This is a genomic window from Kineococcus lubricus, from assembly GCF_050871965.1.
In the GTDB taxonomy this organism is placed as follows: Bacteria; Actinomycetota; Actinomycetes; order Actinomycetales; family Kineococcaceae; genus Kineococcus.
The window spans coordinates 113,105-170,775 of sequence record NZ_JBJLSK010000006.1; the positions used below are offsets into that span (position 1 = coordinate 113,105).

The 57,671-nt window shown below is 74.6% G+C and carries 50 protein-coding genes and 1 tRNA gene (1 of these 51 cut by a window edge); 10 read left to right on the plus strand and 41 right to left on the minus strand.

From position 1 onward, the window contains the following. Positions 1–234: 234 nt before the first annotated feature. Positions 235–1,152 carry an alpha/beta hydrolase gene (locus tag ACRYRX_RS06305; protein ID WP_432510976.1) on the minus strand — a complete coding sequence of 306 codons (918 nt, stop codon included), beginning with the start codon at positions 1,150–1,152 and terminating at the stop codon, positions 235–237. A gap of 529 nt (positions 1,153–1,681) precedes the next feature. On the opposite strand from ACRYRX_RS06305, the gene ACRYRX_RS06310 reads away from it, so the two are divergent. Beyond that, positions 1,682–3,337: a cell wall-binding repeat-containing protein gene (locus ACRYRX_RS06310; protein ID WP_432510977.1), complete on the plus strand. Its 1,656-nt coding sequence runs from the start codon at positions 1,682–1,684 to the stop codon at positions 3,335–3,337. Positions 3,338–3,669: 332 nt separating this feature from the next. On the opposite strand, the gene ACRYRX_RS06315 is transcribed toward ACRYRX_RS06310, so the two are convergent. From ACRYRX_RS06315 to ACRYRX_RS06325, 3 genes are all read right to left on the minus strand, one after another. After that, positions 3,670–4,398 (minus strand): phosphocholine cytidylyltransferase family protein, encoded by a 729-nt coding sequence (locus tag ACRYRX_RS06315; protein ID WP_432511050.1) that lies wholly within the window; start codon positions 4,396–4,398, stop codon positions 3,670–3,672. Between the two features lie 59 nt (positions 4,399–4,457). Next, positions 4,458–5,609, minus strand: coding sequence for a CDP-glycerol glycerophosphotransferase family protein (locus tag ACRYRX_RS06320; protein ID WP_432510979.1), 1,152 nt, complete (start codon positions 5,607–5,609; stop codon positions 4,458–4,460). 952 nt (positions 5,610–6,561) lie between these two features. Continuing rightward, positions 6,562–6,646, minus strand: a tRNA-Leu gene (locus ACRYRX_RS06325). 147 nt (positions 6,647–6,793) lie between these two features. Between ACRYRX_RS06325 and ACRYRX_RS06330 the strand changes: the two genes are divergently transcribed. From ACRYRX_RS06330 to ACRYRX_RS06360, 7 genes are all read left to right on the plus strand, one after another. Next, positions 6,794–7,774, plus strand: coding sequence for an AAA family ATPase (locus ACRYRX_RS06330; protein ID WP_432510980.1), 981 nt, complete (start codon positions 6,794–6,796; stop codon positions 7,772–7,774). After that, positions 7,771–8,790, plus strand: coding sequence for a DUF58 domain-containing protein (locus tag ACRYRX_RS06335; protein WP_432510981.1), 1,020 nt, complete (start codon positions 7,771–7,773; stop codon positions 8,788–8,790). The genes ACRYRX_RS06330 and ACRYRX_RS06335 overlap by 4 nt, the downstream gene beginning before the upstream one ends. Beyond that, positions 8,787–10,943, plus strand: a complete 2,157-nt coding sequence (locus tag ACRYRX_RS06340) for a transglutaminase-like domain-containing protein (protein WP_432510982.1) — start codon at positions 8,787–8,789, stop codon at positions 10,941–10,943. Before ACRYRX_RS06335 ends, ACRYRX_RS06340 begins: the two co-directional genes overlap by 4 nt. A 135-nt stretch (positions 10,944–11,078) precedes the next feature. Beyond that, complete coding sequence (locus ACRYRX_RS06345) at positions 11,079–12,155, plus strand: 3-oxoacyl-ACP synthase III (protein ID WP_432510983.1); 1,077 nt, start codon at positions 11,079–11,081, stop codon at positions 12,153–12,155. Further along, positions 12,152–14,827, plus strand: coding sequence for an alpha/beta fold hydrolase (locus ACRYRX_RS06350; protein ID WP_432510984.1), 2,676 nt, complete (start codon positions 12,152–12,154; stop codon positions 14,825–14,827). Before ACRYRX_RS06345 ends, ACRYRX_RS06350 begins: the two co-directional genes overlap by 4 nt. After that, the gene (locus ACRYRX_RS06355) at positions 14,824–15,801 is read left to right on the plus strand and encodes an NAD-dependent epimerase/dehydratase family protein (protein WP_432510985.1); all 978 of its coding nucleotides are present in this window, start codon (positions 14,824–14,826) and stop codon (positions 15,799–15,801) included. The genes ACRYRX_RS06350 and ACRYRX_RS06355 overlap by 4 nt, the downstream gene beginning before the upstream one ends. Before the next feature lie 88 nt (positions 15,802–15,889). After that, entirely contained in the window at positions 15,890–17,038 is a 1,149-nt protein-coding gene (locus ACRYRX_RS06360) for an App1 family protein (RefSeq protein WP_432511051.1), read from the plus strand. A 356-nt stretch (positions 17,039–17,394) separates the two neighbouring features. Here ACRYRX_RS06360 and ACRYRX_RS06365 read toward each other — a convergent pair whose 3' ends face one another. The 20 genes from ACRYRX_RS06365 to ACRYRX_RS06460 form a co-directional block, all read right to left on the minus strand. Further along, complete coding sequence (locus ACRYRX_RS06365) at positions 17,395–19,050, minus strand: diguanylate cyclase domain-containing protein (RefSeq protein WP_432510986.1); 1,656 nt, start codon at positions 19,048–19,050, stop codon at positions 17,395–17,397. Between the two features lie 114 nt (positions 19,051–19,164). Beyond that, positions 19,165–19,404 carry a carbon storage regulator CsrA gene (csrA, locus tag ACRYRX_RS06370; RefSeq protein ID WP_432510987.1) on the minus strand — a complete coding sequence of 80 codons (240 nt, stop codon included), beginning with the start codon at positions 19,402–19,404 and terminating at the stop codon, positions 19,165–19,167. A 141-nt stretch (positions 19,405–19,545) separates the two neighbouring features. Beyond that, on the minus strand, positions 19,546–19,788 hold the full coding sequence (locus ACRYRX_RS06375; RefSeq protein ID WP_432510989.1) for a hypothetical protein: 243 nt from the start codon (positions 19,786–19,788) through the stop codon (positions 19,546–19,548). Further along, positions 19,785–20,516, minus strand: a complete 732-nt coding sequence (locus tag ACRYRX_RS06380; protein WP_432510990.1) for a PilZ domain-containing protein — start codon at positions 20,514–20,516, stop codon at positions 19,785–19,787. Before ACRYRX_RS06380 ends, ACRYRX_RS06375 begins: the two co-directional genes overlap by 4 nt. A gap of 62 nt (positions 20,517–20,578) precedes the next feature. Beyond that, positions 20,579–23,188: a hypothetical protein gene (locus ACRYRX_RS06385; RefSeq protein WP_432510992.1), complete on the minus strand. Its 2,610-nt coding sequence runs from the start codon at positions 23,186–23,188 to the stop codon at positions 20,579–20,581. Then, entirely contained in the window at positions 23,166–25,220 is a 2,055-nt protein-coding gene (gene flhA, locus ACRYRX_RS06390) for a flagellar biosynthesis protein FlhA (protein ID WP_432510993.1), read from the minus strand. The genes ACRYRX_RS06385 and flhA overlap by 23 nt, the downstream gene beginning before the upstream one ends. Positions 25,221–25,468: 248 nt before the next feature. Continuing rightward, positions 25,469–25,858 carry a response regulator gene (locus ACRYRX_RS06395; RefSeq protein ID WP_432510994.1) on the minus strand — a complete coding sequence of 130 codons (390 nt, stop codon included), beginning with the start codon at positions 25,856–25,858 and terminating at the stop codon, positions 25,469–25,471. Positions 25,859–25,926: 68 nt separating this feature from the next. Next, on the minus strand, positions 25,927–28,092 hold the full coding sequence (locus ACRYRX_RS06400) for an ATP-binding protein (RefSeq protein ID WP_432510996.1): 2,166 nt from the start codon (positions 28,090–28,092) through the stop codon (positions 25,927–25,929). A 103-nt stretch (positions 28,093–28,195) separates the two neighbouring features. Beyond that, the gene (locus ACRYRX_RS06405) at positions 28,196–29,278 is read right to left on the minus strand and encodes an EscU/YscU/HrcU family type III secretion system export apparatus switch protein (RefSeq protein WP_432510997.1); all 1,083 of its coding nucleotides are present in this window, start codon (positions 29,276–29,278) and stop codon (positions 28,196–28,198) included. Further along, the gene (locus ACRYRX_RS06410; protein ID WP_432510998.1) at positions 29,275–30,072 is read right to left on the minus strand and encodes a flagellar biosynthetic protein FliR; all 798 of its coding nucleotides are present in this window, start codon (positions 30,070–30,072) and stop codon (positions 29,275–29,277) included. Before ACRYRX_RS06410 ends, ACRYRX_RS06405 begins: the two co-directional genes overlap by 4 nt. Before the next feature lie 5 nt (positions 30,073–30,077). Beyond that, positions 30,078–30,356 (minus strand): flagellar biosynthetic protein FliQ, encoded by a 279-nt coding sequence (locus tag ACRYRX_RS06415; protein WP_432510999.1) that lies wholly within the window; start codon positions 30,354–30,356, stop codon positions 30,078–30,080. 175 nt (positions 30,357–30,531) lie between these two features. Continuing rightward, on the minus strand, positions 30,532–31,473 hold the full coding sequence (gene fliP, locus ACRYRX_RS06420; protein WP_432511052.1) for a flagellar type III secretion system pore protein FliP: 942 nt from the start codon (positions 31,471–31,473) through the stop codon (positions 30,532–30,534). Continuing rightward, positions 31,473–31,979 carry a FliO/MopB family protein gene (locus ACRYRX_RS06425; protein ID WP_432511001.1) on the minus strand — a complete coding sequence of 169 codons (507 nt, stop codon included), beginning with the start codon at positions 31,977–31,979 and terminating at the stop codon, positions 31,473–31,475. The genes fliP and ACRYRX_RS06425 overlap by 1 nt, the downstream gene beginning before the upstream one ends. Further along, on the minus strand, positions 31,979–32,722 hold the full coding sequence (fliN, locus tag ACRYRX_RS06430; protein WP_432511002.1) for a flagellar motor switch protein FliN: 744 nt from the start codon (positions 32,720–32,722) through the stop codon (positions 31,979–31,981). Before fliN ends, ACRYRX_RS06425 begins: the two co-directional genes overlap by 1 nt. Continuing rightward, the gene (locus ACRYRX_RS06435; RefSeq protein ID WP_432511003.1) at positions 32,719–33,660 is read right to left on the minus strand and encodes a flagellar motor switch protein FliM; all 942 of its coding nucleotides are present in this window, start codon (positions 33,658–33,660) and stop codon (positions 32,719–32,721) included. The genes fliN and ACRYRX_RS06435 overlap by 4 nt, the downstream gene beginning before the upstream one ends. Positions 33,661–33,770: 110 nt before the next feature. Next, entirely contained in the window at positions 33,771–34,526 is a 756-nt protein-coding gene (locus ACRYRX_RS06440) for an iron ABC transporter ATP-binding protein (protein ID WP_432511005.1), read from the minus strand. Further along, a complete protein-coding gene (locus ACRYRX_RS06445; RefSeq protein WP_432511007.1) occupies positions 34,523–35,566 on the minus strand; it encodes an iron chelate uptake ABC transporter family permease subunit in 1,044 nt (347 codons plus the stop codon). Before ACRYRX_RS06445 ends, ACRYRX_RS06440 begins: the two co-directional genes overlap by 4 nt. After that, positions 35,559–36,530, minus strand: coding sequence for an ABC transporter permease (locus tag ACRYRX_RS06450; RefSeq protein WP_432511008.1), 972 nt, complete (start codon positions 36,528–36,530; stop codon positions 35,559–35,561). The genes ACRYRX_RS06445 and ACRYRX_RS06450 overlap by 8 nt, the downstream gene beginning before the upstream one ends. 5 nt (positions 36,531–36,535) lie before the next feature. After that, positions 36,536–37,525, minus strand: a complete 990-nt coding sequence (locus ACRYRX_RS06455; RefSeq protein WP_432511009.1) for a siderophore ABC transporter substrate-binding protein — start codon at positions 37,523–37,525, stop codon at positions 36,536–36,538. Between the two features lie 180 nt (positions 37,526–37,705). After that, positions 37,706–38,218, minus strand: coding sequence for a GAF domain-containing protein (locus ACRYRX_RS06460; RefSeq protein WP_432511010.1), 513 nt, complete (start codon positions 38,216–38,218; stop codon positions 37,706–37,708). A gap of 251 nt (positions 38,219–38,469) precedes the next feature. Here ACRYRX_RS06460 and ACRYRX_RS06465 point away from each other — a divergent pair, with 251 nt between their 5' ends. Further along, entirely contained in the window at positions 38,470–38,781 is a 312-nt protein-coding gene (locus ACRYRX_RS06465) for a hypothetical protein (protein WP_432511011.1), read from the plus strand. A 97-nt stretch (positions 38,782–38,878) separates the two neighbouring features. On the opposite strand, the gene ACRYRX_RS06470 is transcribed toward ACRYRX_RS06465, so the two are convergent. The 17 genes from ACRYRX_RS06470 to flgB all read right to left on the minus strand — a co-directional run bounded on the left by ACRYRX_RS06470 (position 38,879) and on the right by flgB (position 56,312). Then, entirely contained in the window at positions 38,879–41,551 is a 2,673-nt protein-coding gene (locus ACRYRX_RS06470) for a sensor domain-containing protein (protein WP_432511012.1), read from the minus strand. A 189-nt stretch (positions 41,552–41,740) separates the two neighbouring features. Next, positions 41,741–42,247 (minus strand): flagellar basal body-associated FliL family protein, encoded by a 507-nt coding sequence (locus ACRYRX_RS06475; RefSeq protein ID WP_432511013.1) that lies wholly within the window; start codon positions 42,245–42,247, stop codon positions 41,741–41,743. A gap of 27 nt (positions 42,248–42,274) precedes the next feature. Continuing rightward, complete coding sequence (locus ACRYRX_RS06480; RefSeq protein WP_432511014.1) at positions 42,275–43,306, minus strand: OmpA/MotB family protein; 1,032 nt, start codon at positions 43,304–43,306, stop codon at positions 42,275–42,277. Continuing rightward, complete coding sequence (locus ACRYRX_RS06485; RefSeq protein ID WP_432511015.1) at positions 43,306–44,079, minus strand: motility protein A; 774 nt, start codon at positions 44,077–44,079, stop codon at positions 43,306–43,308. Before ACRYRX_RS06485 ends, ACRYRX_RS06480 begins: the two co-directional genes overlap by 1 nt. 3 nt (positions 44,080–44,082) lie before the next feature. Further along, positions 44,083–44,409, minus strand: a complete 327-nt coding sequence (locus ACRYRX_RS06490; RefSeq protein ID WP_432511016.1) for a flagellar FlbD family protein — start codon at positions 44,407–44,409, stop codon at positions 44,083–44,085. A gap of 254 nt (positions 44,410–44,663) precedes the next feature. After that, a complete protein-coding gene (locus ACRYRX_RS06495; protein WP_432511017.1) occupies positions 44,664–45,953 on the minus strand; it encodes a flagellar hook protein FlgE in 1,290 nt (429 codons plus the stop codon). 56 nt (positions 45,954–46,009) lie between these two features. Beyond that, positions 46,010–46,780 (minus strand): flagellar hook capping FlgD N-terminal domain-containing protein, encoded by a 771-nt coding sequence (locus tag ACRYRX_RS06500; RefSeq protein ID WP_432511018.1) that lies wholly within the window; start codon positions 46,778–46,780, stop codon positions 46,010–46,012. An 88-nt stretch (positions 46,781–46,868) separates the two neighbouring features. Further along, the gene (locus ACRYRX_RS06505) at positions 46,869–48,785 is read right to left on the minus strand and encodes a flagellar hook-length control protein FliK (RefSeq protein WP_432511019.1); all 1,917 of its coding nucleotides are present in this window, start codon (positions 48,783–48,785) and stop codon (positions 46,869–46,871) included. After that, positions 48,782–49,876: an NlpC/P60 family protein gene (locus tag ACRYRX_RS06510; RefSeq protein WP_432511020.1), complete on the minus strand. Its 1,095-nt coding sequence runs from the start codon at positions 49,874–49,876 to the stop codon at positions 48,782–48,784. Before ACRYRX_RS06510 ends, ACRYRX_RS06505 begins: the two co-directional genes overlap by 4 nt. After that, on the minus strand, positions 49,873–50,325 hold the full coding sequence (locus ACRYRX_RS06515; protein WP_432511021.1) for a hypothetical protein: 453 nt from the start codon (positions 50,323–50,325) through the stop codon (positions 49,873–49,875). Before ACRYRX_RS06515 ends, ACRYRX_RS06510 begins: the two co-directional genes overlap by 4 nt. Next, positions 50,322–51,644 (minus strand): FliI/YscN family ATPase, encoded by a 1,323-nt coding sequence (locus ACRYRX_RS06520; RefSeq protein ID WP_432511053.1) that lies wholly within the window; start codon positions 51,642–51,644, stop codon positions 50,322–50,324. Before ACRYRX_RS06520 ends, ACRYRX_RS06515 begins: the two co-directional genes overlap by 4 nt. A 41-nt stretch (positions 51,645–51,685) precedes the next feature. After that, on the minus strand, positions 51,686–52,435 hold the full coding sequence (locus ACRYRX_RS06525) for a FliH/SctL family protein (RefSeq protein WP_432511022.1): 750 nt from the start codon (positions 52,433–52,435) through the stop codon (positions 51,686–51,688). Beyond that, positions 52,419–53,444, minus strand: coding sequence for a flagellar motor switch protein FliG (gene fliG, locus ACRYRX_RS06530; RefSeq protein ID WP_432511023.1), 1,026 nt, complete (start codon positions 53,442–53,444; stop codon positions 52,419–52,421). The genes ACRYRX_RS06525 and fliG overlap by 17 nt, the downstream gene beginning before the upstream one ends. A gap of 3 nt (positions 53,445–53,447) precedes the next feature. Then, complete coding sequence (fliF, locus tag ACRYRX_RS06535; RefSeq protein WP_432511024.1) at positions 53,448–55,070, minus strand: flagellar basal-body MS-ring/collar protein FliF; 1,623 nt, start codon at positions 55,068–55,070, stop codon at positions 53,448–53,450. Then, entirely contained in the window at positions 55,070–55,507 is a 438-nt protein-coding gene (gene fliE / locus ACRYRX_RS06540) for a flagellar hook-basal body complex protein FliE (RefSeq protein ID WP_432511025.1), read from the minus strand. Before fliE ends, fliF begins: the two co-directional genes overlap by 1 nt. 5 nt (positions 55,508–55,512) lie before the next feature. Next, the gene (gene flgC, locus ACRYRX_RS06545) at positions 55,513–55,908 is read right to left on the minus strand and encodes a flagellar basal body rod protein FlgC (protein ID WP_432511026.1); all 396 of its coding nucleotides are present in this window, start codon (positions 55,906–55,908) and stop codon (positions 55,513–55,515) included. Between the two features lie 53 nt (positions 55,909–55,961). Next, positions 55,962–56,312 carry a flagellar basal body rod protein FlgB gene (flgB, locus tag ACRYRX_RS06550; protein WP_432511027.1) on the minus strand — a complete coding sequence of 117 codons (351 nt, stop codon included), beginning with the start codon at positions 56,310–56,312 and terminating at the stop codon, positions 55,962–55,964. A gap of 472 nt (positions 56,313–56,784) precedes the next feature. Between flgB and ACRYRX_RS06555 the strand changes: the two genes are divergently transcribed. Then, on the plus strand, positions 56,785–57,671 hold the start of the coding sequence (locus ACRYRX_RS06555) for a hypothetical protein (RefSeq protein ID WP_432511028.1). It continues 1,195 nt past the right edge of the window; only the first 887 of its 2,082 coding nucleotides appear in the window; the start codon lies at positions 56,785–56,787; its stop codon lies off the right edge, out of view.

The window sequence follows — 57,671 nt, forward strand, 5'->3', positions numbered from 1 at the left end:
GATGGCCAGGTCGAAGCCCCCCAGAGGCGAGACCAGCTGGCTGGGACACCAGCCCGTGAAACGCCCCGCTGACCGTGTTGTCCGCCGTAGCGCTGACTGCGCCGTCACCAGCGGAACCGGTGCGGGAGTGCGAGCGACTGCCGGTGCGCTGCAGCGGTGCCGCGGCGGCGCCCGGCTCCTGTCAGCCTCCCGTTCACCGACGCCTCGCGCCGTCGTAGCCGGTCGGGGTGCCTGTCAGCTGAACGCTGCCCGTAGCTGCTGCCCGATGAAGTCGCGCGCGGCGCGGGCATCGTCGATGACGCCTGCGAGGTACAGGAACGGGTGGACCTGCCCGTCGAACTGGCGGACGGTCACCTCGACGCCCGCGGCCTGCAGCGCCGCGGCGTAGGAGTGACCGTCGTCGCGCAGGGGGTCGCACTCGGCGATGACGAACGTGGCCGGCGCCAGCCCGGACAGGTCCGTGGCCGCCGAGGGCACCAGGCGGGGGTCGTCCAGCGCGCCCCCGGGCGCGTAGCTGTCCAGGAAGTACTGCATGTCCCGCGTGGTGAGGTAGTGGCCTTCGCCGTACCTGCGGTAGCTGTCCGTCCCGCCGGCCCGGCCGCGGGTCACCGGGTAGATCAGCACCTGGTGCCGCAGCCCGGCGTGACCACGCAGCGCCTGCGCCGTCGCGGCCGCCAGGTTGCCGCCGGCGCTGTCCCCGGCGACGGCCACGCGGTTCCGGTCGACCCCGTCGAGGGCTCCGTCCAGCAGCGCGCGGGTCGCGGTTACGGCGTCGTCGAACGCGGCGGGGAACGGGTGTTCCGGGGCGAGGCGGTAGTCGACGCTGACGACGACGGCGCCGCCGGCCACGGCGATGTCGCGTGTCGTCGTGTCGGCCAGGTCCGGGTTTCCCAGGACCCACCCGCCGCCGTGGAAGTAGGCGACGACGGGCAGGCCCTCCTCGTCGCTCGGGCGGTAGACGCGAGCGGGGACCGGCACCCGGCCCGCCCCGGTGAGCTGGACGTCCTCCACGGAGTGGACCGGTGTGGGCTCGCCGGTCAGGGCGATCGCGTCGGCGAGGTTCGCGCGGTTCACGGCGACCGGGAGGGAGTCCAGCGGCGGCGCACCCTCGACCATCGTCAGGAACGCTGCTGCTTGGGGGTGCAGTGCCACGGTGTCGACCATCCTCTTCATCGGGGAGCGTGGGGCGAACCTACCTACTGGGCGGCGGTGCGGCAGCGACCAGGTGGCCACCGGTGGCCCGGACGGTGCAGCCCGGTTGAGCGTCGAGAGGCGTACCGCGAACACGTCCACCCCCTGCCGGGCACGACGACCGCATGGGCCGGCGACCCGCAGTTCCGGGAACCCGTTCACGGGCACTGGTTCAGCGCAGCTCGTCGCCCACGAGTGACGTGCGGTGGTGTCGGCCCCGCGAGACCCAGCCGTCCCGACCCCGCGGTGGCCACGGGGCCGAGACGGGGACTGCTTCGCCACTTCGGCAGAGGTTCCAGCGTCGTCGGGCTGCGTGCTGTGTTCGCAGCATCGCCTCGCTGCCGGGCGAACGGCAGGGCGAACACAGGGCGAACGGCGGAACTCGGGTAGATGTCCAACCCCGTGAACACTCTCCGCGGTGAGTGACGACATGCAACACTCAGTGACGAAATGCCCGTGATCCGTTCGTACCGCAAGGGGAATCACCGCCATGAGCCTGCGCCGACCTCTCGCGCGACTGAGGACCCTGGGTCTGCTGGCCACCGCCGCCGCGCTGCCGTTGAGCGCCGCGACCGTAGTGGCCACCACGGCACCGGCCGCCGCCGCCGGCGTGGAGACCGTCGTCGGCGCCTGCCCGGCCGGCCTGCCCGTCACCAACGCCGCCTGCGGGAAGACGTACACCACGGCCGCGGCCTCGACCGGCCTGCAGGAGATCCGCGGCGAGGACCGCTACGCCACCGCTGTGGCCGCCGCCCGCACCGGGTTCCCCACCGCCGACGTCGTGGTCCTGGTCAGCGGGGAGGACGCCCACCTCGTCGACGCCCTGTCCGCCGCGCCGCTGGCCCGCCGGCTCGCCGCCCCGATCGTCCTGACCGCCCGCGGCGCCCTGCCGCAGGCCACCGCCGACTACCTCGCCCAGCGGCGCCCGGCGGCCGTGCTGGCCATCGGTGGTGAACCGTCCGTCTCCACCGCCGTCCTCGACCGGGTCCGCGCCCTCGGCGTCGCCAGCGTCGGGCGCATCGCCGGCGGCGACCGGTACTCCACCAGCGCCGCGGTCGCCGCGTTCGTGACGGGCGGGACCCACGCGTGGGTCGCCTCCGGCGACAGCGGCCACCTCGTCGACGCGCTCGCCGCCGCCGGGCCCGCCGCACGGCTGGGCGAACCCCTGGTCCTGGCCCCGGTCACCGGGACCGCGGACGCCGCCGCGCAGCTGCGGGCGGCCGGCACCACCTCGACCACCGTCGTGGGCGGTGAGAACGCGGTCGGCGACGCCGTCGCCGGCCAGTTCCCCACGGCCAGGCGCACCAGCGGTGCCGACCGGTTCGCCACGGCGAAGGCCGTCGCCGAGGAATCGGTCACCCGCGGCGTGGCGCGCGGCGACGTCCTGGTCTCCAACGGGGAGGACGACCACCTCGTCGACGCGCTCGCGGCCGCACCGCTGGGGCGGGTGACCTTGCTGACCGGCGACGCCGGAGCCGGGACGAGCACCGTCACCGCGTGGCTGGCCGGGGGGCAGGACCGCACCACCTTCGTGGGGGCCGCGGCCGACGACCTCGTCTGCTGGCAGGTGGCGGACTGCACGCGCGTGGCCTCCACCGACGTCGACGGGGACGGTGCCCGCGACGACGTCGCCCTCGCCGGCCGCGCCGGCGACGAGACCCAGCAGCTCCGCGTCCGGGCCGACGGGACCGTCCGGACCGTCACCGTCGACACGCTGGCCTCGGCCCACTCCAGCCCCTGGGTCGGGGCGGCGCCGCTGGACGACGTCGCCGGCGACGAACTGGTCGTCCTGTCCGAGGTCGGTGCCCACGCCGAACGCAACACCGTCCTCACGTGGCGGAACGACGCCCTGGTCGCCGAGGCCGCGCCGGACCCGCGGTGGGACCGCGGTTCGTGGTTCGTGGACGGATCGGCCAACCTGAACACCGGCATCACCTGGGTCTCCCCCGGGCACCTGATCGTCCGCGACACCGACGTCGACGACTCCGGTGCGCACCTGATCGGCACGACGCAGGCGTACCGGTCGCGCAACGGCGTCTGGGCCGCCGACGGTGCCGCCACCACGGTCGTCTTCGCCGCGGACGCGCAGATCCCCGACGAGTACTCCGGCTGGCACGTCCCGGGGTTGCCGACGTACGGGTCCTGAGCACGCGGAAGCCGCCGGTCCCCCGGCGCCGGCGCCGGCCAGTTCACCCCCCGTCCGGGGGCGGTGCTGGACCGCCGCGACGCCACGCTCCCGCCGATGAGCGGACTGCCGGGGGGAGCACGATGACCGGCTCCGGGTCCGGAGCCGGTCGTCGACAGCCGGCGGCAGACGATGCACCGGGGGTTCGCGTCGGACGTGGTGGGGGCGCCGGCGTGGACCACGGGGACCTCCCGGTGGAGGTCCCCGCGTTCGAGCCGACGCGGTCCGCTCCCGCTCAGCTCCGGCGGGTCGCAGCTGAGCGGTTCACCGCGACCCGGTCCGGTGCCCGCCGGTCAGTTGAGCTCCGCGGCAGCGGGTTTGAGCCAGAGGTTCACCTCGTCGATGCGGTCCGCGCGCTGCAGGTCGTCCTCGAAGTCGACCTCGACGACGTCGAACGTCGACACGTCGACCGGGGCGACGCGCAGGCCGCGGCGGGCGATGGCCGTCTCCAGGCCCCGCTCGAAGTAGTCGCCGTCCGCGCAGGCGCGCAGTTCCTCGATCAGCACCGCCTTGTCGGCGGCGCTGACGTAGTTGATGCCGACCGCCTCCCCCAGGCCACCGGAGACCGTCTTGGACAGTTCGTCGATGAAACCTTCGGCGTCGACGGTGTACTTGACCTCCTCCTCACCGACGGCGGCGGTGTTGACGCACACGAAGCTCTCGTCGCGCTCCAGCCACGGCTGCACCTGCTGCAGGATCCGGGGGTCGAAGACGACGTCGCCGTTCATCCACAGCACACCGCCGGGGTGGGAGGTCTCCAGCGCGCGCAGCAGGCTCTTGGAGGTGTTGGTGGAGTCGAAGAGCTCGTTGTAGACGAAACGCAGGTCCGGGTGGGCCTCCATGAGCACGTTGGCCTTGAAGCCGACGACGACGGCGATCCGCACCTGCTCACCCAGCGCCGAGCGCAGGTTGTCCAGCTGCTGGCGCATGATGGTGCGCCCGTCGCGCAGCACGGTCTGCGACTTCGGCAGCGGGCGTCCCAGCCGGGTGCCCAGGCCCGCGGCGAGGATGACGGCCTGCACGCCGTCGCCACGGGTGCCGGTGGCCGGGACGGTGTTGAAGTGGGTACCGCTGAAACCGTTCACGCCTTCACTCCTGCCGTGCTGTCGAGGGAACCGGTGTCGAAGCGAGGATCGGGGTCGACGCGGGACCGGAGGACGAGGTCGAGGACGCGATCGGCGGCGTGGCCGTCCTCGGCGTGGCAGAACCGGGCCGTGAACGCCTCGTACCGCTGCGCGAACCGCGCTCGGAGCGCCTCCACGTCGGCGAGGGCGTCCAGGACGTCCTCGGAAGTCCCCAGCACCGGTCCCGGGGCGATCTCGGGCAGGTCGAAGTAGAAGCCGCGCACCACGTCGCGGTAGTGCTCGAGGTCGTAGGTGAAGGAGACGATCGGCTTGCCGGTGAGGGCGAAGTCGAACATCGCCGAGGAGTAGTCGGTCACCAGCACGTCGGCGGCCAGGTACAGGTCGTTGATGTCGGGGTGCTCGGAGACGTCCACGACTCCGGGCACCTCCCGCCCGCGCATCGACTCGGGCACGAAATGGTGCAGGCGCAGCAGCAGCGCGTACCCCTGCCCCAGGCGCTCGGCGAAGCGGTCGGGGTCCAGGGGCAGGCGGGCGCCGGGGTCACCGCCGGTGTCGCGGTCGTCGTCGCGCCAGGTGGGCGCGTACAGGACGACGGTGCGCTCCGCGTCGATGCCCAGCTGCGCGCGCACCTGCTCGCGGCGCTGAGCGGCGTCGGGCGCCAGCAGGGCGTCGTTGCGGGGGTAGCCGGTGACCGGGACCGCGCCGGGGAAGCGGAAGGCGGCGCGCAGGGGGACCGCGCCGGCCTCGCTCGGCCCGAGCAGCACGTCCCAGCGGGTGACGTCGTCGTCGAGGCGGGACAGCACGTCCTCGTCGCCCGCGGCCTGGTTCAGCGCGTCGCGGTGGATGCGCTTGAGCGGGGTCCCGTGCCAGGTCTGGACGTAGGTCGTCCCCGGGCGCTTGGCGAAGGGCGGCAGGTGGTTGTCGGCGACGACGACGTCGGCGGACTCCAGCGCGGCCACGGCCTCATCGGTGCCCACGGGCACGGTGGCGGTGCCGGCGGGGAACGACGCGGCGTGGCGAGCGTGAGCCAGCCACACGTGCTCCACGCCCTCCGCACCCCCCAGGTCCGCGCGGTGCAGGGCCCGCTGGTGCAGGGCGCGGGGATTGTCGGAGTAACGGCCCCCGAAGCTGTAGTAGACGATCTTCACGTTCTTCTCTCGGTCGACGGTCCGGCCGGGTGCCCTGGTGGTGACCCCGCCGAGTGCAGTGTGCAGCGTCGGGGCCTCCTCCGACGACTTCCTCCACCACCCGGGGCATCGCGCCAGTGCCCGGCCGACCGGGCGGGACGCAGATGCGTGGCCCCGGAGCCTCGCAGGGAGCCGCCGCGGTGGGTGAGACCGTCGCGGCCGCACCCGGTGCTCCCACCCACCGCCGTGGCGGTCGCCACCCGCGCCGCCCCCACACCTCCGGGGTTGCTGTTGTCCTCGCGCGGATTCGCTGCTCGCGTCGAGTCGTTTATCCCGCTCGTTGACTCCGGTAACTGAACTTCCTCATTCAAGCTGGACATGGAGATCGAGGAGCCCGCCCGCGCGATCCGGCCCTCGCCGACGAGGACGTCGGCGTCCGTGCACGCCTGCAGCAGCGGCACGGTCGGGACGACCCCTCGCCGGCGCAGTCCGGGCGGCTGCGGGTGAGGACGTGCTGCGGCAGGACCGTCGCGGTGCTGGCCGGAACGGGCGCTCAGCTGCTCCGGCACGGGCCCCGGGTCGTCGGCCGGACCGGCACCGCGGATCAGGCACCCGCCGGGCGAGGTCCGGTCCGGTGCGGTGCGGGCCCGCCGTGGCTGCACCCGGCGCCGGGGGCTCAGGACGCCGCCACCGTCCGTCGCCGGCGTCGGGCTGCACGGCTCCCCCACCCCGCGCGTGCCGGGAGAGCTCGCCGGCGAGCACAGGTCCGTGGCGGACCGGCGAAACGGTCTCGCCCGTGGTCGTGGTGGTCCTCACCGGGGTCGTCGGGCTTTCCCGGGAACGACCGCGCCGGGTGGACGTCGTCCGCGTTCCCGTCGTCCCCCGCACGCTCGAAGGATCGGCGCCGGAAACGAAAAAGGCCCTGACCTGCACGGATGCTGGTCAGAGCCTGTCTCGTCGCTGTCTCAACGAGTGTCCGAGGGGGGACTTGAACCCCCACCCACTATACGTGGACTAGCACCTCAAGCTAGCGCGTCTGCCTATTCCGCCACCCGGACGAGTGGTGCCCGCCCGGGTGTTTTCTCCCGTGCGAACGAGGAAAACCCTAGCACGGCAGGCAGGTCGTCCACGCCACTGCTCCGCCCGGGGGACCGGCCGTCGGGTGGGCGGGAGCCGGTGCCGATGCCCACCGGGTGGACCACGCCGTGACCGACCCGCACCCCGCCGACCCCTGCGCCCGAGCACGGGCCCTGGTGGACGGGGTCGAACGGGTCGTGCGGGGCCGGCGAGCGGCGGTGGAGCTGCTCGTGGCCGCGGTGCTGGCGCGCGGGCACGTCCTGGTCGAGGACGTGCCCGGCAGCGGGAAGACGACGCTGGCGACGGCGTTCGCGGCGTCGCTGGGCGCGCGGTGCGGGCGGGTGCAGGCCACGGCCGACCTGCTGCCGGCGGACGTGACCGGTTCGGGCGTGTGGGACCCGGCCTCCGGCGGGTTCCGGTTCGTGCCGGGGCCGGTGTTCGCCCCGGTGGTCCTGGTCGACGAGCTGAACCGGACCTCCCCGCGCACGCAGTCGGCGTTCCTGGAGGCCATGGAGGAACGGGCCGTCACCGTCGACGGCGTGCGCCACCTCCTCCCGGACCCCTTCGTGCTCGTCGCCACCCAGAACCCCGTGGAGCAGCACGGCACGTACCCGCTGCCGGAGGGGCAGCTGGACCGGTTCGCGGTCCGCGTCGTGCTGGGGCCGCTGGACGAGCAGGTGGAGCGGCAGGTGGTGCGCGAGCAGCTCGCCGGGAACCGGCCCGAGCGCCTGTCCCCCGTCCTGTCCCTGGCCGGCCTGCTGGAGCTGCAGGAGGCCACGGCCGCGGTGCACGTGGCCGACGCCGTGGTGGACCTCGCCGTCCGGCTGTGCCGGGCCACCCGCACCGACCCGCGGGTCCTGCTGGGGGCGGGCACGCGGGCGGCGGTGACACTGGTCCGCTGCGCGCAGGGCCGCGCGCTGCTGGCCGGGCGCGACCACGTCGTGCCGGAGGACGTGCAGGCGCTGGTGGTGCCCGTGCTGGCGCACCGGCTCGTGCCCGGCGACGGGCACACCCTGGCCGGCGAGGACGGGACGGCCGCGCGCACGCTCACCCAGGAACGGCTGGCGGCCGGTCTGGTGGGTTCGGTCCCGGTGGACCTGCGGCGGTGAGCGCGGCCCCCGACACGGCCCGGGCCCCGGTGGCCGAGCACCTGCTGGACCGGCACCCCACCCGGCCGCGGGTGCGGGTGCGGCCCATCGCGCTGGCCACGTCCGGTCCGGCGCTGCTCGTGCTGTCCTTCGGCGTCGGCAACCGGTGGCTGGCGCTGGTGGCGTGCCTGCTGCTGGCGGTGACGGCGCTGGCCGTGCTGACCGCGCCGCCGGTGACGTCGCTGGCGGTGTCGGTGCGGGTCCCGGCGCGGGCGCGGGCCGGGCAGGTCGTCGAGCACGTCGTGCGGGTGCGCAACACGTCCTCCCGGCCCTGCCCGGCCGTCGTGCTGCACCTGGGCGGGGACGGTTTCGCGCCCTGCCACACGGGGTTGCCGGACCTGGCCGCCGGTCAGGTCGTGGAGCTGCGGCTGCCGCGGGCGGCGCGCTCGCGCGGGCTCAGCGCCGGGCCCGTCGTCCTCGTCGAGGCCGCCGACGTGCTCGGCGTGCACCTGCAGCGCCGGTGGGCGGCGGTCCCGGCCGCGGTGGCCGTGCACCCCGCGCCGTCTGCCGTGCCGCGGCTGCCCGTCCCCGCGCCGCGCCCGGGCGCCGACGACCTGGCCGCGGTGCGGCCCTTCCGCGCCGGGGACCGGCCGTCGGCCGTGCACTGGCGGGCCAGCGCCCGCCGCGGCGGTGGGCCCACCGGCCCGGCGCTGGTCGTCGTCGAGCGCGAGGCGGCGCCCGAAGGGGTGCTCGTGGTGGTCCTGCCGACCGCACCGGCGGGTTTCGAGGACGTCCTGGGGCAGGTCGCGGCGCTGATCGGAGCCGGACGGGCCGCCGGTCGCCGCATCGCGGTCCTGGACCCGACGTCCCCGGTGGTGGCCGAGGGGGCCACCGCGCTGGACGTGCTCGCCGCCGCGCAGCCGGCCGAGCACGTCCTCGCGCAGCCCGGCGGGGCGGCGCTGGAGCGCGCGCGGCGCACGGCGGGCCCGCACGGACGCGTCGTCGTGGCCGCCGCCGACGGCTGGCGGTCGGCGTGAGGGGCCCGCGCGCAGCCACCGGGGGCGACGTGCCGGGCGAGGTGCCGGGGGACGTCGCGCCGGGCGACCTGCTGGCCTCCCACGCCCCGCCCGCGGTGGCGCTGCGCTGCGCGGGCGTCGCGCTCGTCGGCGCGGTCCTGGCCCTGGTCGTCACCGGGGTCGTCCCGGCTGCGGCGGCGCTGACCACGGCGGTCGCGGTCGTCGTGGCCTCGCTGCTGCGCGGGCACCGGGTCGGCGCCCAGCTCGCCGGGGCCGGTGGGGCGCTCGCGAGCGTCGTGTGGCTGCCGGGCGTGGTGGCCGCGGGGGGTGTGCCGGCGGTGTGGCCGGTGGTGGCGTGCGCGGTGGGGTCGCGGCAGTTCGCGACCGTGCGCACGGTGCGGGAGCTGCGGCTGGTGCTGGCGCTGGCGGTGCTGGTGTCGGTGGCGGCGGCGGGCTCGCCGGCGGGGTCGGGGGCCTCGGGTGGGCTGGTCGGGCCGCTGGTGCTGGTGTGGGGGTCGGTGCTGGCGGCGGCGGCGTTCTCGGTGCCGCACCGGCCGGTGCGTGCGGTGGTGGTGCGGCGGGCGGCGCGGGCGGCGGCCGCGGCGGCGGTCGCGGGACTGGTGCTGTTCCTGCTGGTGCCGGTACCCGCAGGCGACGGGTGGGCCGGTGGGGCGGCGGGCCTGCCGGGTGCGCCCGGGAGCTCGTCGGGGTCGGTGGCCCGGTCCGCGCAGGCGTACGCGGGCGGGACGCTGGACCTGTCGGCGCGCGGGGAGCTGGCGGGCACGCGGCTGCTGTCGGTGCCGGTGGACTCGCCGGCGCTGTGGCGGGCGGGGGTGCTCGACGTGTACGACGGGCGGTCGTGGTCGTCGTCGGGGAACCCGGTGGTGTGGACGTCCCGCGCCGGGGCCGGCGCCACCGAGTACTCCGCGGTCCCCGAGGACGGGGCCTCCGAGGGCGTGCGGGCGGACGACGTCGCGGTGCTGGGGGCCTACCCGGCGGTGGTCAGCGCGGGGTCCCCGGTGGCGTTGAGGTCGCCGGACCGGTTGCTGGACAGCGGGTCCGGTCTGGTGGTGGCCGGGGCGGGGGCGGGGTCCGCCTACCGGGTCTCGGCGCGGGTCGTGCCCTCGCTCGAGGACGCCGGGGACGTCCCCGGGACGGGGGCGGCGGACGCGCCGGTGCGGGCGCAGCGGTGGCTGGCGCTGCCGGCGTCGGTGCCGGCGCGGGTGCGGGACCTGGGACGGGAGCTGACCGCGGGCCGGGACGCGGTGTCGGCGGCGCGGGCGGTCTCGGCGCACCTGCGGTCGGTGGCGCGGTACTCCCTGGACGCGCCGGTGCCGGGGCCGGGGGTGGACGCGGTGGACGCGTTCCTGTTCACCGACCGGGTCGGGTTCTGCGAGCAGTTCGCGAGCGCCCAGGTGGTGCTGCTGCGGGCGGCGGGGTACCCGGCGCGGCTGGTCACCGGGTTCTCCGGTGGTGCGGTCGAGGGGCGGCGGCGGGTGCTGCGGTCGGCCGACGCGCACGCGTGGGTGGAGGTGTGGGTGCCGGGGACGGGGTGGGTGTCCTCGGACCCGACGGCGGGGGCGCCGCTGGTCGAGGCCGGCGGCGGGAGCTGGTGGTCGCGGGCGTGGTGGGGATCGTGGTCGTGGGTGCGGGACCGGGTGGCGGCCCTGCTGGCGGACCCGGCGGCGCGGGCGCTGGCCGTCGCCGTCCTGCTGGCGGGGGCCGGGGCGGTGTGGTGGCTGCTGCGCCGGGCCGGTCGCCGGACGGCGGTGGGTCCGGTCCCCGGCGCCGTCGCGGTGGCCGGGGCGCGCCGGGGGGACCCGGCGGTGCGGGCGCTGCTGCTGGCCTGGGAGGGGTTCGAGGCGGCCTCGCCGGCGTCGTGGCGGCGGCGGCCGGCGGAGGGCCTGGAGGACTGGTGGCGGCGGGTGGCAGCCCCCGGTGCCGCAGGAGGGCTCGGCCGGGACCTCACACCCGGGGGGCCCGGGACGTTGGCGGGGGTGTGGGACGAGGTGGGGTGGGCGGTCGCGGTGGTCCAGCGGGCGTGCTTCGCGCGGGTCGTGCCGTCGCGGGCGGAACTGGCGGGGGCCCGTGAGGCGTTGGAGCGTGCGTCGTCCGCCGTGCTGGCGGCGCGGGCCGCGGCCGGTCGCGGTGGGGGCACGGGTGGTCGGGGGTGACCTCGGCGAGCGCCGCGAACGGTGGCGGTTAACCTGAGTTCCCGCCGCGCGGGTGGCCCTGCCGCTCGCTGGTGGACGGTGGATCCGGCACGGTGAGCCACCGCCGCGCGGCCGACGACCAGATCGGGGAAGCCCTTGTTCGACCCTTCCAGCTCCGAGACCGCCTCCGCGCACCGCGTGGGTTCGCCGTTCCAGGGGAACTCGACGTTCGCGCCCGCGAACGCGGCGTTGCTGTCGATCTCGCACGTCGAGGCGCCGGTGGTGGTGCCGTCGTCGCACTTCGACGAGGTGCTGGCGCCCACGCTGGAGCGGCTGCGGTTGCGGCCGGGGCTGCTGCAGAAGGTCGCCGGTGTCCAGGAGCGCCGCTGGTGGGCGCCGGGTCAGCAGGCCTCGGACGTGGCCGCCGAGTGCGGGGCGAAGGCGCTGTCGGAGGCCGGGGTGGACGCCTCGGAGGTCGGGATGGTCATCTCGACGACGGTGACGCGCCCGCACCTGGAGCCGGCGGTCGCCACGAGCGTGCACCACGGGATGGACCTGCCGACGTCGGCGCTGAACTTCGACATCGCCAACGCGTGCCTGGCGTGGGTGAACGGCGTGCAGGTGGCCTCGGCGATGATCGACGCGGGCATGATCCGGTACGCGGTGGTGCTGGGCGCCGAGGACGTGCGCTCGATGCACGAGGGCACGGTGTCCCGGTTGCTGCGCGAGGGCATCACGCGCAAGGACTTCCTGAACGAGTTCGCGACGATGACGCTGGGCTGCGGGGCCGCGGCGGCGGTCATCGGGCGCGCCGACGAGCACCCCGAGGGCCACCGCATCGTCGGTGGGGTCTCGCGGGCGGGCACCGCGCACCACGAGCTGTGCATCGGGGACATGAACCACATGCGGACCGACGCGAAGCTGATGCTGACCGAGGGCATCGAGATCGTCGTGGACGCCTTCGAGGCCGGGGACGCGCTGTGGGGGTGGCGGGACGCGAAGAAGTTCGTCATCCACCAGATCTCGAAGGTGCACACCGAGACGCTGGTGGAGCGGATCGGGGTGGACCCGGCGAAGGTGCCGATGACGTTCCCGACGTGGGGGAACGTGGGCCCGATCTCGTTGCCGATGACGCTGGCGGCGTCGGCTCCGGAGTTCTCCGCCGGTGACAAGGTCATCGCGATGGGTGTGGGGTCGGGTCTGAACACGGCGATGCTCGAGATCGCCTGGTGAGCACGCTCGAACTGCCCGCGGTGACCCCACCGGCGGGCCTGCCGGGCTGGGACGCCCGCTGGTCGCGGCTGGTGCAGGCGCCGGACCACTCCGGGGCGACGCGGACCTGGCACGTGCTGGACACCGCGCCGGACGCGGCCGAGGGCGACGTGGTGGGGACGTTGCTGTGCGTGCACGGCAACCCGACGTGGTCGTACCTGTGGCGGGGGCTGGCCTCGGCGGCCTCGGCGGTGCACCTGGGCTGGCGCGTGGTGGCGGTGGACCAGCTGGAGATGGGGTTCTCCCAGCGCACCGGCACGACGCGGCGGCTGGCGGACCGCATCGAGGACCTGGCCGGTCTGGTCGGGGCGCTGGAGCTGACCGGCCCGGTGGTGGCGGTCGGTCACGACTGGGGCGGCATCGTGGCCTCGGGCTGGGCGGCGGCGGAGCTGGGGCGGCGCGGGGGCCGGCACGGCGGCCGGTCGCGGGTCGAGGTGGCGGGCCTGGTGGTGGCGAACACCGCGGCGAGCTGGCCGGCCGACGCGGGCGCCCCGGGGGTGCTGAAGGCGGTCCTGGCGCCGGGGGTCCGGTCGCTGGCGACGCGGACGTCGCAGGCGTTCCTGCGCACGACGCTGGCGCTGCCGCGCCCGGCGCTGAGCCCGGAGGTGCTGGCCGCCTACCGCAGCCCCTACGGCAGCGCCGCCGAGCGCGACGGGATCGACGCGTTCGTGGCGGACGTGCCCGTGGGACCGGACCACCCGAGCCGGGCGGCGCTGGACGACGTGAGCGCGGGCGTGGCGCGGCTGGCCGCGGCGCGGGTGCCGACGCTGGTGGCGTGGGGTCCGCGGGACCCGGTGTTCACGCAGTGGTTCCTGCGGGACTGGCGCGAGCGCGTCCCGCACGCCGACGTGCACCGGTTCGCCTCCGCCTCGCACCTGACCCCGGAGGACCCGGCGTTCGCGTCGGTCGTGCTGCGCTGGCTGGACCAGCGGGTCCTGAACCCCGGCGCCGACGCGGGGGCCACCGGGGCCGCGGACGCACCGGCGGTGCCGACGGCGCGGCTGTGGGCGGCGCTGGAGGAACGTTCGGGCGACGCGTCGGTCGCGCACACCCCCGCGGTGGTGGAGATGCGCGCCGACGGCACCTCGCGGGCGGTGTCGTGGGAGCTGCTGGGGCGGCGCACGCGGGAACTGGCCGCGGGCTTCGTCGCCCACGGGGTGCGGCCGGGACAGCGGGTGTCGCTGCTGGTGCCGCCGGGGGCGGACCTGACGGCGTCGCTGTACGCACTGCTGCGCATCGGCGCGGTCGCGGTCGTGGCCGACGCCGGGCTGGGCGTGCGGGGCCTGTCGCGGGCGGTGACCGGCGCCGGGGTGGACTGGGTCGTGGGCGTGCCGAAGGCGCTGCTGGCCGCGCGGGCGCTGCGCTGGCCCGGCCAGCGGATCGCGGTGGCCGACCTGCCGCAGGTCGCGCGGGCCGGCGCGCACCGGCTGGCGGCCGGGTTCGCGCTGCCGGCCGAGCCGGCGGCCGAGGCGCAGGCCGCGGTGCTGTTCACCTCCGGGTCCACCGGCCCGGCCAAGGGCGTCGTCTACACCCACGGGCAGCTGTCGCAGCTGGCGCGGGCCATGGGCGCGGTCATCCGGATCGGCCCGGGGCAGCCGCTGGTGTCGGCGTTCGCGCCGTTCGCGCTGTTCGGGCCCGCCCTGGGCGCCACCTGCGTCGTCCCGGCCATGGACGTGACCCGGCCGGCGACGCTGACGGCGGCCGCGCTGGCCGACGCCGTCGCCGCCGCGGGCGCCACCTCGGCGTTCCTGTCCCCCGCCGCCGTCGTCAACGTCCTGGCCACCGCCGGTGCGCTCGACGAGGCGCAGCGGCAGGCGCTGGGGCGGGTCTCGACGTTGCTGTCGGCCGGTGCGCCGGTCCCGACGGCGCTGCTGCAGCGGGTGCGCGAGCTGATGCCGCTGGCGGACCCGCGCACCCCCTACGGGGCGACGGAGGTGCTGCCGGCGACCGACGTGGGCCTGTCGGACATCCTCGAGGCCGGTGCGGGCGAGGGGATCTGCGTGGGCCGCCCGATCGAGGGCGTCACCGTGGCGGTCGCCCCGCTGGACGCCGACGGCGCCGCCGGGACCGACCTGGTCACCACCCCCGGCGTCGTGGGCGAGGTCGTCGTGGGCGGCGAGCACGTCAAGGACCACTACGACCAGCTGTGGGCCACCCAGGCCGCCAGCGTCGACGTCCGGCCCTCGGCGACCCTGCTGGGGGCGGTGCGGCCCGGGCGCTGGCACCGCACCGGCGACGTGGGTCACCTGGACGAGCGGGGCCGGGTGTGGATCGAGGGCCGGCTGGCGCACGTCGTGGTCACCGCCGACGAGGTCGTGACCCCGGTGGGCGTCGAGCAGCGCGCCGAGCAGGTGCCCGGCATCGTGCGGGCCGCGCTCGTGGGGATCGGGCCGCGGGCCGCGCGCCAGCTCGTCGTGGTCGCCGAGGCCGCCCGGCCGGTGCGGCGGACCACCGTGGCCGACCCCGCGCTGTCGCAGGCGGTGCGCGGGGCCACCGGCCGCAACCTGGCCGCGGTGCTGCTGGTGCCGGCGCTGCCCACCGACGTGCGGCACAACTCCAAGATCGACCGGGCCCGCGTCAGCGCGTGGGCCGAACAGGTCCTGGCCGGCGAGCGGGCGGGGAGGCTGGCGTGAAGGTCCTGGTGACCGGGGCGAGCGGGATGCTCGGCCGGGAGACGGCCCGGGCGTTCGCCGCCCGCGGGGACTCGGTGCGGGTGCTGCAGCGCCGCCCGGCGGGCCTGGAGGGCTTCGAGGAGGTCCTGGGGTCGGTGACCGATCCCGACGCGTGCGCGCGGGCGGTGGCCGGGGTCCAGGCCGTCGTGCACCTGGCGGCGAAGGTGTCGGTGACCGGCCCGCACCCGGAGTACGTCGCCACGAACGTCGACGGCACCGCGAACCTGCTCGCCGCGGCCCGCGCGGCCGGGGTGGGCCGGTTCGTCATGGTGTCCTCCCCCTCGGTGGCGCACGCCGGGTCGGCGCTGGTGGGCGTGGGCACCACCCCGGCCGACCCGGCCGCCGCGCACGGGTCGTACGCGCGGACGAAGGCGCAGGCTGAGCTGCTGGCGCTGGCCGCCGACGCTCCCGGCTTCGCCGTCGTCGCGGTGCGCCCGCACATCGTGCTGGGTCCCGGGGACACCCAGCTGGTGCAGCGCATCGCCGAGCGCGCCGCGGCGGGCCGGTTGCCGCTGCTGGACGACGGCACCGCGCTCATCGACACCACCTACGTCGACAACGCCGTGGACGCGCTCGTCGCGGCCCTGGACCGCGCCGAGGACGACGGCGTGCACGGGGAGGCGTTCGTCGTCACCAACGGTGAACCGCGCACGGTGGCGGAGGTGTTCGGCCGGATCTGCGCCGCCGCCGGGGCCCCGGCGCCCACGCGGCGGGTGCCGTCGTCGGTGGCCAAGGCCGCCGGGAGCCTGGTGGAGCGGGTGTGGACGCGGTTCGCGCTGCCCGACGAGCCGCCCATGACGCGGTTCCTGGCCGAGCAGCTGTCCACCGCGCACTGGTTCGACACCACCCGCACGCGGGAACGGCTGCGCTGGGAGCCGCGGGTGCCGCTGGACGAGGGGTTCGACCGTCTCGCCGCGGGGTTCGACCCCCGTTAGGGTCGGTCGGGTGATCAACGGGCCGGCCCTGACCGCCTCCCAGCGCCGGGCGCGCCGCGTGCAGGAGGCGCGGCGCGACCTGGAGGACCTGCGCGGGGACCTGACCCCGCGCCCCGGTGAGCACGGCCTGCACCGGGCCGCGCGCATCGAGGACGCCGTCAAGGGCCTCGCGGGTGCGCGGCTGCGCCGTCGCGGTTACCACGCGCGGGCCGTGGCCTACCCCGGCTACGGCGGTCCGGGGTGGGTGCGGGTGTTCGGGCGGGTGCTGCTGGGCCGGGAGGACACCCGCGACGAGGCCGAGCGCGAGGTCGTCCGCAAGGTCCGCGGGTGGCGCAATTTCCTCACCGTCCCGGTCGCCGACGCCGCGGTGACCGTCCGCATCGGCGGGCACGAGCGGGTCGTGCGCACCAACCGCGAGGGCTACCTGGACGAGCGGGTCGAGATCGACCTGCCGCCCGGTGAGCACGAGGTCGTCCTGACCGTGGGCCCGCAGTCGTCGGCCCCGGACGCGCTGCCGCCGGACGTGGAGCTCGTCGAGGACGACACCGAGGGCGGGGCGGAGACGCTGCCGCCGTCGGCGTTGCCGCACAGCGGGAGCGCGCGCGTCGTGGTGGTCGGGCCCGAGCCGGTCACCGGGCTGCTGTCGGACATCGACGACACCGTGGTGGTGACCCGCCTGCCGCGCCCGCTGGTCGCGGCGTGGAACTCCTTCGTGCTGGACGAGCGGGCCCGGGTGCCGGTCAACGGGATGGCCGAGCTGTACCGGCAGGTCGTCGCGGAGAACCCGGGTGCGCCCGTGGTGTACCTGTCGACCGGGGCGTGGAACGTCGCGCCCACCCTGGCGCGGTTCCTGGACCGCTCGGGGTACCCGCCCGGCCCGCTGCTGCTGACCGACTGGGGACCGACGAACACCGGCTGGTTCCGCGACGGCAGCGCCCACAAGCGCGAGAGCCTGGCCCGGCTGGCGCGGGAGCTGCCGCAGGTCACGTGGCTGCTGGTCGGCGACGACGGCCAGCACGACCCGACGCTGTACGCCGAGTTCCTCTCCGCGGCCCCCGAGCGGGTCGCCGGGGTGGGGATCCGGCGGCTGACCCCGGCCGAGCAGCTGCTGGCCGGTGGCCGGCCGCTGGCCTCCGACGCCATGCCCGAGGACTCCCCCGTGCCGTGGGTCACCGGCGACAACGGCTACGAGATCCTGCACCACTGGTACCGCGCGGGCGTCCTGCGCAGCCCCTGACCTGCGGGAGGACCTGCGGAAGACCCCCGGAACGACGCAGGCCGGCCCCCGTCGGGGGCCGGCCTGCGTGGTGCGGCGTGGATCAGAGCTGGGTGCGGCGCGGGTTCGCGACGGTGGTCAGCTCGACCTCGCGCACGTCGACGACGATGCTCTCGGTGGTGTTCTCGTCCATGTCGGACCTCCTGTGGGTTCGGACGGTGCCTGTACTTCGAACCGCAGACGACGCTGTCCTCACCGATCGGTGGCGGGTCGCGTTCAGGTTAACGACACCCGCTCGTGACCGAATCCCCCACGCCCCCCGCGGAGCGAGTGACCTTGGTCACGTCCGAGCGGGTCCTCCGCACGGGCGGCGGGGCTCAGGCCACCCGCCAGCACGCCCGCCCGGCGGCCTTGGACCGGTACATGGCGCGGTCGGCCTCGCGCATCAGCTCCTCGGCGCTCAGCGGCCCCGCGGTGCGGGCCGCCCCGACGCTGGCGGTGACGGTGACCGTCCGCTGCCCCAGGTCGACGGGGATGGTGATGCGCTCGCAGACCCGGTCGGCGATGGCGGCCAGCGCCTGGGCGTCGGCGACGTCCTCGCACACCAGGACGAACTCGTCGCCGCCGATGCGGGCGGCCATGTCCCCGGCTCGCAGCAGGCCGCGCAGCCGGTCGGCGACGTCGCGCAGCAGGTCGTCGCCGGCGGCGTGCCCGAGGCTGTCGTTGACGTCCTTGAAGTGGTCGAGGTCGACGAACAGGACGGCGCAGCCCCCGCCGCGGCGCTGGGTGCGGGCCAGCGCGGTCCGCAGCCGCTCCTCGACCTTGGCCCGGTTGGGCAGCCCGGTCAGCGGGTCGTGCAGGGCGGCGTGCTCGAGCTGCTCGGCTTCGCGCTTGCGGGCGGTGATGTCCTCCACGAAGGCCAGGAAGGCCGGTTCACCGGTGCTGGAGGACGTCAGCGACAGCGTGACCTGGGCCCACGCCACGCCCCCGCCGGGCAGCTCGTAGCGCTGCTCGCGGTGGACGACCTCGGCGGTCCCGGCCAGCAGCGCGGCCTGCTGGTCGGCCACCGGGGCCGGCTCGTCGTGCTCGGCGGCACCGGCCGGGTCCGGGTGGGCGCCGGGCTCGAGCAGCTCGGCGGCCGGGGCGCCGACGAGCTCGGCGGCGTCGCGGCCCAGGAAGGTGCACAGGGCCTCGTTGACCTCGCTGACCCACCCCTCCAGGCTGAACAGCACCATCCCGACGGGGCCGCGGGCGAAGATCTCGTGGAAGCGGCGCTCGGACCCGGCCAGCGCGTCCATGGTGGTGATGGTCTCGGTGAGGTCCTGGGCGATGCCGACGACCTGCTCGGCCCGGCCCTGCGCGTCGCGGTCGCTGACGGTGGAGCGGGTGTGGACCCAGCGTTCGCTCCCGCCGGCCACGACGCGGTAGGTGCACTCGACGATCTCACCGGGGGCGGCCTCGCGCAGGGACCGCACCGCGCGCTCGACCCCGGGCAGGTCGTCGGGGTGGACGACGTCCGGCCCGGCTCCGTCCTGCGCCGGGGGCAGGCCCAGCAGGGAGGCGCCGCCGGTGTTGGTCCACTCCACGCGCCCGCGGCCGAGGTGGATGCGGTAGATGGTGTCCGGGGAGGCGTCGACGACGGCTCCCAGCTGCGCCAGGCGGGTGCGCAGCGCCGCGACCTCGGCGGCGTCGGCGCGCTCGGCGCCGACGTCGCGCAGGTGCAGCAGGGCCCCGCCGCCGGGGACGGCGCCGGCCTGCACGCGCAGGGTCGAGGGGCTGCCGTCGGCCCGCACGACCGCGACCTCCAGGTCGAGGTCACCGGTGAGCTCCCCGGCGGCCAGGGAGCGCAGCAGGTCGGTGCCGAGCACGTCGGCGGCTCCGTGACCGAGGAGGTGGGCCAGGCCCGGGCCGGCGTGGACGAGGACGCCGTGCGCGTCCAGCAGGGCCACCGCCGCGCGCTCGGGACGGTCGGGGCCGGTGCGCGGTGCCCGGTGGGCCGCACCGGACGGTCGCGCGGACGGCAGTGCCGTCATGGTCCACCTCCACCGTCGCCCCGGGCTCGGGGACGTGCGCCCGCGGCACGTCCCACCGGTGGTCTCGGCCGGGTCGGGGCCGACCTTGAGGGGTGGAGCGGGCCCGGCGGAGCGCTACTGGGCGCCGGCGCGCCGGACGATGCCCTGCAGGGCGGAGATGGCCTCCTCGGAGGCGCCGGCGGCGGCGATGTTCGCCTCGCGGACCGCCTCGTACACCTCCTGGCGGTGGACCTGCACGTCGCGCGGGGCGTCGATGCCGACCCGGACCACGTCTCCCCGCACTTCCAGGACGCGCACCACGACCTCGTCGCCGATGACGACGGATTCCCCGGCCTTGCGGGTCAGGACCAGCATGCGACCAGTGTAGGTGACGAACCGTGTTCGGCCATGTTCTTCCCGTCACCGATCGGGGCGTGTGGCGGAGCCGGTCGTGGTGCCCGGACGCGCCTGCGCCCGCCCCCGCAGGACGGGGACGGGCGCGGGCGCGGGAAGGGGTCAGCGGTCGTCGCGGCGACGCCCCAGGGGCTCCTCGTCCTCGGCCCCCTCGGCGACGGCCTGCTCGGCCTGCGCCTGGTAGCCGCGCACGATCGAGCGCACGACCTGCGCGGCGACGGAGGTGACGACCAGCGACAGGACCAGGTGCAGCAGGGCCGTGTCGACCTCGCCGGTACCGCGGAGCACGCCCAGGACGGCCGGGGCGGCCAGCAGCAGGCTGACGGCCAGCACGATCGCGGTCATCGGTCTCCTCCACGGCGGTGCTTGATCTGGGTCTGCATGACGTAGCGGCGCAGCCGGTCGGCGGCGGCCACCGGTTCGGCGAACGCGAGGACCACCTCGAGCCGGTCGGGGTCCAGGGAGTCCAGGGACCGGACGACCTGCCCCACCTGGTCCACCGGGTCGCCCTCGAGGTCGAAGGAGATCCGCGCCAGCCGGCCCAGCCGCAGCCAGGTGCCGGCCGGGACCGAGGCCGCGGCCCCGCCCTCGGACAGGTCGACCAGGTGCGCACCCACGACGGGCTCGCCGTCCTCCTCGGCCGGGTCGGGCTCGGCCCGCAGGGGGTCGCCGGCGACCGGGGAGATCCGTGCGGTCCCGGTGGCCGGGACCCGCGCGAAGCGGCGGCGCTGCTCGACGACGACGTCGCCGCTGGGGGCCAGGTCCCACGCGGGGACCCGGTGGCGGACGACCTCGGCCAGCAGGAACTCCTGGCGGCTCTGCCCGCGCTGCCCGGCCCAGCAGACCGAGACGGCCAGGCCGGGGGCCACGACGTGCAGGTCACCGCGGAAGCTGGGAGCGGCCACCACGAGGCTGCTCTCGGTGCTGTCCTCCACGCGGGTGGGGATGCGGATGGTCTCCCCGCCGAGGGAGTCGGGCAGGTGCACCTCGACCCACACGCGGTCGTTCAGTCCGGGCCAGTGCCCGGGAGCGGAGCGCGCCAGCTGCGCTCCCGAGGCGGCACGTCGGGCCATGGAGGTCGGTCTCCGGGATCGGGGCGGGAGGGCGGGGCTGCCGGGACGCGTGAGCGTCGAGGTCAGCGCAGGCCCTGGTCGCCGGCGGCGTCCAGGAGCAGACCGGCCCACGCCCCCGAGGTGGCGGGGCGGCCGTCGAGGAACCCGACGGGGACGTCGAGGGACAGCACGTCCAGCGGGTCCGGGCTCTCGGCGGCGCGGTGCACGGCCAGGCGGCGGGCGGGCAGGCCCACCCCGTCCAGGGCGCGCAGGAGGCTGGCCACGGCGTGGCTGCGGCGGGTGGCGTCGACGCAGACGACGACGGAGGCGGCGCCGATCTCGGCGGCCATCCGGGCGGCGCGCTCGGCGTCGGCCCCGGTCGGGCGGGCCGGGATCGCCACGGTGAGCGGTGCGCTCCAGCGGCGGGCCTGGTCCTGGCGGGCGGGCAGCTCGTCGGCGGTCACGGTGTTCTGGACGTCGGCGCGGCCCAGGACGAGCGGGGCCTCGGAGCCGACCTCGTCGGCGACCAGGAGGGCTGCCGCGACCACGGCGTCGGCCTCGCCGATGACGACGACGAGCTCGCCGGCGCCGACGCGCAGCGGGGCGGGGACGTCGATGTCGCGGGCCAGGCGCAGCACGTCACCGGTGTCCTGCGGCTCGCGGTACGCCATGCGGGACGACCCCGGACGCTCGCTGTAAGTGGTCACCGGTTCACGGTAAGTCAGATCCATGGTCATCGCCTCGTTCTCGTCCCCGTTGCGGTTCACTGCTCGGTCACTGGCGCGCTCGTCCAGGCGCGCGGGGGCCTGGTAGCTGCGGGCGGGGCGCTCGTCCTGGCGCTCGTAGCCCTGCTCGAACGGCTGGTCGTACGGCTGCTCGAAGGACTGCTCGAGCTGGTCGTAGTCGTGCGCCCACTCACCCCGGCGGTCAGCGGGGCGCTCGGCCGGGCGCTCGGCGCGCTCGACCTCGAAGCGGTCGCCGAACTGGTCGCCGAACTGGTCGGCGAACTGCTCCTCCACCGCGGCGGGACGGCGCAGCTCCGGACGCCGGGCCGGGCCGCGGCCCTCCCGGGCGGTCGCGCCGTTGGCTGCACCGAACTGATCGGACACGCGTTCCTCCGGAGTGCGAGCGGGTCGGGCGTCGGGGTGTCCCGGACGGGGACGAACGGAACGCACCGGCGTCGTCACGGAGCGTACATTAGCCGTCACGGGGGCCGCAGAAGTGCGCGTGGTCCCCGAGCGCATCGCGGCCAGGGTCCGGGCGAAGGTGTCGCTCTCGGTGGAGATCGGGCGGTGCGGGCGCGGCGAGGGGGCGGCGGCCGCCTCGCGGGGCAGCTCACGACGGGCCGGCTCACGACGGGCCGGCTCGCGGCGCGGCGCCTCGCGGCGGACCGGCTCGGCCTCCGGGCGCACGCCCTGGCCGGCGGCGAACATCGCCCCGAGGCGGTCGGTGCCGTCGGCGGCGTCGGCCGCGGCCAGGACCTCGCCCAGGGACCGCGCCGGCGCGGCGGCACCGCGCTGGGCCTGCCCGACGCGCTCGGCCTGGCGGCGGCGCACGTCCGCGCGCGCCTGCTGGCGGCGCTCCTCCTGGGCGCGGGCGGCGTCGCGACGGGCCCGCTCCTCGCGCTCGGCGTGCTGGCGCTCCATCTGCTGCTGCATCCGCTCCTCTTCCAGGGCTCGTTCGGCGGCGGCTCGTTCGGCGGTCTCGCGCTCGGCGCGGACCCGCTCGGCCTCGGCGCGCTCGATCTCGGCGCGCTCGGCGGCCGCACGCTCGGCGGCGACACGCTCGGCCTGCACCCGCTGGGCCTCGGCGCGCTCGGCCTCGGCCCGCTCGGCCTGCGCCTGCTCGAACGCGGCGCGCTCGGCGGCGACACGCTCGGCAGCGGCACGCTCGGCGGCGGCACGCTCGGCGGCGGCACGTTCGGCCGCCACCCGCTCGGCCTCGGCGGCCTCGGCGGCCTCGGCCCGTTCCAGCTCGACGCGGGCCTGCTCCAGCAGGGCGGCCTCGAACGCCTCGGCCGCGCCGTCCTCCACCTGGGGGACGGTCCCGGTCTCGACGGTCGACGCAGCGTGCTGGTCGTCACCCGTTTGCGCGATCACGACGGGGTTCTCGGCATCGACGCCCGAGACCTTGAGCGCCCCCTGCAGCGAGTCCTCGAAGGACGCCGGGGCGGTCTCGCCCGCGGCCTCGCCCTGCTGGGCGCGCAGCATCTCCAGCAGACCGGCGCGGGCGGACTCGAAGTCCTCCCCCGCGGCCTGCGCCCCGGCCCCGCCGGTGGTCGCGCCGGTGGTCGCGCCGGTGGTCGCGCCGGTGGTCGCGCCGGCGACCTCACCGGCGTCCTCCGCCCCGGCCTGGGCCTCGGCCTGCGCCGCGGACGTCTCGGCCGCGTCGGCGGCGGCCAGCAGCGCCTCGAAGTCGAGGGCCTCGCGCTCCTCCACCCCGGCCTCGGCGGGGGCCTCCGGACGCGTGCCGGTCTCGGGGGCGGTGGACGGGGCGGGTGCGGTCAACGAGTCTCCTCCGGCGCCGTCCATCTCGACGGTCACCTCGTAGCGTTCCTTGCTGAAGAAGCCGGCGACGCCTCCGGAGCGGATGCGCTCGGCGCGGACGACGCGGGCCGCGGGGCCGTGCTGCTGACGGACCTCGTCGAGGAGTTCCTGCAGGTCAGTGCCTTCAAGAAGCAAGTGCATGGACACCGCTCACCGATCCAACCGTCTCGATCCGGGGGTGGTTGCTCACGTCGTCGTAGGACAGGACGTGCAGGCGGCCCACGGCCACCTTCAGCAGGCGGCGCAGCGGGGCGCGCAGGGGGGGCGCGCACACGAGGACCGCGCTGATGCCCTGCCCTTCGGCACGATCCAGGCAGGAACTTGAGCCGGTCACCAGGTGCTCGGCGGTCAGGGCGTCCAGCGCGAGGCTGGCGCCGTGCTCGCCGGGGCGCAGGGACTCGGCCAGCTGCTGCTCCAGCAGCGGGTCCAGGGTGATGACGTGCAGCGTCCCGTCCTGCTCGTGGACGGCCGCCACGGCCGGCCCCAGGGACCGGCGGGAGGCCTCCACGAGGCCGTCGAGGTCGCTGCCGGCCTTGGCGCGCAGCGAGAGCGCCTCGAAGATGCGGGCCAGGTCGCGGATCGGGACGGCCTCGTCGAGCAGCGCCTGCAGCACCCGCTGGACCTCGCCGAGGGTGAGGACCGCGGGGGTGAGCTCGTCGACGACGGCCGGGTGGGTGCGCTTGAGAGCCTCCACGAGGGAGCGGACGTCCTCGCGGGACAGCAGGCGCGGGGCGTGGGTGCGCACCAGCTCACCGAGGTGGGTGATGAGGACGCTGGCGCGGTCGACCACGGTGGCGCCGGTGAGCTGGGCCTGGTGGCGCAGCTCGGCGGGGATCCACTTGCCGGCCAGGCCGAACACGGGCTCCACGGTGGAGCGGCCGGGCAGGCCGTCGAGGTTGTCGCCCAGGGCCAAGACCTGCCCGGGCGGGGCCATGCCGCGGGCGACCTCGACGCCGGAGATGCGCACCGCGTAGGTCGACATCGGCAGGTCCAGGGAGTCGCGGGTGCGGACCGGCGGCACGACCAGGCCCAGCTCCAGGGCGATCTTGCGGCGCAGCGCGCGGACCCGCTCGAGCAGGTCGCCGCCGCCGGAGGTGTCGACCAGGTCGACCAGGTCGGGGGCCAGGACCACCTCGAGGGGGTCGACCCGCATCTCCTCGAGCAGGTTCTCGGCCGCCTCGGTGGGGTTGACCGGCGCGGGGGCCAGCTCGGCCAGGGCCGCGTCGCGGGCGACCTTCTTGTCCCGCGCGGCGATGCGGGTGGAGGCGTAGATGGACGCGGCGCCGATCACCAGGAACGGCAGCTTGGGCATGCTCGGGATGAGGGCCAGGACCACGAGCGCGGCCCCGGCGATCTGGAAGGCGACCTTCTGCGAGGACAGCTGCTTGATGGCCTCCGAGCCCATGTCCCCGTTGGAGGTGGAGCGGGTGACGATGAGGCCGGTCGCCACCGACAGCATCAGGGCCGGGACCTGGGTGACCAGGCCGTCGCCGATGCTCAGCAGGGCGTACTTGTTGATCGACTCCGCCGGGCCCAGACCGTGCTGGACCATCCCGATGGCGAACCCGCCGATGAGGTTGATCAGCATGATGATGATGCCGGCGATGGCGTCACCCTTGACGAACTTCGAGCCACCGTCCATGGCGCCGTAGAAGTCGGCCTCGGCGCTGACGTCGGCGCGGCGCTGGCGGGCGGTGGCCTCGTCGATCAGACCCGCGTTCAGGTCCGCGTCGATGGCCATCTGCTTGCCGGGCATGGCGTCCAGGGTGAAGCGGGCACCGACCTCGGCGACGCGCTCGGCACCCTTGGTGATGACGACGAACTGGATGACGACCAGGATCAGGAAGACCACCAGGCCGATGACCAGCGAGCCGGAGATCACGAAGTGCCCGAAGGCCTCGATGACCTTGCCGGCGAAGCCGTCACCGAGCACCAGTCGCGTCGAGGCCACGTTCAGGCCCAGGCGGAACAGGGTGAGCACGAGGATCAGCGACGGGAAGACCGAGAAGTCCAGCACCCGCTTGACGAACATCGTCATCAGCAGCGCGATCAGCGAGAGCGTGATGTTGAGGGCGATGAGGAAGTCCAGCAGCGCCGCCGGCAGGGGCACGACGAGCAGCAGGACGATGCCGACGACCCCCGCGGGGATCACCAGCTGCGAGAGGTTCGGAAGTCTCACTGCACCGCCTGTCGATCTCGGGCACCCGATCGGGTGTCACTCGTCCAGCGGCCCGTCCATGGCCCTGCTGCGGCCGTCCTGGCCACCCCCTCCTTCGGCACCGGCGGCGGCGGCCTTGAGCCGCCCGTCCGGGCGAACCCGTCCGGGTGGCACGTCCCGGCGGGCCCGACCGGGCGGCGGCCCCGTACGCGCACGGCCCCGCCCCGCGGGTGCGGGACGGGGCCGGTGGGGCGGGCGGTGCGGTGCGGTCACCAGCTCCCGGCGGACTGCGCCGAGGCGGCCAGGGCCTTCTCGATCGCGCCGGCGAGCGCGGAGACGACGAACGGCTTGGTGAGGTAGATCGCGCCGAGCTCCTCGCCGGCGGTGATGTCCTCGGGGCGCACGCGGGCGGACAGGAAGATCGCGGGCAGGCCGGCGTGCTCGGGCTGGGCGCGCAGGGTGCGCAGCACCTCCAGGCCGGTCATGCCGGGCATGGCGACGTCCAGGACGACGACCTCGGGGGCGCCGCGCTCGGCGATGACGGCGAGCGCCTCGGCGCCGTCGGCGGCGGCCACGACGCGGTGGCCGAGACCGCGCAGGCGCAGTTCGACGAGCTGGCGGATGTCCGGGTCGTCCTCGACGACGAGCACTCGGGCCATGGTGGGTCCTCCTGGACCTCGTAGGGGCGGGTGGGTGGTGCGGGGCCTGGCGGGTTCGGGTGGTGGGGTCAGGGGCCGGGTGGGCCCGCCCCGCTGGGGGTCGGGGCGGGTGCGGCGCGGTCGGGGAGACCGTCGTCGGGGGCCTCGTCGGGGGCCTCGTCGGGGGCCACGGCGTGGGGCGGGGCGTGGGGCAGGGTGATCACGGCGGTGGTCCCGCGGTCCAGCTCGGACTCCAGCGCGACGCCGCCGCCGTGCAGGCGCAGCAGGTCGCGGGCGATGGTCAGGCCCAGGCCGGTGCCGGGGACCTGCAGGAGCGCGGCGTTGGAGCCGCGGGCGAAGCGGTCGAACACGGTCGCGGTCTCCCCCGCGGGGATGCCCATGCCGTTGTCCTGCACGATGATCCGCACGTCCTGCCGGTCGTGCTCGACGCGCAGGCGCACCAGGGAACCGGCCGGGGAGAACTTGACGGCGTTCTCGACGACGGCCAGCAGGGCCCGGTGCAGGTGCTCGGGGTCACCGCTGACGCGCAGCCCGGCGAGCGCGTCGCGGGGGGTGGTGCAGCGCACGGCGCCCCGGGCCCCGGCGCGGCTGGCCAGGGTGGGCAGGGTGGCCAGCACGGAGGTGACGAGGTCGGCGACGGTGCTGGTGCCGCCGGGGCCGCGGGCCGGGCCGGACTCGACGCGGGACAGCAGCAGCAGGTCCTCGATGAGAGCGCGCAGCCGGTCGGTGTTGCGCTCGACGATGCCCAGCACGGCGGCGACGTCGTCCCCGACCTCGCCGACGGCGCCGTCGCGCAGCAGCTCGAGGTAGCCGGAGATGGACGTCAGGGGGGTGCGCAGCTCGTGCGAGACGGTGGCCAGCAGGTCGGACTTGACCGTCTCCACCTCGCGCAGCTCGGCGAGCAGCCGTTCCTGGGCGCGGTAGAGGCCGGCCAGGACGAGGGCGCGGGCCAGGTCGACGGCGACGGACCGGGCCAGCTCGACCTCCGGCTCGCTCCAGCGGCGCGGGCCGCGGTCGTCCAGGACCGTCAGGAGCCCGTGCGGGGACTCCCCGGCCCCGATGGGCACCAGCAGCACCGCCCGGGCCCCGGCGGCGCGCAGGGACCGCTCCAGGGCCGGCGGGCGGCCCCCCGGGTCGAGGGCGGCGAGGTCGGTGACAGGGTCGGCGGCGAGGTCGGTGGCGAGGTCGGTGACCGCGTGCACGGCGCCGGTGCGGTGCAGGTCGGCGAGCCAGTCGCGGTGGTCGTCCAGGGCGGCGCCGGGACCGGGCGCGGTCCCCCGCTCCCCCGGCACCGCGTCCAGCAGCTGGACCCGGACGCCGGTGACGTCGAGCGCCTCGCCGAGGCGGGTGACCGCGACGTCGATCGCCTCCTGGGCCACGAGCTGGTCGCGGACCTGGCGGCCGATGTCGCCGGCGAGCCGGTGCAGCCGCGCCGAGCGCTCGGCGGCCTCCAGGAGGCGGGCGTTCTCGCGGGCCAGGTCGTTGACGGCCAGGGCGACGGTGCGGACCTCGGTGGGGCCCTCGGTGGGGTCGGCGTGCGCGCCGCGCTGGCCGCGGCCGAGGGCGTCGAGGACGTCGACCAGCGAGCGCAGCGGGTCCACCAGGGCGCGGCGGGTGCGCGCGCCGGTGCCGACCCCGACCGCGAGCGCCGCGGCGAGGGTGAGGACGGTGACGGTCAGGGCGCCGTAGCGGGCCCAGGTCTCGGCGGTGGTCGCGTCGTCGCGCTGGTGGCGCACGAGGACGTCGAGGCGGGTGCCGGCCTCGCCGACGGCGGTGAAGGCGGTGGCCTCGGCGGCCGCGCCGGCGGTGTCCGCGGCGCCGCGGTCGGGGTCGAGGACGGCGAGCCAGGTGTCGATGGACCGGTCCTGCTCAGCGAACAGGCTGCGCTGCAACGGGTCGGTGAGCAGCTGCTCGACGTGGGCGCGCTGGGCGGGCAGGGCGTCCAGGGCGCGGCGGTAGGTGTCGAGGGGTTGCGGGCGGCCGGTGTCGCGGTGGTCGCGGACGGCGGCCTCGGCGGTCAGCAGCGTCAGGTGGACGGTGGCGTTGGCCGCTTCGAGGCCGCGCAGCTGGGTCTCGCGGGCGCGGGAGGCGCCGGTGACGAGCAGTCCGCCGGCGCCGCTGACGCCGACCAGGAGCAGGAGGGCGACGACGAGGCCGAGGGCGCGGGTGAGGCCGGCGGCTACGGAGGTGCCCCCGGCGTCGGCTCGGGCGTCGGCGCGGGGGGTCCCGCTCACGCCCGGCGCCCCCGGTGCCCCACCTCGTCGGCCCACGCGCTGAGCATCGGCTCCGGCGGCGCCGACCTTGACCACCGGCGGCCGGGGCCGCGACCGGTCCCGGTCAGGCCGGGACGGTGTGCGCTTCACCGAAGGCGGTCAGGGAGCCCCGGCTGCGCAGGCTCATGACGAAGGCGAGCACCTTGGCGACGGTGGCGAAGAACTCCGGCGGGATCTCCTGGCCGACCTTGACGCTCTTGTACATGGCGCGGGCCAGCTCGATGTCCTTGACCAGCGGGACGTCGTTCTCCTTGGCCTTCTCGCGGATCTTCGTGGCGATGGCCCCGGCGCCCTTGGCCACGACCTTGGGGGCCCCGGTGCCCGGCTCGTAGCGCAGGGCGACGGCGATGTGGGTGGGGTTGACCAGGACGACGTCGGCGCTGGCGACGTCGGCCATCATGCGGTTGCGGGACATGGCCATCTGCTTGGAGCGGATGGCGCCCTTGAGCAGCGGGTCGCCCTCGGCGTTCTTGTGCTCCATCTTGATGTCCTGCTTGCTCATCCGCAGCTTCTTCATGATCCGGCGCCGGCTCATGGCGTAGTCGGCGGCGGCGATGATCAGCCCGACGAGGATCGTGACGGCGAGCATCTTCACGACGGCGCCGCCGGTGAGCTCCAGGACCGAGGCGGTGGGCATGACGCCCTGGCCGATGAGGTGCGGCATGAGGTTCTTCGCCACCAGCCAGACGGCGCCGCCGATGACGACGGTCTTCAGCAGCGACTTGACGGTCTCCCAGATCGCCTGGGGGCCCCAGTGCTGCTTGAGCCCGTTGACGGGGTTGAGGTTGGAGAACTTCGGCTTGAGCTTCTTGGTGGCCGGCCGCAGGGTGCCCTGGAGGGCGCCGGAGACGACGACGGCCAGGACGGTGGCGACGGTCAGCGGGCCCAGCACGCCGGGGACGCCGCGGAAGGTGCTGGTCAGGACGGCGAGGGCGCCGGCGGGGTCGGGGTGGGTGGCGATCTCGGCGATGCGGCCCATGGTGCGCCGCAGCAGGACCTGCCCGGACTCGATGGTGTGCGGGATGGTGATCGCTCCCGCACCGGTGGACAGCCAGGCCCCGACGTCGCGGGAGAACGGGATGTTCCCCTCGTCGCGCGCTTCCTTGAGCTTCTTCGGGGTGGGTGCTTCGGTCTTCTCGCCGCTCACCCGTCACCACCCCCGTCCGTCAGGTCCGGGCTGAGCACCCGCACGACGGTCTCGCGGGCGGTGTCGGCCAGGTCGTCCACGACGCCGGGCAGCATGGAGAAGGTGAACCCGGCCAGCGTCAGGGTGATGAGGATCTTCAGCGGGAAGCCCATGGCGAAGACGTTCAGCGCCGGGGCGACGCGCGAGAGCAGGCCGAGGCCGATGTCGGTGATGAACAGCACCGCGACGAGCGGGGCGGCGATCTGCAGGGCCGAGACGACGAGCTGGACGACGCCCTCGGTGAAGACCCGCGCGACGGTGCCGGTGTCGAGGCCGGCGTCCAGCGGGAGCACCTCGTAGGAGCGCAGGAAGCCCTGCAGGATGAGCAGGTGCCCGCCGGAGACGACGAGCAGCGCCGTGGTGGTCCAGGCGTAGAGCTTGCCGAAGATGGCGGTCTGGGTCTGCATGAGCGGGTCGTAGGCGCTGGCGAGCTGGAACCCGCCGAAGAGGTCGATCATGTCGCCGGCGGCCTGGACGGCGGCGAACAGCAGCGCCACGAGCGCGCCCATGACGACGCCGATGAAGGCCTGCTGGACGGCGGCGGTGATGATCGCGGCCGGTTCGGCCGCGGGTGCGGACTCGCGCAGGCGGGTGGCGACGGGCAGGGCGATCGCGACGGCCAGCATGGCCTTGACGCGCCCGTTGACGGCCTTGTTCGCGAACGGCGGGGCGATCGTGAGGAAGGCGGCGGCGCGGATGCCGGCGAGCAGCAGCGCCAGCAGCAGGTCGAGCGGGACGGCGGGCAGGCCTTGCACCCCGATCAGCCGCCGTGGGTCAGCAGCGAGGGGATCTGCCCGTAGAGCTCGGCGGTGAAGCCGGTGAGCTCGTGCAGCATCCACTTGCCGCACACCACGATCGCGATCCCGACGGCGACGGCCTTGGGGACGAAGGAGATCGTCTGCTCCTGCAGCTGCGTGACGCTCTGGAACAGGGAGATGCCGAAGCCCACCGCCAGGGCCGTCAGGAGCATGGGGGCGCACAGCTTGGCGGCGAGGACGAGAGCGGTCATCCCGATGTGGATGACGGTCACGTCGGTCATCAGCTTCGCCTCTTCCGGTCGCGGGGTCCTTGCCCTGGTTGTCTCGGCCGATCGGGTGAATCCCTTGAGCCCGAGCGGGTGAGGGGCGCCCGGGACGCTCCGGGCCGGGCCGGGGACGCCGGAGGGACCGGTGTCGACGACACCGGTCCCTCGGTCGTGCTCGTGCCGATGCGGGCTACCCCGTGTAGCTGGCCACCAGCGACTTGATGATCAGGCCCCAGCCGTCGACCATCACGAACAGCAGGAGCTTGAAGGGCAGCGCCACCGTCACCGGCGGCAGCATCATCATCCCCAGGCTCATCAGGGCCCCGGAGACGACGATGTCGATCACCAGGAAGGGGATGAAGATGACGAAGCCGATGATGAAGGCGCTGCGCAGCTCCGAGAGCGCGAACGCCGGCACCAGCGTCGTCAGCGGCGTCTCCTCGCGGGTGGCGGGCAGCTCGCGGTCGGCGGCCTTGGTCATCAGCGCCAGCTCCTCGGGGCGCGTCTGCTTCAGCATGAACTCCTTCAGCGGCTTCGAGCCGTCCTCGAAGGAGACCGTCGCGGTCTTCTCGCCCTTGAGGTAGGGCTGGACCGCGATCTCGTTGATCTGGCTGAACGTGGGCGCCATGACGAACATCGTCAGGAACAGCGCCAGCCCGGCCAGGACCTGGTTGGGCGGGGTGCCCATCAGGCCCAGGGCGTTGCGGGTCAGGCCCAGCACGATGAGGATCTTCGTGAAGCTCGTGGTGAGCAGCAGCAGCGCGGGCGCCACCGACAGGATCGTCAGCGCGATGATGATGGTGATCGACTGGCTGGGCTTGCCGTCGACGCCGTTGATGTCGACCGAGACCGACCCGGTCCCGGCCGGCGCGGCGGGCGCCTGCGGGGCCGTGGGCGCCTGGACGCCCGCCTGGACGCCCGCCTGGACCCCCGCCTGGACGGCCCCGAAGGAGGTCGTGAAGGAGGTCGTGAAGGCGGCGGGCGCGGCGGCCGGGGTAGCGGCGGGGGCAGCGGCCTGGGCGCTCAGGGCGCCCCCGACGACCAGACCGCCGGAGAGCACCAGCGCGGCGGCCAGGCTCCGTGCCCGACGGGGGGCACGGCGGGTGGCTCGGCGGGTGGCTCGGGACTTCATCACCTGCGGGTCGTCCTCTCACGAAGAACGTCGACTGCCTTGGACCAGGTGGCCGGGGAGAGCGCCGAACCGCCCACACCGGTGGCGGTGTGGCGGGCGGGGGCCTTCACGGCGATCGTCTCGCCGGCCTTGCGCAGGTAGCGCTCCCCCACCTGGAGTTGCGCCGCAACGGCATCCGTGCCGGTCGCGCCGTCCGCCGAGTCCGTGGCGGTGACGTCGACCTCATCGGCACGTTCGGCCGTCTCCTTGAAGACGGCCGCGACGTCGGTCTCCCCGAGCAGGTTCACCCCGGCGTCGGAGACCCCGACGACCAGGGCCTTGTCGCCGACCTTGACCAGCGCGACGGCGGCTTTGGCACCCAGGCTCTGCTTGGCCAGGACGGCGAAGTCAGCCCCGCCGGCCACGGCGCCCTGACGGCGGCGCAGCCAGCGGGAGATCAGGTACAGCAGCCCGAGCACCGCCACCAGGGAGATGCTCGTCCGCGCGATCGCGGCGACAGCGTCCATCAGGCGCCGGCCTCCGGGGTGACGATCTCGGTGATGCGGATGGCGTAGTCCTCGTCGACGACGACGACCTCGCCGCGGGCGATGAGCTGGCCGTTGACCAGGACGTCGGCGGGCGAACCGGCCGCGCGGTCCAGCTCGACGACCGAGCCGGGCGTCAGGGCCAGCAGGTCCTGCACCGTCATGGAGGTGCGGCCCAGCTCGACGGTGACGTCCATCTGCACGTCGCGCAGCAGGTCCATCGTGCGGCGCGGGCCGGCGGCCGCGGCCGGCGAGGCCGAGGCGGTGGCGACGGGGGCGGGGGCCTCGGCCTGCGCGGTGAGGGTCAGGCCGATGAGGGCCAGGGTCTCCCCCGCGGCGCCGACGACGGCGACCGCGCCGCCGTCGAGCTGGCTGAGGGCCTGCGCGGGGTCGCCCTCGACGCCGGCCTCCAGGACGCACTGGCCCAGGGCGTGCACGACCGTCTCCAGCGCCGGGCGCAGCGCGTCGACCGGGTCGAGGGCGCCCTCGGGGCTCATGAGCAGCGTGTTCAGCGTCTCCTCGCCGACCACGACGGTGACGCGGCCGTTGGAGGCGCCGGCGAAGTTGGCCGACACCGCGGTGCCCTCGTCGCCCATGTCGGGGGCCTGCGGGACCGCCACGACGTCGGTGATGGCGCCGGGCGCCGACAGCGGCAGGACGGCGAGGGCGGCCTGGGCGGCCTCGCGCAGGACGGCGGTCAGGTCGGTGCTGGTCATGGTGCTCATCGGGCGTTCTCCTCGACGGTCGGGACGATCAGGCAGGCGAGCTTGGCTCCGCGGCTACCGGCCACGGCGGAGGCGACGTGGGCGTCGGACGACACCACCTCCAGGGGTTCGTCGGCGCGGTGCGGGAGACGCAGCACGTCGCCGGGGATGAGCGCGAGGATCTCGTCGGGGCGCATCTGCGCGGCCTTCATCCGCACCGACACCTCCACCGGGATGTGCTCCAGGTGGTCGTCGAGGCGGTCGCGCATGAGGCGGCGGATCCGCAGCTCCTCGGGGCTGGCGACCCGCAGCTCGGCGGCGGTCAGCGCGGCCGACAGCGGGTCCAGCGGCATCGCGAGCGTGGCGGTCCCGGTCAGGCCCTCCAGCTGCAGGTGGAAGGAGGAGACGATCATCACGTCGGTGGCCGCGGCGGCCTGCGCGAACGCCGGGTTCTGGTCGATGGCCGTCAGCTTCGGCTTCAGGTCCGTCACCGACAGCAGCGAGGAGGCCAGCTCGGTGAGGGTGCGCTCGACCATCCCGCGGGCCAGGACGGCTTCGATGTCGGTCAGCTGGCGCGCCGGCTGCTCGTTGACGCCGGTCCCGCCGAGCATCCGCTCGATGCAGGAGAGCACGAAGGCGATGTCCATGTGCAGGACCGCGGCGCCGACCAGCGGCTCGGGGTCGAACACGGCCATCACGGTCGGCATCGGCAGCGACGCGGCGTACTCGTCGTAGCTGTACTGCTGGATGCCGTCCAGCTCGACCTGCACGGTGGTGCGCAGCGTCGAGGACAGCAGGGTCGCCCACTGCCGGCAGAAGCCCTCGTAGGTGATCTCCAGCACGCGGGCGTGCTGACGCGACAGCTTGGTCGGCCGTCGGAAGTCGTACGGGACGGGGACACCGCGTCGCCGGGAGCGACGGGTGCCGGTCCGCTCGGTGCTGGGGGTCTCGGCTGCCACGTGCCACCTATCGGCACGAAGGGCCGTCACCCTTTAGCGCGAGCCCGAACGGGTGGTCCGGGCCGTCGCGGCTCAAGTCCCGCGCGGGGGGTTCGGCGCGGTCCGGCGGGTCAGTAGTAGACGGCGATGGGCCCGCGGGGGCCGGGCAGGCAGGTGACGGGGGTGTCGAAGACGCGGCTGAGGACCTCGTCGGTGAGGATCTGCGCCGGGGGGCCGAACTCGACGACGCGCCCGGCCTTCACCGCGCAGATCCGGTCGGCGTAGTGGCCGGCGAAGTTGATGTCGTGCAGGACGACGACGACGGTGCGCCCGAGCTCGTCGGCGGCGCGGCGCAGGTGCTGCATCATCTGCACCGAGTGCTTCACGTCGAGGTTGTTCAGCGGTTCGTCCAGCAGCAGGTACTCGGTCTCCTGGCACAGGACCATCGCGACGTAGGCCCGCTGCCGCTGCCCGCCGGAGAGCTGGTCGAGGTAGCGGTCCTGCAGGCCGGTGAGGTCGAAGAAGTCGATCGAGCGGGACACGGCTTCCTCGTCGGCGGCGGTCAGCCGGCCCCGGGAGTGCGGGAAGCGGCCGAAGGCCACGAGCTGGCGCACCGTCAGGCGCGTCACGAAGTGGTTCTCCTGGCGCAGGATCGAGACGATCCGGGCGAGGTCGCGCGAGGGGGTGCGGGCCACGTCGTAGCCGGCGACCTCGATGGTGCCGGCGTCGGCGCCCAGCAGCCGGCCCACCATCGTCAGCAGCGTCGACTTCCCGGCGCCGTTGGGGCCGACGAGGGCGGTCACTCCGCCGGCGGGGATCTGCAGGTCCACCGGCCCGATCGACACCTCCTGGCCGTAGGTCTTGCGGACCGCCTTGAGCTCGATCACAACCGGCCCTTCCGGAGCAGGACGACGAGGAACACGGTCCCGCCGACGGCCTCGATGAGGATCGAGACCGCGCCCTCGGCGTAGAACACGTTCTTCAGGACGAAGTAGGCCCCGGCCAGCACGGCGAACCCGGCGGCGACGGCCATCGGGAACAGGTGCCGGTGGTCGTGGGTGGGGGCGGCCTGGTAGGCGATGGAGGCGACCAGGAACCCCAGGAACGTCATGGGCCCCACCAGGGCCGTGGAGGCGGCCATCAGCACCGACACCAGCAGCAGGACGGCCATGAGCTCGCGGCGGTGGTCGGCGCCCAGGCCGACGGCGACGTCGCGGCCCAGGGCCAGGACGTTCAGCCGCGCCGAGAGCAGGTGCAGCCCCAGCGCGGCGGCCGCGCACAGCGGCACCACGATCGGCAGGTAGGAGGGGTCGGCGTTGGAGACCGACCCGAACAGCCGGGCGGTGAGGACGTCGAACTCGCTGGGGGTCAGCAGGCGCTGCATGAACGTCGCGACCGAGCGCAGCCCCCCGCCCAGGACGATGCCGACCAGCAGCACGACGTGCAGGTTCGCGTAGCGGCCGCTGAGCAGCCAGCCGTACAGCAGCATCGAGAACCCGACCATGACCACGACCTGCAGCGCGAACTGCGGGACGCCCTGCAGCGCGATCACCCCGACCGCGCCGAGGGAGTAGACCGCGGCGGTCTGGACCGCGACGTACAGCGCCTCGAAACCCATGATCGAGGGGGTGATGACGCGGTTGTTCGTGACGGTCTGGAACGCGACCGTGGCGGTGGCCTGGCACACGACGACGACGGCGATGACCACGACGCTGGTGGCCCGCAGCCGGGCGATGCGCCAGAAACCCTCGCTGCCCACGGGCAGCGGGTTGTCCCAGGCGAGGATGCCCGCGGCCGCCGCGGCTCCGACCGCGATGAGCGCGGCCAGGACGAGGCGGTACCGGCGGGCGGCGCGGGCGTCGGCGAACGCCCCCGTCCGCCGGGCCCGCACCGGGCCGGCGGTGGTGGTGGTGAGCAGGTCAGGCATACCGGCGGCTCCGCAGCAGCAGCGCGACGAACACGACCGCGCCGAGCACCCCGAGGATCAGCGAGGCGGGCACCTCGAAGGGACGGATCACGGTGCGGCCCAGCAGGTCGCACACCGTCACGGTGGCGATCCCCAGCAGGCACACCCAGGGCAGGTTCGTGCGCAGGTCGTCGCCGCGGAACATCGAGACGACGTTCGGGACGATGAGCCCCAGGAACGGCAGGTTCCCCACGACGACGGTGACGACCCCGGTCGTGACGGCGATGAGCGCCGTCCCGAGCAGGACGACCCGTTCGTGGTCCAGCCCCACGTTGGTCGCGACGTCGCGGCCCAGGCCGGCCACGGTGAACCGGTCGGCGACGACGAACACGGCGACGGCGACGGCGGCCACGACCCACAGCACCTCGTACTGCCCGCGCAGGACGGAGGTGAAGCTGCCCGCGAACCACACCCCCAGGCTCTGCAGGGTGTCGGTGAGCAGCGCGAGGTAGGTCGTGATCGCCCCCACCACCGCGCCGAGCATGATGCCGACGATCGGCACGACCAGGGAGGACGACAGCGACACCCGGCGCAGGAACAGGAAGAACACCATCGTGCCGACGAACGCGGCCAGGACCGCCCCGGCCATCCGGGTCACCAGACCGGCCTGCGGGGCGAGGACCGTGACGGCCAGCAGCCCCAGGCCCGCCCACTCCGTCGTCCCGGTCGTGGTGGGCTCGACGAACCGGTTCTGGGTGAGCAGCTGCATCACCAGCCCGGACATCGCCATCGCCGCCCCGGCCAGGACCAGGGCGATCGTGCGGGGGACGCGGGTGATGGCGAACATCTCCCGGCCGGCGTCGCCGTCGAGGACGTCGAAGACGCCGGTGAACAGCGACAGCACCAGGAGGCCCGCGACGACGAGGACCCCCAGCAGCAGTTTCGGGTCCAGCAGCGGACGGGCCGGTGCCCGCGTCCCCACCACGCGCCTCAGGCCTTCTCGAGCTGGTCCGCCAGGGTGTTGAAGAACTCGGTGTAGGTCTGGATGCCCTCGTTGGTGTAGGTGTCGGCGGGCAGGTACACGACGTTCCCGGTCTGCACGGCGCTGACGCCCTGCAGCGCCTGCGAGCCCTCGATGACCTGCGTGGCCGGGGTGTAGCCGGGTTCGCGGGCGGCGGCGACGGCGGCGTCGCGGTCCATGACGATGACCAGGCCGGGGTTGGAGGCCGCGATGGCCTCCACGGAGATGTCGTCGCCCTGGTGGTCGTCGGACCCCTCGGGGACCTGCAGCGCGGGGGTCAGCCCGAGGATGTCGAACATCGGGCCGATGGTGCGGCCGACGGAGGGGGCGACGTAGCCGATCTCCCCGCCGGAGACGATGAGGCCCATGACGGTGGTGGCCGGGTCGTAGGCGGCCTCCACCCGGGCGATCGAGGCGTCGAGGGCGTCGTTGAGCGCCTTCGCCTCGTCCTGGTGGCCGAACAGCTCCCCCATCACCGTCGTGCCGCGCTTGAGCTCGGCGTCCAGCGGCTGACCGTCGCGCGGGTCGACCTCGACGATGGTGGCGTCGGGCACGAGCCTCGCGAGGTCCTCGCGGTACTGGGCGAACCGGCCGCCGTTGACGACGAGGTCGGGGTCGGCGGCCACGACGGCTTCGAGGTCGGGTTCGCGGTGGGTGCCGAGGTCGACGATCGAGGGGTCCTGCGTGTAGGAGATCGTCTCCGGCATCAGGGAGACGGCCGCGGCGGACAGCTCCACGCCCCAGGAGTCGAGGGTCTCGAAGGTGCTGTTGTCGGTCGCCACGACCGAGGTCGCGGGCAGCTCGACGGTCCGGGACCCGTGGTTGTCCTGCACCGTCACCGACGTCGCCCCGGCGGCCGCGGCGGTCTCCTCGGCCGCGGGGGTGCCGGAGCAGGCGGTGAGGGTCAGGGCGGCCAGGGCGCCGGCGGAGACGAGGCGGAGAAGTCCGGAAGAGCGCACGGGGGTCCCTCGGGTGGTGACGGCGTGGGGGTGGACGACGCGTGACGCACGGCCGGGGAGACCGGCCGGGTCAGCGAAGCCAAACCTAACGGACGCCTGTGGGACACCCGACGGGACACCGCGTGAGCTTGGTCACTCCGTGAGGTGAGGCTGTCCGAACCTCCGGGAGGACCGCGCCGGTCAGGCGCCGGCGCGGGTGCGGTGCTCCTCGAAGATGCCCACGAGCTCGGCCGCGGCGCGTTCCAGCTCGGCGATCTCCCCGGGACCGAACTCGTGGGGCTCGACCCCCAGCACGCAGTGCGCGCCGACGACCTGCCCGTCGCGGGTGCGCAGCGGGACACCGGCGTAGGAGCGCACCCCGCCCTCGGTCACGACCGGGTTGTCGCGCTGGCGGTCGTCGACGGCGGCGTCGGTGACCACGTAGGGGGCGCCCTCGACGGCGGTGGTGGTGCAGAAAGACCACTCCGCGGGCACGCCACCGACCTCGGCGACCCAGCCGACCAGCCCGTGGCTGCCGGCGAAGAGGGTGGAGGCGTCCAGGACGAGGCTGACCAGGCTCAGGGGGAACCCCAGCCGTTCAGCGGTGCGGGCCGCCACCTCGTCGAGACGGCGCTTCAACTCCGGCTGGCTGCCGTCCCACGCGGCGACCGCCTCCAGCCGCACCCGGTCGGTCAGCACGCTGGCCCCATCCATCCCTGCTCCTCGTCCTCGTGGTGGGCGCCCCCTGGCCGGTGACGCTCACCCCTGGGACATCGGCCCGCGACGGGGGGTGCTGCACCCCCGGCGCCCACCACCACCCGATCGCGGGGGCCCACCGGGTGAGGCGTTCACGCAGCGCACCCGCGGGGCACGGCGCCGGGCCGGTCGGCGCGCCGGGGCTGCCCGTTCGCGTCAGCCCTGCGGCCCTCTGCACGCAGTGCCCCGCGACGCCGATGTCCTTGAGCATGCGAGTAGAACAGCCGGAGCGGAGCGCGCCGGTCCGCCGGCCGCCGGCCGCGGTGGAGGAACCCACCGCCGTGGGGTGGTTGCGCCGGCTGGCCGAGGTGTCCAGCCCCGAGCAGGCGCTGCAGGTGTGGAGCGGGGCCGCCCTGGCCACGGGCTGCCTGGGCATGGACCTGGGGCCGCGCGAGCTGCAGCGCCTGGGTGAGTGGCTCGTGGGCCACTGCGACGACCAGCCGATCCGGATGGCCGTGCGCAGCTGCCTCGTGCGCCTGCACGTGCACCGGACGATGCGCACCGCCGCCGCCCGCGCCTGAGCCGCGGGGCGCCGTCCGCCGGGACCGGTTCCCGGGGAACGTCGGGCACCCGGCCGCACGGTGGGGCGGGGGCCCGGGCGCACCCCGTCCTCACCGGCTACTCGCCGTGGACGACGATCCTGCCCTTGCCCGCCCGCTTGGCGGCGTACATGGCCGCGTCCGCTTCGTCCAGCAGCCGCTCGGCGCTCGCGTCGGGCCCGCCGTCGGCGGCCTCGGCGCCGCTGGTCCCGGCGAACCAGCGCACCCCGATGCTCGCCCCGACCCGTGCGTGGATGCCGTCCAGGACGATCGGGCGCTCCAGCGCGTCCAGGACCCGCTGCCCCACGGCCACCGTCTCGGCCCGCGTGGCCCCCGGGCACAACAGGGCGAACTCGTCCCCGCCCAGGCGCGCGACGGTGTCGCCGGCCCGCACGCAGCCGCCCAGCGCGCTCGCCACGACGACCAGCAGCTGGTCGCCGGCGGCGTGACCGGCGGAGTCGTTGACGGCCTTGAACCCGTCCAGGTCGACGTACAGCAGCCCCAGCCGCCGTCCGCGCACGGCGACCTCCCGGGCCAGGCGCTCGCGCAGCAGGGTCCGGTTCGCCAGCCCGGTCAGGGCGTCGTGGCGGGCCTGGTGGGCCAGCGCCGCCTCGGCGGCGCGCTGCTCGCCGACGTCCTCCAGCAGGCACAGCAGCATCGGCTCGCCCACGCGGGAGTGCAGCAGCGTGGCCGTCACCTCCCCCACCACCGGACGTCCTCCGGCGCTGAGGAAGGTGCTGTCGAAGGTGACCGCCGGCCGGGTGCCCGCGGCCACCGGGCGCAGCTGCGCCGTGAAGGCCGCCGCGGCCGCGGGCTCGACGAGGTCGACGAGCGGTGTGCCCGGCAGGGAGGCCTGGGGGTGGCGGGCGAAGCCGCGCATCGAGCGGTTGGCGCGCAGGATCCGCCCCGGGACCGGCCCCGCGCCGGGCCCGTCCCCGCCGCCGCCCGGGCCGGGGTCGACGGCGACCAGGACGATGCCGGTGGGGTTGCGCTCGAAGGCGGCGCGGAACAGCGCCTCGGACTCGGCGATGCGCTGTTCGGCGTCCAGCTGGGCGGTGATGTCGCTGGCCAGGGTCATGAACCCGCCGAGCCGGCCGTCACCGTCGTGCAGGGGCGCGCTGGTGAGGCTGACCGTCAGCAGGCTCCCGTCGCGGCGGCGGTAGCGGCAGCGGAAGGTGTGCGCTCCCCCGGCCCCGGAGGTGGTGAACAAGTCGGCGGGGTCGTCCAGCCCGGCCCGGTGCGCCAGGGCCTGCAGGTCGCCCGGCTCGTGCAGGTCGTCCACCGGGCGGCCGATCACCTCCCGGGCGTCCCAGCCCAGCATCCGCTCCGCGCCCTCGTTGAACAGGGTGATGCGGCCGGTGGTGTCGACGGCGACGATGGCGTGCTCGGTCGCGGCGTCCAGGACGCCGGCGATCAGGTCGTGGGCGCGGGCGACCTCCTCGGTGGCGGCGCGCAGGGCGGTGAGGTCGTGCAGGGCTGCGACGGCCCCGCCGTCCCACGCCGCTCCCGGGGCGGGAGGCAGCGGGTGGGCGCTGACGCTGACGACCTGGCCGTCGGGGTGGGCCGGGGAGACGAGGCGGCCCTCGACACCGACGACCGGCCGGCCGTGCAGCGCCCGCACGACCGGCAGGTCCGCGCGGTCGACGCGGGTGCCGTCGAGACGGAAGAAGCCGTGCGCCGATGACGGGTCGGCCATCCCCGGGATCGAGACCCCGCCGAAGAGGTCGTCGGCGGCCCGGTTGCGCAGCAGCAGGTTCCCGCGCGCGTCCACCACCGTCACGGCGTCGCTGATCGAGGCGAACACGGCGCCGAGCAGGTCGGCCTGCTCGTGGGCGTGGCGGGCGCTGCGTTCCTCGTCGGCCCGGGACAGGGCCAGCAGGAGGGTGGTGAGGACCAGGGCGCCGAGGAACGCCTCGGCGATCACGACCTGGGCACCGGTGGGCAGGTGCTGCCACGGGTGGTGCCCGAGCCGCACGGCCACGACCACGGCGACGGCGAGCAGGACCAGGTGCACGGTGACCGCCCGCAGCGACTCGCGCAGCGCGACCCACACCACGACCGGGAGGAGCAGGAAGGCGACCGACACGTCCGGTCTGAGCCAGAACGTCCCGACGTACGTCAGCGCCAGGGTCGCCGCGACGGCGCAGCGTTCGAGGGCCCGGGCGCCGGGCGGGCCGTCGGCGCCGTGGTGGCCCCCGCGCAGGACGGCGGCGAGGACGAGGAAGACGCTGAGGGTCTCGTGCAGCAGCCAGTGCACGGCGTCGCTGAGGTGGAGGGGCTCCACGGCGGCCGAGGCCAGCAGCACGACCGGCGTCGAGACCACGGCACCGGCCGCGGCACCGGCCGCGAGGGACCACAGGTCGGACGCGGTGCGCAGGCGCAACCCGTCCGGGCGCAGCCTCCGGTAGGTCCGTGCGCTCGCCAGGCCCTGCACGGCCAGGGCCAGGGCCAGCGCCAGCGCGGCCGCCGGCGACTCCCCCGTCAGGTGCAGCACCACCGCGGCGACGCAGACCAGGGCGCCCGTCCGCAGCGCCCACCGGGACCTCGACGACCCGGTCAACCACAGCACCGCGACCGCCGGCACCGGGGACACCACCGGCAGGGTCTGCGGGAAGCTGACGGCCTGGCCGGCCAGGACCCCGAGGGCGGTGAGGGCCGCGAAGACGCCCTCGCGCAGCACGGGGCGCCGGCTCAGGACCGTCGGCTCGTCGGGCACGGCGTGGTGCAGCGGGACCACCTCCTCCTCGTCCACCGCCCAGGCGGTCCGCTCGGTCGCCGTCGACGCACCTCGGGCGGCGAGGCCGCCACCACGTGCCCGACCAGTCTTCCCCGGTGGGGCGTCGCCGCGACCGGGAGCAGCAGCACGCCGAGCGGCCGGCACCACCCGCTCGCGGGTGGTGCCGGCCGTTCCCCGGTCAGCGGGTGGACGCCCGGGAGGGCGTCACTGCATGACGAAGCTGGTCAGGTAGATGCCCATGACCTCGGGGGTCTCGGCGCCTTCCTCGTCGTGCGTGGTGTAGGCCTCGATGATCTTCGCCTGCAGCTCGTTCTTCAGGTGGTCGCGCTGCTCGGCGTTCTCCAGGTCCGTCATCGACAGGTTGGAGAACTGGGAGATGATCAGGTCGAACGCCTTGGAGCCGTCGAGGCCGTCACCGCTGCCGCCGTGACCGCTGGCCTCGGCGGCCACGCCCTGCAGGGCGACACCGATCTTCAGGTAGTGCCCGTCGGCGAGGTTCACGCTGATCGGGTCCAGCGCCGTGACGGTGCCCGGGGTCAGCGTCGGGGTCGCGGTCGCCTCCGAGGCGGCGGCGGTGTCCCCCTTGGTGAGCATGAACACCCCGGCGCCGGTCCCGCCGGCCAGCAGCACGGCCGCGGCCGCGCCGATGATGATGAGCTTCTTGGCGCCGCCGGGCTTCGCCTCGCCGTCGGCCTTGTCCTTCTTGGCCATGGTGGCCTCCTTCGCGGTGGTGTCGGGTCAGTGGGCGACGGGGGACGTCAGGTTCGGCGAGATGCCCGCCGAGATGTCGACCGTGGTGTCGCCGGTCTCGACGGTGCCCGTCGAGGAGGCGTCGGTGGTGGTGGTGTCGGTGGTGCCGGTCAGCTCCTGCGGGCCGTCACCGGTGCCGGACTGCTGCGCGACCTCCGGCAGCAGCGCCTTGACGGCGTCCGAGCTCGGGGAGGCCACGACCAGGTCGACGCGGCGGTTGCCGGTCAGGGCCTCGGGAGCCTCGTTCGGGTACAGCGGGCGGGAGTCGGCGTACCCGGTCCCGGACAGCCGGGCGGCGGGCAGGCCGGCGGCGGCGAAGCGCTGCACGACGGTCATGGCCCGGGCGGCGGACAGGTCCCAGTTGTCGCGGTAGCGCGCGCTGCCGCTGAGCGGGAGGTTGTTCGTATGGCCCTGCACGGCGACGTCGTTGGGCAGCGTCGCCAGGATCGGCGCGATCGCGTCGAGGACCTCCCGGCCGGTCTGCTCCACCTCGGCGGAGGCGTTGGCGAAGAAGACGTTGTCGGCGACGAGCCCGACGACCAGGCCGTCGGCGGTGATCCGGTAGGTCACCTGGTCCTGGTTCCCACCGGGAGCCAGGGCCGCGTCGATCCGCTTCTCGATCTCGCGGTAGTCCTCGACCTCCTGCCGGGCGGCGTTGAGGTCCTTGGCCGTCTGCGCGGTCTGCGCCTTCTGGAGGATCTCGCGCACCTCGCTGGACAGGCTCTGCTGCAGCGGCTGCCCCGTCGAGTTCGGCGAGATGTCGATCGGCATGTCGCCGTTGTTGGCCTCGAGGATGCCGGCGCTGCCGGAGACCGCCTGGTTGCTGCTGGCGGTGCCCTTGGTGAGGCCGTCCTTGAACTGGGCGAACTTCAGCTGGTCGACCTGGCTGAGGGCGAAGAGGACGATGAACAGCGCCATGAGGACCGTCAGCATGTCGGCGTAGGAGACCAGCCACCGTTCGTGGTTGACGTGCTCCTCGTGCTCCTCGTGCTTGTGGCGCCGCTTGTGCGCTGCGGACATCAGGCCGCCTTCTTGTCCGGAACCGCGGTGCCCGGGGGCAGGAGGCTCTCGAGCTTCTTGGCCACCGAGCGCGGGTTGGAGCCGGCCTGGATGGCGAGGATGCCCTCGACGACGAGTTCCATCTGCGCGGTCTCCATGCCGGACAGGCGCATCAGGCGGGACTGGACCGGCAGGAAGAAGAAGTTGGCGCTCGCGACACCCCACAGGGTCGCGACGAACGCGCCGGCGATCATCGGGCCCAGGGCGGCGGCGTCGGACAGGTTCGCGAGGACGACGGTCAGGGAGATGACCGTCCCGCAGATGCCGACGGTGGGGGCGTAACCACCCATGTCGGCGAAGATCTTCGCGGCCTGCTTGTCCGCGGCCTTCTTGGCCTGGATCTGGGCGGTGAGGATCTCGTACAGCTCGTCGGGGTCGGTCCCGTCGATGGCCGTCTGCAGGCCGTCGCGCAGGAACTGGTCGTCGACCTCCTTGATGGCGTCCTCCAGGGCCAGCAGGCCCTCGCGGCGGGCGCGCTCGGCCATCTTGACGATGACGCCGACGGTCTCACCGGAGTTCTTCGGCTTGCCGAGGAACGCCTTCTGGAGCTGCTTGACCGAGCCGAGGCCGTCCTTGAGGACACCGCCCATGAAACCGACGCCGATGGTGCCGACGAACACCAGGACCAGCGGCCCGGGCAGCAGGATGTCGGTGATCGCACCGCCCTCGTGGTTCTGCGCCCACAGGATGGCGGCGGCGGCGACGATCAGGCCGCCGAGAGTTGCGAAGTCCATGGCTCAGGGCCTCCTGCGGTGCAGCGGGACCGGGGCCGGCAGCTCGCCGTCGGTCGTGCTGGTGGTCTGGTGGTCGGTGGAGTGGCCCTGCGGGTGCGAGGGCAGCTCGAGGACGTCGGCCGTCCCCGTCTCCTCCAGCGAGTGCGCGGTCGCGACGACGCGCGCGCGGAAGGCCATGACGCGCTCGATGACCTCGCCCAGGGGCTCGGTGACGACGAACTTCGCGCCGTCGACGAGCGTGATGACGGTGTCAGGGGTCGAGTCGACGCGCTGGATCAGATCGGGGTTCACGGCGAACACCGACCCGTTGAGGCGAGTCACGAGGATCACGTGTGGTCCGTCCTTGGCGATGGAGGCGGGGGCGCCCGTCCGTGGGCTGGGTGGTTCCACCCAGTTCATCGGCGCGATGCCCGTGGACCTGAGAGGGGGTTGCACCATGCACCCGTTCGTGCTAATGGGCCACCGGATGTCACTCTCCGCGACGGAAGCCGGAAAGCAGAACACCCTCTCGGAGCGGTTGCTCCAAGAGGGTGTCGGCAACTGCGGGCCCGGCCTTGACCGGGCCCGCAACGGGTGGATCAGCGTCAGCGCTTGAGGTTGACCAGTTCCTGCAGGACGTCGTCGGAGGTCGTGATGACCTTCGAGTTCGCCTGGAAACCGCGCTGGGCGAGGATCAGGTTGGTGAACTCCGCCGACAGGTCGACGTTGGACATCTCCAGGGAGCCGGCGAGGATGCCCCCGCGGCCGGCCTGGCCGGCGATGCCGTACACCGGGTTCCCCGAGTTCGTCGAGACGCTGTAGAGGGAGTTGCCCTCCTTGCGCAGACCCGCGGCGTTGTTGAACGACGCGATGGCGACCTGGCCCAGGGACTGCTTGTACCCGTTGGAGTACGAGCCGGTGATGACGCCGTCGGTGCCGAAGGAGTAGCTGGTCAGCGTCCCGATCGGGGCGCCGTTCTCCGTGCCCTGGATCGAGCTGGTGCCGGAGGTGCCGACGTAGCCGGACAGGCCCTTGAGGTCCAGTTCGATGGTGTGCGAGACACCCGCCGCGTCCTTGTACGCCAGGCCCGGGTAGACCCGCGCGGTGTCGGCCGCACCGATCGGGTTGGTGGTGGTGAAGTCGATGGTCTGACCGGTGCTCACGAAGTCACCGGCACCGCTGTTGGCGGTCGGGTCCCAGATCTGCACGTCCCAGTCGTTCGACTTGGTGTAGGTCGAGGTCCCGGAGTTGTACGTGCCCTGGTTCTGGAAGCGCACCTGGACGGTGGTCAGGTTGCCCTGCTCGTCGTACCCCTTGAAGGTGGTCGTGGGCGCGGGGGGCGTCTTGCCGCCGACGGGGGTGTTGTCCAGGTTGCCGGTGATGGTGCCGGTGGTGGTCGCCTTGGCCGGCATCACCGTGTCGGAGGGGATGACCAGCTTCTGGATCTGGCTGTTGGTGTTGATGTCCCCGTTGGCGTCCGGCTTCCAGCCCATGACGTAGGCGCCGTCGTTGGTGACGACCGAGCCGTTCGCGTCGAGGGTGAAGGACCCGTTGCGGCTGTAGAAGACCCCGTCGCCCTGCTGGACGGCGAACATGCCGTCGCCCTGCAGCATCAGGTCGGTCGACTTGCCGGTCGCCTGCGCCGAACCCTGGGTCATGTTCTGGGTGATGGCCTGGACGCGGACACCGAGGCCGACCTGCGACGGGTTGGTCCCGCCGTTGGCGTCGGTCGGGGCACCGGCGGCCTTGGTGAGCTGGGAGAGCGTGTCGGCGAAGACGACACCCGAGCTCTTGAACCCGGCGGTGTTGACGTTGGCGATGTTGTTGCCGACGACGTCCATCATCGTCTGGTGCGAACGGAGGCCGCTGACGCCGGAGAACATGGAGCGGAGCATGCTTCAGACCTTTCGAGGGGGCTGACGGGGAGGAACGGGAGGAGCGAGCGGAGGGATCAGGCGGACTGCGAGGAGTTCGTCGAACCCGGGGTTCCGGTGGTGCCGGAGTTCTGGGTGGTGCTCGGGGTGCCGGTGCCGCCCGTGGCGGCGCTGCTACCGGTGCTACCGGCGCTGCCGGTGGTCTGGGCGCCCTGAGCGGTCCCAGTGGCTCCGGAGGTCCCGGAGGACGCGGTGGACGAGCTGCTGGAGGTCCCCGCGGTCGCGGTGCCCTCAGCCTTCGCCTTGGCCTCCGCGGCCGCCTTCTCGGCCGCCGCGTTGATCGCGGCGGCGTCGATGGTGCCGACCCCGGTGACCTTGGACAGGACGACGCTGACGCCGTCCACGTTCAGGACCGGCTCGCCGTTGGTGCCGCCGGCCGAGCCCTGGGTGAACGAGACGGACTTGACCTCACCGGTCACGACCTTGCCGTTCGGGTCGGTGTAGGACACCTTCTGCCCGACCAGCGCGCTGGCCTGCAGCTTGTTCTGCGCCGCGACCATCGTGCTGGACTGGGTGGCGACGTCCTGCATGGCCTCCAGCGCGGAGAACTGCGCCGTCTGCGCCATGAAGGCCGTGGTGTCCGCCGGCTTCGACGGGTCCTGGTACTTCAGCTGGGCGACCAGGAGCTTGAGGAACATGTCCTTGTCGTCCTTGGTCTTCTTCGTCGCCGCAGCCGAGGTGTCGGTGGCGTTGGCGGTCTTGGTCGCCTTCGCCGCGGTGAGGGCGTCGGAGTTGGCCGTGAGGGAGGCGTAGTAGCTGCTCGCCCCGCTGGCCGCATCGATCGTCATGCCTTCTCCTTCGGACGAACGGGTGAGGAGCTGTAGCCCGAACGGGCACTCACTGCGCCCGGTCGGGTGGATTCCCGGCTGGAACGGTTCAGACGCTCAGGTCGACGCGGCCGTCGGCGGCGGCGGCGAGCTCACGGGCCGCGCGGCGCTCGGCGGCGGCGGCGGAGAACGCCGACCGGGCGCTGTGGCCGGGCGACTGCTGCCCGCTCCCCTGCTGGCCGGCCGAGCCCTGCTGCCCCTGGCCGGACTGCGCGTCGGCCGAGCGGCCCTGCTGGGAGGCCCCGGAGTCGGCGCGCACGTCGACGCTGGTCTGGGTGAAGCCGGTGGTCGCCAGTTCGCGCTGCAGGTCGCCCACGGCGGCCTTCAGGGCGTGCCGGGCGGCCTCGGAGGCACCGGCCAGGGACACGTGCAGGGCTCCCCCGCTGACCTCGGCGGTGACCTTGACCGGGCCCAGGCCCTCCGGGGTCACCTCGACGGTCATGCGGTGCACCGCGTCGGTGTGCGGCAGGTCCTCGACCTTGCCGGCGACGCCGTGCGCGAACGCGGCCGGGTTGGTCAGCGGCAGCGGTGCGGGCGGGGTGGAGGCCGTGGCGGTGGCCGGGGCGGTCACCGTGGCGGTGCCGGTGACCGAGGGGGCCTGCGCGGGGACCAGCGTCAGGGCCGGGTCCACGTCGGCGGGCCGCACCTGGGGGGCCGCGGCGGCGACCGGCGGCGCGGTCTGCGCGGTCACCGCGGGGCCGGTGGCCGGGACGGTCGGCAGCGGCTGGGTGGGGGCCTGCTCCGCGCCGCGCGCGGCGGAGGGGGCGAACTGCGGGGCCGGGGTCTGCTGCCCGGTCTGCTGCCCGGTCTGCTGGCCACCCTGCTGCCCGGTCTGCTGGCCGGTCTGCTGGCCCGCCTGGCCCGAGGTCTCCCCCGCGCCGGTGGGCACCACGACGACCGGCGCCGCGGTGTCGGCCGCCCCGGGAGCGGCCGGGGTGGCCGGGGTGGACGGCGCGGCCTGGGTGGCCGGCGCCGCAGCGGCGACGACGGGCGCCGCCGCGGCGGCCGGAGCCGTCGCCGCAGCGGTCGCCGCAGCGGTCGCGGGAACCACCGGGGTGCTCGCCGCGTCCGGCCGCGCGTGCTGCGGCAGCCCGGTGACGGCGGTCTGCACCGCGGCGGGGGCGGTGGGCACGGCCGCGGGCGTCGAGGTGACGGTCGCGGTCGCGAGCGCCGCGGCGACGGGGTCGCCGGTCACGGCGGGCGCGGTGGCCGGCAGGGGCGCCGGGACCGGCTGCGCGGCAACGGGAGTCGCGGCGGGCGCGGCCCCGGCGAGCGGGGCGGCGGCCGGGGCTCCCTGAGCCGGTGCGCCCGCGGGGGCGGCCTCGACGACGGGCTGGGTGGTCGCGAGGGCCGGGGCGGTGACCGGCCCGACGGTGGCCTTCTCGACGGTGACGGGCAGGCCGGTGGCACCGGCGGCGGTGCCGGGTGCGGCGGCGAGCGTGGCGGTCGCGACCGCGGCCGGGGCCTCGGCGGTGACCTCGCCGTCGACGGCCCGGGGGGTCAGCGCGGCGCGCAGGGCCGCGGGCAGCCCGAGCAGGGCGGGGTCGACGGGGGTGACCGGGACCGCGGTGGCCTCGGTGCGGGGCTCGTCGGTGGTCTCGACGTCGGCGCCGTCGGCCTTGCGGACGGTGGCGCGGCCGGGGCGGGCGGACTCGGTGCGGTCGGCCCGGTGCTCACGGGCGCGGTCGGCGGCCCCGCCCTGCGCGCGGTCGGTGCGCGCGGGGGCGTCGGGGCGCGCGTCGTCGGCCCGGCCGGGGCGCACCGGGCTGTCCGGCTGGTCGCGCTCGGGGCGCACGGCGCGGTCCTCGCGGGGGCTCCGCTCGTCGCGGGCGGAGGTCCGCAGGTCCTGGACGGCCTGCCCGAAGGAGTCGGCGAAGTCGCCGTCGGAGGTGGGGGCGGTGCGGACGGTCTCGCGCGGGGCGCCCACCGGGAACGGCAGGGAGGTCACGGACAGGTTGGTGCTCACGCGGCACTCCCGAGGTCGGCGGTGATCTTCTTGACGTAGTTCTGGGTCTCGGTGAACGGCGGGATGCCGCCGTACTTCTTCACGTTCCCGGGCCCGGCGTTGTAGGCGGCCAGGGCCAGCGGGACGGACCCGAAGGTCTTCAGGTGCCCGGCGAGGTACTTGCCGGCCGCGTCGATGGAGGCGAACGGGTCGCTCGGGTCGATGCCCAGGCTGCGCGCGGTGGCGGGCATGAACTGCATCAGGCCCGTCGCCCCGGCACCGCTGCGGGCGGCGGGGTTGAAGCCGGACTCCTGCTTGGCGACGGCCCGCAGCAGGCCGGCGGGCAGGTCGTACTTCTGCTCCGCGGCGCTGAACGCGGCCTCGTACGGCGCCGACTTCGCGGAGGTCGAGGACAGCGACGCCGGCCGCACGTACGAGGAGGAGCCGGCCGCGGTGGTGCCGCCCAGCCCGGACAGCAGCGCCGCGGCGACACCGGCCCCGGCGGCCGTGGTGGCGGCGGCGGTCCCGAGGCGGCGGATGGTCACGGGGGTCTCCCAGACCTTGGAGATCTTCACGACGTCACCCGTCTTCGGCGCGTGCAGCATCCTGCCGTCGCCGACGTAGATCCCGATGTGGTGGCCGTTCTCCAGGACGACGAGGTCGCCGGCCCTGGCCTGGGCCAGGGACGGCACCTCGGTGCCGACCTTCGCCTGCTGGGCCGCGGTGCGGGGCAGGGTGATGCCGACCTGCTTGGCCGCGTACTGGACGAGGCCGGAGCAGTCGAAGCCGGCGGGGGTGGTGCCGCCCCACTTGTAGGGGGTGCCGGTGTACTGCTGGGCGACGGCCAGCAGCTTCTGCCCGGCGGAGGTGTCGTTGAGGGAGCGCAGGCCGCGGCCGACGACGCCGGAGGCGCCGGAGCCGGTGGTGGACAGCACGTCGGCGAACGCGGACGAGGCGGCGGTGACCGACGAGGCGGAGGAGGCGGAGGAGGCCGGGGAGACCGAGGAGATGGGGGTGGCCGTGGCCAGGGTCTGCCCGAGCCCGGTGCCGGTGAACCGCGCGATCCGGGCCTCGATGTCGGCGATGCGGGACTGGATCTCGGCGACGCTCACCGGTCACCGCCCTCGAGCTGGGCGCGGCGGCGGGCCTTGGCGGCGAACTCGGCGACCGTGCGGTCGTCGAGGGCCTTCTGGTCGGCGCGCAGCGCCGCCTCCTCCTGGGCCTGCTCGTGGCGCTCGACGATGCGCTCCAGGGAGCGCTCGGCGCGGCGGGCGCGGGCCCAGGCGGCCTGCTTCTCCCCCAGGTCGACCTCGGCGCGGGCCACGAGGGCGCGGGTGTTCTCCAGGTCGGCGACGAGGGCGGAGCGGCGGGCCACGGCCGCGGTCCAGGCGGCCATGGTCTCGTCGGTCAGGTGCGCCTCGCCGAGCTCGCGGCGCACGCGGGCGGCGCGGCGCTGCTCGTTGCGCAGCACCGCGTTCGCGGCGGCGACGTCGACCTTGATCTGGTCGGCCTGGACCTTGCGGAGCTTCAGCAGGGCCAAGATGGCCTTGGCAGCGCTCACCGGGCACCTCCGAAGCTCTGGACGAGCTGCTGCAGCTGGGCCCACGCCTGGTCGGCGGGGGTGATGTCGTGGATGTCCTGGCGCAGGAACGCGTTGATCGCGGGCAGGTGGGCCACCGCGGCGTCGACCTCGGGGTTGGCCCCGGGCTGGTAGGCGCCGACGTCGATCAGCTCCTTGGCCTCGCGGTGAGCGGCCATGACGCGGCGCAGGGCGGTCGCGGCGGCCTTCTGCTCGGGCGTGGTGACGCGGCCGGCGACGCGGGAGACGGAGTCGAGGACGTCGATGGTCGGGAAGTGCCCGGCCGTGGCCAGGCGGCGGTCCAGGACGACGTGGCCGTCGAGGATGGAGCGGGCGGTGTCGGCGATGGGCTCGTTGTGGTCGTCGCCGTCGACCAGGACGGTGTAGATCCCGGTGATGGAACCGGTGACGCCGGGCCCGGCGCGCTCGAGCAGGCGGGGCATGAGGGCGAACACGCTCGGCGGGTACCCGCGGGTGGCGGGGGGCTCGCCGACGGACAGGCCGATCTCGCGCTGGGCCATGGAGACGCGGGTGAGGGAGTCCATCATGAGGACGACGTCGGCGCCCATGTCGCGGAAGGACTCCGAGATCGCGGTGGCGGTCAGGGAGGCGCGCAGCCGCAGCACGGGGGCCTCGTCGGAGGTGGCGATGACGACGACGGAGCGGGCCAGGCCCTCCGGGCCCAGGTCGTCCTCGAGGAACTCGCGGACCTCGCGGCCGCGCTCGCCGATGAGGGCGAGCACGGACACGTCGGCGGAGGTGCCGCGGGCGATCATGGACAGCAGCGAGGACTTCCCGACGCCGGAGCCGGCGAAGATGCCGAAGCGCTGGCCGCGGCCGGCGGGCACCAGGGTGTCCAGGGCCCGCACGCCCAGCCCCAGCGGGGTGTCGACGCGGCCGCGGGTCAGGGCCGGCGGCGGCGTGGCGTGCAGGGCGGCGCGGGGGGCGGCCACGAGGGGCTCGCCGCCGTCGAGGGGGTTGCCCATGGCGTCGACGACGCGCCCCAGCAGGGACGGGCCGACGGGGACGTCGGAGGGGCGGCGGGTGGCGACGGCGGGGGCGCCGGCGGCCAGGCCGGTGAGGTGCCCCAGCGGCAGGCAGCGCAGCTTGGAGCCCTCGGCGGCGACGACCTCGGCGGGGATGGAGCAGCGGTGGTCGCCGAGCAGGATCGTCTCCCCCACGGCGGCCTCGAGGCCGGCGACCTCGACGGAGAGCCCGACGATGCCGCTGACGCGGCCGATGACCTGCGGGGCGGCGGCCGTGGCGGCGCGGGCGACCTGGGGGGCCAGGAGCTCGCGCACGCCGGCGGCGAGGCGGGTGCTGAGCAGGTTCGTCGGGGCGTTCACGCCTGGACTCCGTCCAGGCCCTCTCCGACGAGGGCACCCAGGGCGCGGGAGATGCTGGCGCGCAGGCCGGCATCCACCTCGGTGTCACCCTGGCGGGCGATGGCGTCACCCGGTGCGATGGCGGGGTCGGGGAGGAAGCTCACGAGTTCTGTGTCGGACGATGCGTGCTTCCCCTTGAGGGCGTCACCCGTCAGGGCGCTCAAGTCGTCCGGGTGGACGCGGACGGTGACGGGCTTCTCGGCGTCCAGGGGCTTGAGGGCGCGGCGCACGGCCTCGCCGACGGGCGAGTCCATCAGCTGCACCTCGCGGTCCAGGACGGCCCCGGCGAGCTCGAGGGCGAGCTCGAGGACGGTGTCGGCCAGGGCGCCGATGGCGGGTTCGCGCTCGGCGCGCAGGGCGTCGCCGGCGGCCAGCAGGGCCTCCTCGGCCCGGCCGCGGGCCGCGCGGCGCTCCTCGCGGTCGGCGCGGGCCGCGGCGTGCGCGGCCTCCTTCTGGGCCTCCAGCTCGGCGGCGGCCTTCTCGGCGGCCTGCCGCATGCCGGCGGCCCAGCCGGCGGCGTAGCCCTCGGTGCGGGCCTTCTCGCGCAGCTGCACCAGTTCCTCGGTGTCCTCGCGCGGGGCGAGGTCGAGGCCGACGAAGCCGCGGGCGGAGGTGCTCGTCGCGGCCGGGACCGCGACGAACACCCGGGGGTCGCGCGTGGTGGTGGGCCGGGTGTCGGCCGGCACGAAGCTACGCGACGAAGTCATCGTCACCACCACGGGTCAGCACGATCTGGCCGGACTCCTCGAGCTGGCGGATGATCGCGACGACCTTCTGCTGCGACTCCTCGACCGCGGACATGCGGACCGGGCCCATGAGCTCGATCTCGTCGAGCAGGTTCTCGCGGGCCCGCTCGGAGACGTTCTTGAGGATCTTGTCCCGGACGGTCTCGGTGACGCCCTTGAGGGCGGTGGCGAGGTCGGCGGTCTCCACGCCGCGCAGCACGAGCTGGATGGCGCGGTCGTCGAGGGTGGTGATGTCCTCGAAGACGAACATGAGGCCGCGGATCTCCTCGGCCAGCGCGGCGTTCTTGGTCGCCAGACCCTCCAGGATGGAGCGCTCGGTGCCGCGGTCGGCGCGGTTGATGATGTCGACCAGGGGCTGGACGCCGCCGACGGCGGTGTTCGTCTTGGCCTGCAGCACGGTGGAGGTGCGGCGCTGGACGACGTCCTCGACGAGGCGGACGTACTCGGAGCTGGTCGCCTCCATGGTGGCGATGCGCAGCGCGATGTCGGCCTGCATGTCGGCGCTGAGCCCGCCGAGGATCATCGAGGCCTGGTCCGGGCGCAGGTGCGCCACGACCAGGGCGATGGTCTGCGGGTGCTCGCCGGTGAGGAACGTGAGGATCTGCTGCGGGTCGGCCTGGTGCAGGAACTGGAAGGGCTGCACCACGGCCGCCTCGGCGACGCGGCCGAGGACCTCGGCCGCGCCGTCGGCGCCCAGCGCGCCCTCCAGGAGGGACTGGGCGAAGTCCAGGCCACCGAGCCCGCCGCGCAGCGGCGAGGCGATCATCCCGTGGAACTCCTCCAGGACGACGCCGGCCACCTCGGGGCTGACCGCGCGCAGCCGCAGGATCTCCGCGGTCAGCTCCTCGATCTCGGCCGGACGCAGGTGCCCCAGCACCTTCGCGGCGTTCTCCTGACCGACCTGCAGGAGCAGGACGGCGGCCTTCTGCGCCCCGGTGAGGGGAGCGACCTCGAGCTCGGTGGACGACACGGGTCAGGACCTCCGATCGGCGAGCCAGCCGCGGAGCAGTTCCGCGACTTCCTCGGGCTGGCGGGAGACGAGTTCGACGACCTCGGTGCGACGGGCGGCCGCGGCCTCCAGGGCCGGGTCGACCGGTGCTGCTTCGATCGCCACAGGCTTCTCGACAGCCGGGGCGATTTCCTTGAACTCCTCGGCCGGGGCGGTGATGTCGCCCAGCTGCAGCGGGTCGACGTCCAGGACGTCCACCTGCTCCACCTTGCGGCGGCGGAAGGCCACCAGGATGACGACGAGCATGATCAGGACGAGCAGGGCCAGGGCACCGGTCTTGGCGTAGCCGATGAGGGTGTCCTGCTGCTCGGCCTTCTCGGCCTCGGCCAGCGCGGCGGCGGCGTCGGCGGCGGCGGTGTCGTCGAACGCGGTCTTGACGACCGTGATCTGGTCCCCGCGGGCCGCGTCCACGCCGGCGGCCTGGGTGGCGATCTGGGTGACCTGGTTGACGTCCGCGGCGGCCGCGGCGCCCTTGGCGCCGGCGTTCAGCACGACCGAGACGGTCTGCTTGGTGACCTTGCCGGGGGCCTGCTTGATGACCGTGTCGGTCTTGTTGATCGCCGGGTTGCTCTGCTCGGAGGTCTTGGCGTAGCCGCCGTTGCCGCCCTGGGCGGTGGTGCCGGGGACCTGGATGTTGTCCGGGCCCAGGACGCCGGTGGCCGCGCCCCCGGTGCCGGTGCCGTTGTACGTCTCCGACGTCTTCGACTCCGCCAGCGGGTCGATCTGCTGCGGCTGGGTGTACTCGGTCGACTGGGTCGTCTTGTCGTCGAAGTCGAGCGTCGCCTTGACCGTGGCCTTGACGTTGCCCTTGCCGTAGATGCCCTCGAGGTAGTCCTGCAGCTCCGTGGACGCCGAGGCGTTGTAGTCGCTGGTCTTCTCGTTCTGCGCGGTCGAGCCCGAGCCGTCGGTCGAGAGGGTGTTGCCCTCGCCGTCGATCACGGAGACGTTCTTGGGGTCCATGCCCGGGACGCCGCCGGCGACGAGGTTCACGATCGAGGTGACGTTGTCGTTGGACAGGGACGCGCCCGGCTTGAGCTTGACCAGGACCGAGGCGGTCGTGGGGTCCTGCTCGTCGAGGAAGACGTCCTTCTCCGGGATGGCGAGCTGGACCACGGCGGAGTCGACGCCCGCGAGGGAGCTGATCGTCTTGGCCAGTTCCCGCTTCAGGTCCTGCTGGTAGGCCTGCTGCTGCACGAACTCCGAGGCGGTGACGCCCTGGGTGGCCAGCAGCGAGCCGGTGTTGGCCTCGGTCGCGGCGGGCAGCCCCGCGCCGGCCATGGCCAGGCGCTCGGCGTCGACCTTGTCGGCCGGCACCAGGATGGACTTGCCGCCGTCGGCGATCTGGTACTGCACGCCGTCGGCGGTCAGCTTCTCGGTGATGGCGCTGGCGTCGGTCCCCGACAGGTTCGAGAACAGCGGCGCGTACGACGGCTTGGAGGCCCACTGGGAGAACAGGACCGCGCCGCCGAGGAGGGCGGCGACCACCGCGATGACGACGGCCTTCTGGCCGACCGTGAACGTCCGGAAACCGGAGACGAAGTTCTTGGCGTTCTCGACGATCGCCGCGCTTCCCTTGGCCTTGGCCATCAGACCTGCATCCTCAAGATCTCGTTGAAGGCTTCGACGGCCTTGTTGCGGACGGCGACGGTGAGCTGGGTGGCCAGCTGGGCCTCGTTGCTGGCGATCATGTAGTCGTGGACGTTGGTGAGGTCACCGGTGGCCGCCTTGACGGCCAGGTCGTCCGACCGGGACTGCATCCCCTGGAGCTTGTCCAGCCCCCCGGAGAGCAGGGACGCGAACTCGGTGCCGGAGGCGCTGTCCGCCCCGCCGACGGCCCCGGTCGCGGGGATCCCCAGGGCCGAGGTCGGCGCGACCGTGCCGGTGTAACCGGTGCCGGTGCCGCCGCCGATCGAGCTGGTCATCTGCGCGTTGTCGGTGTCGGCGATGCCCTGCCCGAACCCGGTGGCCAGCGTGCCCAGGGCGCCGGTGACGTTCCCGACGCCGCCGATCGATTCGATGCTCACCTACCTCACCCCTTCCCGAGCTGCAGCGCGGACGTGTAGGCGTCCTTCGCGGCGGTGATCGTCTGCAGGTTGGCCTGGTAGGCGCGCTGGGCCATCATCAGGCTCGTCATCTGGGTGCTCATGTCGATGTCGGGGTACTTGACGTAGCCCTGCTCGTCGGCGAGGGGGTTGCTGGGCTCGTACACCCGGCGGCCCTCGGCGCTGCCCTTGACGATGCCGGCGACCTGGGTGCCCTTGCCGTCGGCGGCCTCGGAGGCGACCACGTACTTGGCCTCGTAGGCCGGGTCGCTCGTGCGGGTCGCGGTGTTGATGTTCGCCAGGTTGTCGCTGACGGCGTCCATCCACTTGCGGTTCACGGTGACGCCGGTGCCGGCGATGCCGATCGCGTCGAAGATGCTCATGGGGTGTGCTCCGGATGTCAGGTCAGGGGGACGGGGATCGGGGGTTCAACCCGTCATTGGCTGCTCATCGCGGTGCGCAGCATCGAGTACTTGGAGTTCAGCGCGCTCAGCACCGTCTGGTAGCTGAGGTTGGTGGAGATGTTCGAGATCGTCTCCTCGTCGAGGTTGACGTTGTTGCCGTCCTCGCGGGTCGGCTCCAGCGACTTCCTCGTGGAGATCTGCGTGGTGGCCGCGGCAGCGGCCGAGCCGCCGGCGACCGCGCTGGCCAGCGCGTCCTCGAACTGCACCTTGTTGGCCAGGTAGCCCTTGGTGTTGATGTTCGAGATGTTGTCGGCGATGGCCCGCTGCCGAGCCTGCAGACCGTTCAACGCGGTGTGCAGTGCGACGCTGGTGAGATCGGACACGGGGCCACCCTCCGGGTTTCGAACTTCGGTTCGTGCTGCTGATGTCGGCGAGGCTTGGGGTTCTTGAGGCTCAGACACTCCTTCGGCCCACGAGCGGCCCGGCTTGAGCCCGAACCGGTGCTCCGTGCCGGTGGGAGCGCGGGTCGTCCGCCGCTCCCCCGGCCGGGGCCGTGAGCCTCACCCGGACGGCGGTACCGCGGGGGCGCTCAGCACGCTCTGCGAGCGCTCCGCACGGCCCCCGCGGTGGGACGTCCGGGTCGACCACCCCATCGGCCCAGCGCACCGGCGCCTTGACCGCTCCTGGGTGGTTCACGGTGCGTGCACAGGTTGGGCCGGACGGGTGACGCACGTCCGGAGCATCCAGGTCCTCAAGCTCCGCGGCGGGAGTGCCGAGGTAGACGACAGCGAACACCCCGTCGACCGCGAGTCACCCACGACTCACCCACGACCTGACGACAGGAACCGCCACCCCATGGACGACGCAGAACGTTTCACCGACACCGGTGCCGGCGAGCTGTCCCAGCTGGCCGACGAGGCCGCGCAGCTGGCCGCGACCGAACCGGCCGAGCACCGCGCCGGCGTGCTGCGGGAGCTGACGTCCGCGGTGCGCACCGAGGCCGACGGCGGGGACGGGCGGCTGGGCCGCTGGGCCGACGCCGACCTGTTCGACCTGCTGGACGTCGACGCCGCCGTCGCCGCCGTGCCCGCCGAGCGCCGCAGCGTCCTGCGGTCGGGGTCGCTGCGCACCGTCCTGGTCTTCGCGCCGATCATGGTGACCTGGATCGGCCTGCTGTTCGCCGGCCGCGCCTACGGGGCCATGAGCGCCGCGGGTGAGGCCGACGGCGGGGAGTCGTTCCTGCAGCTGTGGCTCGACGGGTTCGGCGGGCGCACCTTCTTCTCCCTGGACCGGGTCGCGGAGCTGGCCGTCGCGCTGATCACCGCCGCGATCGTGGCGGCGGTCATGACCGACCGCCGCCAGCGCCTGGACGAGGTGAGCGCGCTGCGGGCCGACGAGTCCCACCGGCAGCTCCTGCGCGCCTTCGCCGCACGCGCCACGCTGACCCTGGCCCCGCACCGCAGCAACGCCGCCGAGCAGCTCGGCGCCCACTTCGAGCGCGGCCTGACCGAGCTGGGGCGCCTGGTCTCCGAGACCATCCGGCTGCACGCCGACACCAGCGAGCTCGTCGCGACCGTGCGTTCCTCGGCCCAGCACGCCATCACCGCGGCCGAGGCCGCCAACGCCGGCGGCGCCGACGTGGCGCGCGCCGCGACGGAGCTGAGCGGTGCCGTCACCGAGGCCGTCTCCCGGCACGGCGAGCTCATCGCCGCCGACCGCGACCAGCACACCCGCACGCTGGC

Coding starts and splice junctions, on each gene's coding strand:
- ACRYRX_RS06310 (WP_432510977.1), top strand. CDS start 1,682: ATGAGCCTGCGCCGACCTCTCGCGCGACTGAGGACCCTGGGTCTGCTG.
- ACRYRX_RS06365 (WP_432510986.1), bottom strand. CDS start 19,050: ATGACGGCACTGCCGTCCGCGCGACCGTCCGGTGCGGCCCACCGGGCA.
- csrA (WP_432510987.1), bottom strand. CDS start 19,404: ATGCTGGTCCTGACCCGCAAGGCCGGGGAATCCGTCGTCATCGGCGAC.
- ACRYRX_RS06375 (WP_432510989.1), bottom strand. CDS start 19,788: ATGACCGCGATCGTGCTGGCCGTCAGCCTGCTGCTGGCCGCCCCGGCC.
- ACRYRX_RS06380 (WP_432510990.1), bottom strand. CDS start 20,516: ATGGCCCGACGTGCCGCCTCGGGAGCGCAGCTGGCGCGCTCCGCTCCC.
- ACRYRX_RS06395 (WP_432510994.1), bottom strand. CDS start 25,858: ATGGCCCGAGTGCTCGTCGTCGAGGACGACCCGGACATCCGCCAGCTC.
- ACRYRX_RS06415 (WP_432510999.1), bottom strand. CDS start 30,356: ATGACCGACGTGACCGTCATCCACATCGGGATGACCGCTCTCGTCCTC.
- fliP (WP_432511052.1), bottom strand. CDS start 31,473: ATGAAGTCCCGAGCCACCCGCCGAGCCACCCGCCGTGCCCCCCGTCGG.
- ACRYRX_RS06425 (WP_432511001.1), bottom strand. CDS start 31,979: ATGGACGCTGTCGCCGCGATCGCGCGGACGAGCATCTCCCTGGTGGCG.
- fliN (WP_432511002.1), bottom strand. CDS start 32,722: ATGAGCACCATGACCAGCACCGACCTGACCGCCGTCCTGCGCGAGGCC.
- ACRYRX_RS06445 (WP_432511007.1), bottom strand. CDS start 35,566: ATGCCTGACCTGCTCACCACCACCACCGCCGGCCCGGTGCGGGCCCGG.
- ACRYRX_RS06460 (WP_432511010.1), bottom strand. CDS start 38,218: ATGGATGGGGCCAGCGTGCTGACCGACCGGGTGCGGCTGGAGGCGGTC.
- ACRYRX_RS06465 (WP_432511011.1), top strand. CDS start 38,470: ATGCGAGTAGAACAGCCGGAGCGGAGCGCGCCGGTCCGCCGGCCGCCG.
- ACRYRX_RS06475 (WP_432511013.1), bottom strand. CDS start 42,247: ATGGCCAAGAAGGACAAGGCCGACGGCGAGGCGAAGCCCGGCGGCGCC.
- ACRYRX_RS06480 (WP_432511014.1), bottom strand. CDS start 43,306: ATGTCCGCAGCGCACAAGCGGCGCCACAAGCACGAGGAGCACGAGGAG.
- ACRYRX_RS06485 (WP_432511015.1), bottom strand. CDS start 44,079: ATGGACTTCGCAACTCTCGGCGGCCTGATCGTCGCCGCCGCCGCCATC.
- ACRYRX_RS06495 (WP_432511017.1), bottom strand. CDS start 45,953: ATGCTCCGCTCCATGTTCTCCGGCGTCAGCGGCCTCCGTTCGCACCAG.
- ACRYRX_RS06500 (WP_432511018.1), bottom strand. CDS start 46,780: ATGACGATCGATGCGGCCAGCGGGGCGAGCAGCTACTACGCCTCCCTC.
- ACRYRX_RS06525 (WP_432511022.1), bottom strand. CDS start 52,435: ATGACTTCGTCGCGTAGCTTCGTGCCGGCCGACACCCGGCCCACCACC.
- fliF (WP_432511024.1), bottom strand. CDS start 55,070: ATGGCCAAGGCCAAGGGAAGCGCGGCGATCGTCGAGAACGCCAAGAAC.
- flgC (WP_432511026.1), bottom strand. CDS start 55,908: ATGAGCATCTTCGACGCGATCGGCATCGCCGGCACCGGCGTCACCGTG.